This is a genomic window from Adlercreutzia sp. ZJ176 (genome assembly GCF_011038975.1).
Classification (GTDB): domain Bacteria; phylum Actinomycetota; class Coriobacteriia; order Coriobacteriales; family Eggerthellaceae; genus CAAEEV01.
This window is the reverse complement of record NZ_JAAKEC010000020.1, coordinates 1-54,764: the sequence shown is the minus strand read 5'-3', so window position 1 is coordinate 54,764 and position 54,764 is coordinate 1. Positions and strand designations below refer to the sequence as shown.

The window sequence follows — 54,764 nt, the reverse complement described above, 5'->3', positions numbered from 1 at the left end:
GTGACCATCACCAGGGCCCCGCTCAAGGTGACCACCGAGAGCGCCTCCCGCGAGTACAACGGCCAGCCCCTGACCGCACCCGGCGAGGTTGCCGGCCTCCAGGGCGGCGAGGAGGTCACGTTCAGCGTGACCGGCACCATCACCGAGTTCGGCGAGAAGCCCAACTCCTACACCCTGGCCTTCGACAAGACGGCCAATGAGGCCAACTACGAGGTCGAAGACGAGATCGGCACGCTCAAGATCACCAAGGCCACCAACCGCCCCGACTCCGCCAAGGTTGAGGTCGCCGGCTACAACAAGCCCTACGACGCCGCCTCGCACGGCGTGAGCGTCACCGGCGCGTCCCTGCCCGGCGACGAGGTCTGGTACAGGGCCCCCGGCGGCGACTGGGCCAAGAGCGCCCCGACGTGGAAGAACGTGACCGCGGCCCAGACGGTCGAGGTAGAGGTGCGCAACCCCAACTATGAGACCGCGGCCGGCTCTGCCGACGTGACCATCACCAGGGCCCCGCTCAAGGTGACCACCGAGAGCGCCTCCCGCGAGTACAACGGCCAGCCCCTGACCGCACCCGGCGAGGTTGCCGGCCTCCAGGGCGGCGAGGAGGTCACGTTCAGCGTGACCGGCACCATCACCGAGTTCGGCGAGAAGCCCAACTCCTACACCCTGGCCTTCGACAAGACGGCCAATGAGGCCAACTACGAGGTCGAAGACGAGATCGGCACGCTCAAGATCACCCCGATCGGGCTGACGGTGACTACGCCTGATGCCAGCAAGGTCTACGACGGCATGGCCCTGACCGCCGCTGGCACGATCACCGGCTTCGTCAACGACGAGACGGCGACCTTCATCACCACCGGCACGCAGACCGCGGTCGGCAGCTCCGACAACACCTACAGCCTGGTGTGGAACGGCACCGCCAAGGAGTCCAACTACACCATCGAAGACAGCATCGGCACCCTGACGGTCGTGAAGCAAAGCATTAACCCCGAAGATCCCAAGGATCCGGATCCGGATAATCCTGATCCCAATAAGCCCGTTTACGTTGGTGTCACCGTTAAGGCGCCGAGCGATGTCGTCTACAACGGCTCCGAGCAGAAGCTTGATCCCGTTGTGAAGGACGCTAACAGCAACGACCTGGTCAAGGATCGCGACTACTCGCTCGAGTGGTCCGAGGCTACCAACGTCGGAACCGTTACGGTGACGGTGAAGGGCATCGGCAACTACGGCGGCGAGACAACCGTCACGTACCAGATCACGCCGCGCCCGGTTGTCATCACCGTCAACAACAGCTCCAAGGTGTTCGGCAACGACGATCCTGCGTTCGATGGCTCTATCAGCGCGGCGCAGGTTGATGCCCAGGGCGGCGTGACCAACGACGAGGGGCTTGTGGCCAAGGACATGGTCTCGTTCGGCACCGTGGCCTACTCGCGCATTGACGCTAACAAGAACGTCAACGTGGGTACGTATGCGGATACCTTGACGGCTGCCGTCGAGAACCTGAGCGGTAACTACACCTACACGGTGGTGCCCGGCGACTTCACCATCACCGATTCTAACCAGAACGCTGTGACTATCGACGTTAAAGCTGCCGGCATGAACAAAGTCTACGACGGGCAGCCTTCGCAGATCTCCGCGGCTGCCGCGGTGGCTGGCTCCACGCTGCTGTACGCGATTTCGGCGGACGGCCTGTGGTCCGAGGTCAATCCGAGCTACGTGGATGCCGGCCAGTACACCGTGTACGTAAAGGCCCAGGCTCCTAACTACGCTGAGACGGCCCCGGTCGCCGCGACCATCAGCATCGCGCCTGCGCCCCTGACGGTGACCACGCCTGACGCCAGCAAGATCTACGACGGCGCGGCCCTGACGGCCGAGGGCACGATCACCGGCTTCGTCAACGACGAGACGGCGACCTTCACCACCACCGGCACGCAGACTCTGGTCGGCAGCACTCCGAACTCCTACGAGATCAAGTGGGCTGGCGAGAACGACAGCTCCACCGCCAAGGCGTCCAACTACGCCGTTAACGCGACGGTCGGTGCGCTGACCGTGACGGATGGCGGTTCGGGTGGTGATTCGGGCGATCCTGTCGATCCGGGCAAGGTTGTGACCAAGACGCATGATGAGACTGTCACGTACGGGCTTGGCGATACGGTTACCTTCACCGTCGATGCGACCAACATCTACAATGAGCCCAAGATCATCACGCTTACTGAGGTCGAAGGCGTCACCTTGGCGCAGAGCGTGTTTGGAAATGTGGCGCCTGATGCGACGGTGAGCACGACGGCAACTTACACGATCACCGAGGCTGACATCCTGGCCGGTTCGTTCGTTAACACCATTACCGCAAGCTTCTCGGGCAGCGATAAGACGTTCGAGAACACCGATGTGGTTGATGAGCTGGTCGAGCCGCAGCCGCGCATCACGGTGAGCAAGACTACTGAGAGCACGCCTGCCAACGGGACGGCTTACGCGCTGGGTGAGACCATCGAGTACCGCATCTATGTCGCCAACAACGGCAACGTCACGCTCACGGACGTCATCATGACCGATGAGCTTGAGGGCGTCGAGATTGCCGCTGGCGATGGGTATGAGGTTGACGGGCGGTCCGCCAAGATCGCCAGCCTGGCTCCTGGCCAGAGCGTCACCGTTGAGGCTCAGTACGTGGTTGCCGAGAAGGACGTTCTTGCTGGTGAGGTTGTGAACAGCGCAACAGCCACGGGCACTGACCCCGAGGGCGGCGAGCCCACGGTGACTCCGGGCGAAACGGACGACCCGGTGGTCACGCCGCAACCGAGCATGTTCGTGGCCAAGAACGTGACCAGCACGCCGGCTAATGGTGTGAGCTATGCGCTGGGCGAGGTCATCACGTTCGACGTGACGGTCACCAACAACGGCAACGTGACGCTCGAGAACATCGTACTTGACGACCAGATGCAGAACGCAGCTGGCCAGGCGATGCTTGTTGGCGGCGGCGTTGCCTCCATCGGCACCATCAGCAGCCTTGCGCCGAACGCTTCGGCTACGCTCCAGTATGCGTACATCGTGCAGGCGGCTGACCTGGGCGCTACCAACCTGTACAACAGCGTGACGGCCGTGGCTGACAACCCGGGCGGGCCTGGCGAGCCGGGCGGGCCTGGCGAGCCTGACAACCCGGGCGAGCCGGGTACTCCGGGTGGGCCTGGTGAGCCTGGCGATCCGAGCACCCCGGGCAATCCGGGCGAGGAGGACATTACGGACACCGCGCAGACCGATCCTATCCCGGTCGACCCGGCTCCCACGCCCACCCCGGGTCCTGTCACCCCTGGTCCGACTCCCGCTCCGGGTCCTGTGACGCCGGCGCCGGTTCCGGGCACGGTGCCCGCTGGTCCGCTGGCTCCTGTGGTGACGCCCCTCGTGGACGCGCTTGAGGGCGCGGCCGAGGCTGTCATCGGTGATGGCCAGACGCCGCTCGCCGACATCGGCGACGAGGCCACCCCGCTGGCTGAGCGCCACGTGGGCTGCTGGGTGCACTTCTACATTATCCTTGGCATCGTGGTGACGCTGGTTTATGCTGTTTGTGTTGCCACCCGTCGCGCGCTGTTCTCGCGCCGCCTCAAGGAGTACGAGGACGACCTTGCCGACGGCGGCGACTCCCCCTCGGGATCGCCCGCCCGCCGGGGCGTGAGCTGGTCGCCTGAGGCGGCCGCGCCCGCCGGCGCGACGGCTGTTGCCATGAGCGGCCTGGGCAAGTAGGAAAGGACTGGAGACATGAAGAAGAGCAACGTCATCATCTTCGCCGTTCTGGTGGTTATCTCGGCCTTCCTGCTGTGGCTGTGGTACTTCCTTGGCTTCAACCGCGTGGACAACCCGCTCGACCTGGTGCTTTCCATCCTCTGGTGGGTGATCGTCGCGGCGGCGATCATCGCGATCGCCCGCCTCGAGAAGACGCGCCGGCGCCGCGTGCGCACCGTGTACGTGGGCGACGTGGCCACCTTCAACAGCGAGCGCGGCGTGACGCCGATCGACCCGACGGCGCCCGTGCAGGACTCCGTGGCCGCCGTGCTCGAGGAGCTTGAGTACGACTTCACCCGCGAAGACTTCCCGAAGCCCGAGGACCTGGAGGTGCGCTACTTCATCCGCACCGACGAGTTCGAGCCGGCCGAGCGCTCCGAGAGCGCGCAGGGCGCGACGAGCGGTATGGGGGCTGCGGGCGCTTCCGCTGGCGGGGCCGGCACTTTTGCGGGCGTCGCCAGCACCGGCACTCCCGCTGGCGGGACTGGTGGTGCGGGTGCCGCCTCCGTCGGCGGGGCAGCTTTTGCTGGTGCCGTCGGCGCTTCCGCCGGGGCTGTTAGTGCCGGCACCGGCGCTCCCGCCGCGCGTCGCCCTCGCCCCTCCAAGTGGACGGGCGAGGTGGTGGTGGCCGGCTCTGGCCAGACGCGTTCCTTCGACACCCCCGAGGAGCTCTCCCGCATCCTCGCCACCATCCCCCAGGCGGCCTAAGAACTCAGGGGCTGAGCCAGCTGGCAGCTGCCAGCTGGCGGCCAGTAAGCAAGCGGCCACTCAGCCAGCTACAAGCCAACCAACTAAACGGCGACCCTCCCCCCGGAGGGTCGCCGTGCGTTGGGGCTCATGAAGCAGGGAGGCTCATGATGCAAGGTCGCAAATCATGACCGTCTATCCAGGGTCTATCAAGATTAAGCAGACATGTCGCACGCGGAGCTTCTCACAGCTGGTCTACCAGCCTGAATGTACGGTTTCTGGTCGCGCCTTCTGCGATGATCGCCTTTTCGCTCACCAACTCGGCAAGCAGTTCGCTTGCGCGAGACGCCTGCAACCCGACGGCGCTGGCTATCGCTGCACGTCCCGCAGGGCCGTGGTCCTCTAGGTACGCTATGATGGCGTCCTTGCGTCGTTCGGTTGCTCTTTTACCCGATTCATCCGATTTATTCGTCCGATTATCTTCAGGATTCTCAAAATCGGATGAAACACCGGACGAATTGAGGAAGGGGAGGGTCAGCGTGGTCCGGTCTGGTCCGAATTCCACCTTGTAGGTCGGCTCCGGATACCCAGCCCAGGCCCATCCGCCCATCACCTTGTCCATGCCGCTGCCCGCACGCTCTCCAACGTCCACCAGAGCGAACATGCCCAGCAAGGCCTCGTTGCGGGGGTCAGACTTGCCCGGCTTCATCGCCTCCTCAATAGGCATGCGAAAATCGCCGGGGTTGGCCACTTCTAAGCCGTCCTCGCGCCACACGCATACCACGCCGCGCCGCTCGTACCAGTTCGCATTCGTCAGGCAGTTCGCTATCGCCTCGCGCAGAGCCCTGTGGGCGGGCGTGTCGTCAATGCGGTCGATTCCCTCGATTTGGAAAGGGGTCTTAAGCGCCGCCTTCATCTTGTTGTATGCTCGGAAATAGAAGTCGTAAAGGTTGCCCGTCCAGTCTCCGGAGAAGCTTACCAGACGATCTTCCCAGCGCTCGTTTTCGCCAACTTCCTGTCGATAGTCAAGCAGATAGTGGGGAAACTCGTGCGTAATGTACCTGTGCTCGCCGAACATGAGCAGGCCCGCGCAGGTAGGATGCATCTTCCCATCGTCTCCGGGCGCTACAGCTCCTATGGCCTCCAAGAATTTGAGCTCGTCGAAATCACTCCACACATGGTTGTCGTTCAGCGAGTCGAAGCGCCTGCGGTACTTGGCAACGGTGTCGCGGTTCAGATACTCCATCTTGGCGCTCTTCGCGATCTCGCCGTCTTGGCTGGAAGTTGACGAATCGCGGAGCATCGAAAGCACTTCGTCGTGCGAACACCGATGGTCGCCTGTGTGCGTTCTGCGGAAGGTTCCTCCGAACAGGTCGCCGTTGATGTAAACGGGTCGAACGTGACGGTCGGCCCGCGGCACGCGGATGATCACGACGTCCTTACCGTCGACGGTTTTCTTCGAAACGTTGGAATCCTGCATGAAGCGAGCTGATACCTTGTCGTCGGAAAGCGCTGCGTTCCAGAAGTCATCGATAACCTTGTCAGGTTTCTTGATGCCCACGATGTTGAATGTGTCATCTTCAGGCTCCTCGGCACCAAGAACGATGACGCCGCCAGACGTGTTGGCAAACGCCGAGAGCGTCTCCCAAGCGCTGCGTGGGATGACGCCATTCCCATCGCGCCCTTGTGCCGCCTTCATCTCCAGACGATTGCCCTCCTTGAATTGCGCGAACTCGCTAAGGCCCAACTTCGATAATCCCTTCTCTGCAGCTTCGCCATCTCCGTTACCCACAAGGTCAGTCCATCGGCCTCGTTGAGGATAATCCGACGCCCTCCTTGCTCAGGTTGCGCGCGAGGAGCTGGATCGTCCTCTCGCCAACGGAGCCTCTGTCCAGCGTTTTGAGGGCCTGGATGATGGTGCGGGTCATAGGCGAGCGGTCGATGCGGTTGCGATTCGCGTGGTGCCTGAGCTCAATCTCGTAGGGCCCGTATGCGTAGGTTTTGTGCGGGCCGCTGCTCACGTAGGCTGCCCGCGCCGGAACCTGCGCGTCAAGCCCGAGTGCGTTTAACGCGGTGTCACCAATCGGGGTGACGATCCACTTGCTGGTGCGGGCGATCACGCGGATGACCTCATCAATGCTCGCCGGGACCTCTGCCCCCAAAAGCTCGCTTCTCTTGGGCGCATAATATACCCTTTGCACCACCCGAGCAAGTTCTTCGCGAGCATGCATGTGGCCCAGTACGTTGCCACCGTTGCGCACGAGAAGATTCGGGCATTCGGTCTGCGCCATGTTAGAAGATCGCTGTATATAAATCGTGCAGGCAAGGTCGTCAAGATCAAGTAGGCGTGCTAGTATGCGAGTTGTCAAAGCGTTCGAGCGGTGAGTATTTCACTCAAGTCGGGCGCTTTCGTCATGTGAGCTCCGAGTAGGTGTGCAGGGCATTTGCAGACGAGATCTGACTGTCATCCTGAGCGGAGCGCCCGCAGGGCGCGGAGTCGAAGGATCTGGTTGCGAAAGAGGGGGGCATTCCGCCGGCTGTGCAGGCGTTCTGCTGGGGCGCTGCGGGTGTCGCCCCGCCCCTCCAAGTAGGCAGGCGATGTGGTGGCAGCCAGCTCCGGCAAGACGCTACGCGTTTCGCATATCGGCCATACGGCTCAAGGTAGCGAACGCAGCTGCATCATTCTTGAGGTTTGGTCCGTCGATACTTCTGGAGCCTGCTCTTTGGCTTGTCGGGGATAGTTCGCTCAATGACTCCGGCCTCAAGGGCAGGACGCAGGTAGTTCTTTCTGAAAGTGCTGCGGTCGGAGAACCCCATCGTCTTCATGATCTCAGCGGAGGAGAGCTCTTCGCTGCCAAGCGCCTCAAGAAGCGACTCGACATGTGGTCCGACATGTGACTCAACTTGGGTGCTGACTTGGGTGCTGACTTGGGTGCTGACTTGGGTGCTGACTTGGTCGCTGACTTGGTCGGTCTGCTGGTAAGTCATGTTCCAGAGCGTGACGCGGAAGAACCCGCTAAGCACCTCGAAACATGGCTTGAACTCGGGCCGGTAGGCGTCTTCGGCTGCGGTCGTCGCACATATCTTGCGCAGGCCGGAGCCGCGGCGCTCCATGTAGTGCATGCGGTGAAACACATCGGCTACGGCCGGGTTGCGGCGCTCGCTCGGCACGTACGTGGCCATTATGTCGTTGGGCAGCGGCAAGCCGATCTTGCCGCCGGGAGAGACGATCTCCATGCGGTCGTCGTACATGTCGACGCTCACCTCGCTGCCCAGCTCGAGGTACGAGCGATGTATGAGGGCGTTCACCAGCGCCTCCTCAACGGCGCGCTCGCTGTAGCTGCGGCGATCAAGGCGTCCGCTGGGCAGCTTCTCCCAAGATTCGATGGTGTGCCGCTTGACGAAGGCCTTGCTCTCGCGCAGGAGCAGGAGCAGCCCGCCCTCGTATTCGGCGGTGTCGACGAACTCGTCTTTGAACTTGCCTCCCCAGCGCGTGCAGAACACGCGCGAGTGGCGCAGAAGGGGCTCGTCGGCCATCAGCGCGCCGGCGTTGGTGAGCGTTCCGGCATCGGTGACCAGGCCGAATGAGATGAGGTCGGAGTCGCGGAGGTCGGAGCTCGTGCGCAGGGCGTAGGCTGCCTTGAGCACGGTGAAGCTTGCTCGGCTGACGGGGATGCGCGAGTCGAGGGTATCCCATGTGCGGTTCGTGCCTTTGAGGATGAGCTCGTTCAGCACCTCGGGTGGCGCGATGACGCTCTGGCTCCCAACGCGTACGAACGCTTCGCGCCTTCCGTCGGCGTTGTAGTAGTGGGGCGGGTGGGCGTCGGGGTGGACGTTGACGAGCAGGAGGTCTTTCCTGCTCTCGCGTATCGCCTCAATCTCGAAGCAGGGCAGAGGCTCGATGCGCTCTTTGATCTTCTCGGATATGAAGTCGGCGTCAGCTTGCGCGTCTTCGAGGCCGACCGTCTCATGGTCGCCATCGGACACGCCGAACACGAGCACGCCGCCAGCGGAGTTGGCGAAGGCGCTCACGCTCTTGAGCCAGCTTTTGGGCTTGGCGCGCTCCACCTCGCGCTTGAAGTCGCAGTTCGTCGTTTCGGCTTTGGGACGTACGAGCATATTCGCTCCTAAGAACCTGTTTTGCGACATTGTACACCGTGGAGGGGCGGTGGTGGCCCTCCAGGCAGAGGGCATCTGCTCTCTAATGAAGGGGCTTCTCAGGGATGGTTCGCTCAATGACTTCGGCTTCAAGGGTGGGGCGCAGGTAATTCTTTTGAAAGATGACACGGTTGGAGAACCCCATGAGGTTCATGATTGCAGCTGATGAGAGCTCTTTGCCTCCAAACGCCTCAAGAAGCGACTCGGCAGGTGGCCCGACACGTGGTCCGGCATGAGGCCCGACATGAGGCCGACGTGTGGTCCGACGTGCGGTCCGACTTGGGTGCTGACTTGGTCGGTTACTTGGACGGTTACTTGGGCGGCGACTGGGCTGGTGGCTTGGACGGTTGCTTGGGCGGCGACTGGGCTGGTGGCTTGGACGGTTGCCGGATTGGTGGCTCGGTCGGTTGCTGGGCTGATGACACGATTAGCTATTTGATCGGTCTGCGCGTGACTCATGTTCCGAGGCAGGGCTCCCCTGTGTCATCCTGAGCGGAGCGCCCGCAGGGCGCGGAGTCGAAGGATCTGGCCGCGGCTGAGTACCGCATGCGGGCGCGTCGTGCCCGGGGCCAGATCCTTCGACTCGCTTTGCTCGCTCAGGATGACATAAGGGGGGTACTCGGATGTCATGGGGGGAGGGACGCTCACCTGGGATGGCGCAGGGGAGGGAGGCTCGATCGGGGTGGCATGGGGGAGGAAGGCTCCCGCGGGGCGACGTGGGAGGATGCACAAAAGCCGCCTGTGAAGGCGGCTTTTGATTGAATGCTCTGGAGCGGGCGACGGGAATCGAACCCGCGTTGTAAGCTTGGGAAGCTCATATCTTTCCCGACCTTCCGCGACCCAAATTAACCGTCCGACCTCGCTGTTCTTAAAACTAATACTGCAATATTAGCAAACGTACTGGACAAAATACTGGAAAAACGATTATTTTTCCGACCAATCAGCAATTCTACTTTGAAATACGAAAGTCGCCAAAAGGCGACTTTCAACACGATTTTTATGGAGCGGGCGACGGGAATCGAACCCGCGTTGTAAGCATGGGAAGCTCAAGTTCTACCATTGAACCACGCCCGCACTAACGAATCATTATAGCGCTACCTTCACATATCTCGCCTGTTATTTCAACGAAACCCCATGAGTCTCAGCTTAAACGGCGCCGCGCAGAAAGCTCATATATCTTGATCCGATCCCAATGCCCGTGTTCGGCACATAACCAGCGTACAGGTCAAGGGTGTAGGCAGAGCTTGCATGACCCATAAGCACAGAGACAGTTTTAATGTTCTCTCCATTGGCTAAGTTCAAAGTAGCGAATGTGTGCCTGAGCGAATAAGGCCTTATGCCTTCGAAATCAACCGAGTTGATGAAGCTCTTCCAATCCCTAAGCCAAGATTGGTAGGTGCGAGGAACGATGTCTGGGCTGCACACCAGCATGGACATTGAGGGCTTGAGCCCCATTGCTTTCATTTGGTTCGACTTGATGTCGATCCACGCCTTAACTTCGTCAGCCGTGAAAGCATCGATTGGCACCGATCTTCTCCCTGCATCTGACTTGGGATAGCTTTTTATCGTCTTACCGTCACGATCTAAAGCGCTAACTATATTGATCACAGCTTCAGAGTCATCGAAAGCTATGTCGCCGACATGGATGGCAAGCATCTCTTCTGGACGCATCCCTGTGTTCAAGAGCAGCAATAAGCTCACTTTGAAATAGTCCAGGGGGAGTCTCTCGACTTCATTCAAGAAACGTCCGGCATCGTCGGCCATAAAAGGATCGATCAAAGGCTTACTCTTCTTGAACACGCGGGTAAGAAACTTTGCCTTCGCAACGTTCTTCAGGATGTCATCCTTTTCGAGTGCGTAGTTCATGACTTCGCGGAGGAACTTGAGTATCTTCGACTGCATGTCGGGGCCTGCGACCTTTATGGGCTTGTATGGTTTCTTTAAGGTGCCGTGCTTCTTTGCCCACCTGACTGTTTTACGGTTCTCTTCCCATGTCGCCTGGCGCTCAAGTGCCCACTTCTCGGAAAGCTCGGGGATTTTGAGCAGGCATCTTTCAACGTCTTCTGCTGTAACTTCGCATATTGGGATTTCGCCAATAGTCTCATCTATGTACTTTAGGAACAAGCGCTCATGCTTGATGACGGCATCGGTGACTGACCCGTTGCTGCGAATCTCGATGTAGCGCTCGATGTAGCTCCCTAAAGGTGACATGCATGTGCCGGGCTTGGTCTTTTCGGCGCCACTGCGAGTCCTGCCTCGCAGCTCAAGCGCTCGTTCCAGTTCAGCGTTTTTCGTATCTTCGAACGCTTCGATTTGATCCTTAAGGTCTTCCCTTTTGTTGAGCGCGAAAACGACTTTGGTGAGCTTCTTCTTGCCATCGAAACAAGTGCGGTATTCCTCAGGGATGCGAATGGTCAACTGGTAAGCCGTCGTCCGCGAATCATTGCGACGACGACGTGGTAGACCCTTCTGCTTCCGCGCTTCGTCCAAATCATACGGTTTGTCACACCTGAGCTTCTTCTTCCCCAATTTCGGTTCCAGCCTTTCGATTCTTGTTGAAGTAGTTAAGAAGCCCAAGTTTTGGAATGCACCATTTGATTCCGATCCGGCAGCCCTGAATGTCCCCTCTGTTCAAAAGCTTCCTGATCTCCTGCCCGGTCGAGCCGGTAAAGTCTGCGACTTGGTCCGGAGTCATCATGTATGGATAAGGTTCCAGCATGAAAAGGTAGAGATTGTCGGGGTCGGCATCTCTAAGGCGTTGTTCGTCGTATGAGACTTCTTCTATCTCCTTTTCCATATCAGCCTCCTCTCGCTAAGGTGGCTTGCTGCCACAATCTTTTCTTTTGCTGACATTTGGAGCAATGATGCGAAAACACCGCTCGCATCATTGATGTTTCGGAATTAATCTGCCTCGCGCATGCGAAGTTGATGCGTATTCGAGTATCAAGGTGCTCGACTCGGCGTACGTTTCCCAGATTGCGAAAAAGCAGCGCTGTTTCGTTTCCTGAACACTAGTGAGAAAAGAATCGAAGACTGCAAATATTCACCATGCCGGTGAAATAAATAACTCCGAGGGAGAAACTATCAAACGAGTGCCTGTATCGCCTTTAGCCTAATGAATGCACTTATTGGATTAATGAGAAGGATGCGTTAGGTAAACGAGAATGGAGCTAATCGAGCTAATATCGATAAGGATTGACGAAGTTCGCTCGCAACACGGCCAAGACATTACCGAGCTAGCGAGACGCGCCGGTATTAAAGACAAGACCCTTTGGAAGACCCTTCACGGGACCAGAGAAATGAAGGCTGACGAGCTTATCGCTCTCTGCTACGTCCTCAAGCTCGATTTCAACCATTTCATCGATGAGGAGATCCGAGAAGATCTTGATGCCCGGTGCTGGAAGGCGATTCAAGACCTAAGCACGAATCCTCATAGCTTCAGACGTTGATCGTCCGGTTAGTTAAACAACAACATGAGCAAAAACAATCGCAAGCCATTCCCGCAAGCACTTGCTTTCCCTCGCTATAAAGAAACCGGCGGCGGGGAGATGCAGGTCACCCGAAACACAATTAACTTGAACCCCTTCAGGGCTCGATTCGAAAGACATGCGCCCTGCCGCTCTCGCCAAAGCAGCCGGCCAAGAAGAATCCGAGACGAAGGACCAAAGATGTACAACATGCATCCGGTGACCCCAGAAGAGCAGAAGAGCTTGGAGGAGGCATGCCAGCGAAACGACTGGCTCAAGCACGGCGGATTCGATTGGCAGGACGACCCCTACCTCGAAGAGTACCCCTACGAGTTCGACCGCTGCTTTTCCATCGACGATCTGTCGGACTTCTTCCAAGCCGGGAACTGGGCCATACGCCAGGGCGTCGTCTACGGCGACCTCGCCTTCATCCAGCAGGTAAACGGCGGTGACGAGTGGTGGGCGCTCAAGAAGGCCGGGGATAGCTGGGTCCCCTTCGAATCCGTGAACTTCAAGCCCCTCGCAAAGGACAGATCCGAGCTCGTGCGCCACATCGCGGGAATGCGGCTCGCCACGCCAGAGGAATGTGCGCACCTCAACTACCTGCCGAAAAGGGCGGATCTTACCTGGAGCGGCAACGCATTCCCCTATCTCGACGACGGGTTGGTCGTGGCCCGAGGCGAGAACTTCGTGATGTTGGTCGAGGCGACCCGTACCGGCAAGATGCTCACGTTCAAAGGAGCAGGTCTTGTAGACATCCCCGAACACGACCAGGAGGACATGACGCCCATGCAGACGATCAACGCCCAGATCAGCGCCTATGAGCAGCACATGAGACAGCCGCAGGCGATGACGATCGGGCGCAGGATCAAAGAGGCCGTGCGCGCAGCCAAATCACAAGGCAGAGCCGAGCGCGCGGCAGACCCGCGCGTGAGTGGACGATAGGCAAAGCCTTCGAAGGAGGTAAGAATATGGCAAGCGATTTCGGGGACGAATCGGGAGAGAAGCTCTTCGACTGGTTCTTGCGGCTCGGGCAAGACGCGAGCGAAGACGCCATCCGCGCATCGGCAGAAAAGCTGAAAAGTGCGATACGCAACCTGCGCGGAAGCCTCGACGGAAAAGCACCCGGCCAAGATGTTGCGGTACGCGAGTTCGCACGCCTCAATCTCTCCGAGTTCGAAAAGCTGCCCGACTATGCGAGCTTGCGGGAGATCATCGACGAGAGGCTTACGCAAGCCGCCATCGAACACGACTTCGCGGTAGTGGAAGGACATGACCACCTGGTGTTCCGCGTGGCGGACGCGCCTGAGGTTGACGAGGTCTTCCGCACGCTTGAGAGAGACGTGGATGCCGAGCTTGAACGCGCATGTAAGGCGCGCAAGATTGAGCTCACGAATGCGCGCGATGCGGAGCCGCTCGAGGACAAGGCGCGGGCAGCGCGGGCGGCGAGCAAGGCGGCGCACGAGGTGAAAGACGCTACCCATAAGGTCGAGCGCTTCGAGGTGAAGACGCGATGAGAGGAGAGCTTGCCCTCATCACGGCGCTCTCATCCCTCGCTTTCGCGGCCGGCGACGTCACATGCGGCACGCTTTTGTCAGCTCAAGAGCCGCAAGCGGACATGGCGGCGCTTCTGCTCTCGAACATCGCTTCGGGCAAAGTCTTCTTCCTCGATCCCCTGCCGCTTGCGATAGGGGCTGCGCTCACTTGTGTGGTGTGGCTTGTCTGGGTGCGCTCGTGGGAGCGGCGCGGGCGCTATCGCAGGGGCGAGGAGCACGGAAGCGCGCGCTGGGCGAGCCGCAAGGAGATGGAGGCGTTCTCGGACAGGCACGATGCTGACAACAACATCCTTCTGACCGATCACGCTTCGATCAGGCTCATCGACAAGGCCCACGACCAGAAGACCGAGACCAACAACAACGTGCTCGTCATAGGCGGTCCCGGCACGGGCAAGACCCGCTACTTCGTCAAGCCCAACCTCATGCAGGTTAACGCCAACTACTTCATCACCGACCCCAAAGGAACGCTCATTCACGACATGGGCTGGGTGCTCGAAGACGCCGGATACGAGATCAGGGCCTTCGATACCATCGACTTTGCGCGCTCCCTCCACTTCAACCCCCTGTCCTACGTTGACGGCGAGGCTGACGTCCTTCGCTTCGTCGAGTGCATCATCCGCAACACCACGGGAGACGACCAGCATGCAGGAGACCCCTTCTGGGAGAACGCCGAGAAGCTCCTCTATACAGCCCTCGTCTCGTATCTGCTTTTGCATTGCCCCGAGGAGGACAGAAACGTCCCGGGCCTCCTCGCGCTTTTGGCCCTGGCCGACGCGCGAGAGGACGATGAGGACTACATGAGCCCGCTCGACATGCTCTTCCACGAAATCGAGACCGGCGAGAGGCTCATGAAAGTGGCCGATGCCGCAGGTTATGACGTCTCTTCACGCGAGTTCCAGCCCGCATCGAGCGGGTACGCCTGGGTGAAGGTTGCCTCTCCCATACGACCAGAGGACGACTTCGCACTCGCGAGCTACAAGCAGTTCAAAGTCGCCGCCGGCAAAACGCTCAAGTCCATCATGGTGTCGTGCAACGTGCGCATGAAGCCCTTCGACGTCGCCGAGATGAGAGAGCTGCTCGCTTACGACGAGATGGCGCTCAACCATCTGGGGGACGCAGGCTCCAAAGTCGCCGTCTTCTGCTCGATGTCGGATACCGACTCGACCTTCGACTTCGTGTTCGCGCTTCTCATGCAGCAGGCGCTCGACGCGCTTTGTGAGGTCGCCCTTTCGCGCTTTTCAGGATCGCTGCCGAGATGTGTCCACTTCGTCTTCGACGAGTTCGCAAACATCGGCGTGATACCTGACTTCGAGCGCATGATAACGGTGACGAGGAGCAGAAACATCGCCGTGTCCATGATCTTGCAGTCACTCTCCCAGCTCGACGAGAACTACGGGGAGAACAACGCGGCGACCATCATGAACGCATGCGACACGCTTCTTTTCCTGGGCGGCAAGTCCGCTGACACCAACCAGAAGATCGCAGACATGATCGGCAAGCAGACGGTGGCAAGCGTCTCCGTGAACGACTCGCGAGGGGCGAACCCCTCCTACACGCACAACTACGGCCTTATCGAGCGCGACCTCATGCAGGCATCCGAGGTTTCCCGCATGCCGCGCGATGAGGCGCTCGTGCTCATCAACGGAGCGCAGGCCTTCAAGGACAAGAAGTATCCCTTGGACAAGCATCCGAGACGCATGTTGCTTGACGCCGCACGCAAGCGCGGTGCCTTCGACTTCACGCGCTACCGGGCCCGAAGGGAGGGGTCGCTCATGGATGAGTGAGAAGGCTGCGGCAGGCTCACAACAGCCATCAAAGGCCGGTCGTGATTCCACGCACGCCCGGCCGCCGCAGCCGATCAAGACGCAAAGGAGCGCACGCGCCCTTCGCGTGACCAATTCTACCATCGCCTGCAAGAGCCCCATTCCATTTCAAGGGGCTCATGTGCGCACAACCAAGACGCAAAGGACATGAAGACATGCTCGCAAACATCATCAACCTGGTGTCGGGTTGCGTGACCTTCCTCGGCGGCTTTCTGGTCGTCTGGGGAGCGGTGTCGCTCGGCCTTGCCATCAGGGAGCAGCAAGGAGGCTCGCAGATCGCCTCCGCCATATCCACCATCGCAGGAGGCGCCATCATCATCGCCGCCGCAGTCTATTTCGGGGCGCTCGACACGTCCTGGCTTCCGGCCTAAGGGGGCAGGCATGTCCCTGCAGATCCCCGTTCAGAAGGACATCGGCGAATACGAGGAGAAGATCGTCGGCAAGCTCTCGTTTCGAACGCTTCTGTGCGTGACGGGAGGGTTCGGCTCGGCCATCGCCGCAGCCGCCATGTGGCATTTCTGGGTTGGCATAGAGGTGGCTGATGCGGCCTTCCCCGTCATGTGCGCATCGATCCCGTTTTGGCTCGTCGGCTTCTGGCGGCCCTTCGGAATGCGCGCGGAGAAGTTCATCCCTCTTCTGGCAGCGCATCACATCAAAGACCAACGGCTGCTCTACTCAAGCCCTGCCGCACCAGACCTTAAGCGCATCAAGGCCGGGCGCCCGAGCAGGAAGGCGAGACGCGCAGCGAGAAGGAAAGGAGCTGAGGGCAATGAGCCATCCAGGCAGGAAAACGAAGAAGGAAAGCGAAAGATCCGAGAGAAGGCGTCTTAAGGAGAAGCGAAAAGCGGCACGCGAGAAGGCGAGGTCGCATGCGTCCACTCCAAGTCTTCTCCGTCAGATGATGGGAGCCACGTCCAACGCCGAGCGCTCGAAAAAGGCACACGAGGAGAAGGTGGCGCGCCAGAAGAAAGCTCGCGCCGCTGCCAAGGACATATCGTCGTTCATCGGTTACGACGCGATGTATAAGGACGGCATCGCCCAGGTCGAGGAGGGGCTCTTCTCCCAGACGATCGAGTTCGCAGACATCTCCTACCAGTCGGCTCGACGCGAGAGCCAGCAGAACATATTTTCCGTGCTCTCCTCGCTCTACAACTACTTCGGGGCCGACTCGTGCGTCCAGCTCACCATCGCCAACGTGCCCATCCCCGCAGACGAGATCGGGCACAAGCGCTTCTTTCCCGAGGACGACCCCGACACGTCCAAGTACGCGCGCGAGTACAACCAGATCCTAAACGACAAGATGCGCGAGGGGATCTCAAACCTCACGCGCCACCGATACCTCACCTACATGGTGGGAGCTGACGACGTCACAGACGCCGTGCCGAAGCTATCCCGCATCAAAGGCGACGTCATAGACACGCTCTCGCGCATCCGTTGCGACGCACATGCGCTTGACGGCACCGAGCGCCTGCGTGCCATCCAGTCGCAGCTTCGGCCCCGCGCTCCCTTTACGTTTACATGGGACAAGATAAGTCCCCGCTCAAACGTGCGCACACGCGATCTCATCGCGCCAGCCCTCATCGACTTCAAGCCGAGCGGACGTGCGGACATCTTCAAGATAGACGAGACGTACGGATGCGTGCTCTCGATCCGCACGTTCGGCTCGATGCTTGAGGATAGCTACCTCGCGGCCATCATCGATTTGCCCATGCCGCTGTCGGTGAACCTCCACATCCAGCCCATCGCGCAGTCAGATGCGCTCGCGCTCGTGAAGCGCCAGCTCGACTGGATGGACAAGGAGATCATCGACGAGCAGATGAGCGCCATGAAGAAGGGCTACGACTACACGATCCTGCCTCCCGAGCTTCGCTACTCCAAGGAGGAGGCCGAAGAGCTCCTCGACTTTCTGCGAAACAAAAACGAGCGACTCTTCGTCTACACCGGCCTCATCTACACCTACGCTGATGCGATAGAGACACTTGAGCGCCAGGTGGAGCAGATAATCTCGGTGGGCCAGGGAAACTCCCTTGGGATCGAGCCTCTCTACTACCGCCAGCGCCAAGCCTTGAACTCGGTGCTTCCGCTGGGGGCAAACCACATCGACGTCACCCGCTACCTCACCACCGGCCAGATCGCCATGCAGATGCCCTTCGCCTCCCTTGAGCTCAATCAGGAGGGCGGTGGCTACTACGGGCAGTCCAAGCAGTCCGGCAACCTCGTCATCTGCAACCGTAAGAAGCTCGCAAGCCCCATGGGGTTCGTTTGCGGCAAGCCCGGGTCGGGCAAGTCCTTCTCCGTTAAGCGCGAGATCACCAACACCGTGCTCGCCTACCCCGAAGACGAGATCGTCATCTTCGACCCGGCCGGAGAATACGGAAACCTCATCGAGGCATTAGGCGGTGTGAACGTACGTCTTGCCCCCGACGCTGACACCGCGCTCAACCCCTTCGACCTCGCAGACGTGGAAGGGCGCGCCGACGCCGCACAGCTCGCGTTCAAGATCGATGCGTTTTTGGCCCTTTCAAGCGCAATGATGGCGGAGTCTTCCGAAGGCCTGCCTGAGGCGGACAAGTCAATCATCACGCGCTGCGTGGAGGCGGCATACGCCAGGTGCGCGGATGGTGTCACGACCCCGACCCTCACCGACTTTCATGCGGTGCTGCTCGACCAGCCCGAGGCTGAGGCGCGCGACATCGCGCTTCGCTACGAGCGCTACGTCACAGGCGCGCTCTCGTTTTTCAACCGCCAGTCCAACATAGGCTTTGCCAACCGCATCACCAACATCGACCTTCACGACCTCTCCACCAACATGCGCGTCTTCGGCATGCTCACCGCCCTTGAGACGGTGCGCAACCGGATGTACGCGAACTTCGAGCGAGGGGTAACGACCTGGCTCTACATCGACGAGGTGCAATCCCTCTTCGGCCATCCCACCATCATCGACTACTTCGCCAAGTTCTGGGCGGAGGGGCGCAAGTACGGCATGATCTGCACGGGCATCTCCCAGAACACCTCCCACATGCTCGCCAACGAGCGGGCGCGCACCATGGTCTTGAACTCGGACTTCTGCCTGCTGCACAAGCAGGCATCACAAGACCTCGCCGCATGGGCGGAGATGCTCTCGCTCTCCGCCGCCGAGAAGGAATACATCGATGAGTCCATCAAGGCAGGAGAAGGTCTGCTCGTAGCGGGAGGCGCGCGCGTGCCCATTCGCGATGACTTTCCTAAGGGCGCGCTCTACGACCTTTTCAACACCAAGCCCGAGGAGATCGCACAGCTCAAGCGCGCCAAGGCGTTTTACGACAACGCCAGGAAGAGCATTTAGGCCATGGATGTCGAAAAGCTCGCAGATGAGCACGTCACCATCGCTGATGTCGTCACAGCTGACAAGGTCGATGCGATCTCATCCGGCATCGTGACCGATGAGAAGTCCCGAACGCTTTCCGTCCTCGCCGAGAGGCAAGACGCGCTCGGCGTGCGCCCGGCAAGGAGGGAAGGCGGACGCACAGCGCCTGCGCATGTCAAAAAAGCTGCGAGCTTGAAGCAAGCAGCAGGGGTCGCGCAAGAGCACCGGGCGCAAGGCGTCCGATCCGCAGTGGTGTCCGAAAAGACCCAAGGCGCCCGATCGGCAACAGGAGCCGAGAAAACGCAAGGCGTCCGATCCGCAATGGGGGTCGAGGAGGCACAAGCTTCAGGCAACAAGACCTTGAAGGTCCGCCAGATCGCGATGCGCGAGGTAGTATCCACACTCGACGACACTGACGAGTTCGAGGGGAGCCAAGACGTATACGACGTGAGCCGCGCCGCCAAGCGCACCGCCACCTACGCTCGATCGGGGCGCAAGGGCGATGTTGCGAGCGCGACGGGAGGGGCGCGAGAAAGCGGCAAGCGCGCGGGCGCGCTCGGTGCCAGGAAGTCGGGGGCTGCCAAGATGTCAGCCCGAACGGGTGCCCGTGCCCAGGCCGCCCAGCACACCGCGGCCCAGCATACGGCGAGTCAAGCCACGGGAGCTGTCGCGAAGAGGGCGGCTGCCTCAGGGGGAAGCGCGGCCGTGGCGGGTGCTGTCGGTGGCAGCGGCGCTGCCGTGGCGGCAGGAGTCGTCTGCGGCATCATTGCCTTCGTGCTTGTGACCCTCGTGGTCGGACAGGTGATATCCGCGCTCTTCGGCTTCTGGGACGCCGAGGACCAGCGGCGCTCCATGGAGGGCCTTCCCCCCTACATTACTTATGAGATGGTCGAGGAGGCCATCCGCTGCCAGGAAGAGTACGGACATCCTGCAGGTTGCACCATCGCTCAGATCATCTGCGAGTCCGGGCAGGGAGATTCCATGAGCCAGCTTGCCACCCGCGACCACAACCTCTTCGGCATGAAGTGGTCGAGCGCGTTCGCATCCGCCCCCGAGGTCGCGGGCAAGGCGGGATGGGCGACCAAAGAGGAGTATGCGCCCGGCACGCTTACCACCATCACCGCCTACTTCACCGTGTTCAAGTCGGACGTCGAGTGCATCCGCTTCAGGAGCCGCGTGTTCCTCCAAGCCTCCCACTACCGCAACAACGCCCTCATTAGAGAGGCGATCTCGACCAAGTCATCCGACAGGATGGCAGAGGGCTTAAAAGACGCGGGCTGGGCGACGAGCTCGGCCTACGTGGACACCCTGAAGTCCATCATGGATGCCTACGACCTGCGCCGCTTCGATTCGATGAGCGTGGAGGATCTTGAGAGCGGCGCGCTTTCCAAGGACGCGGTCGTCAATGCAGCCTTAAGCCAGCTCGGCGTGCCTTACATCTGGGGCGGCACTACGCCCGGTGTGGGCCTCGACTGCTCGGGGCTCACGCAGTACTGCTATCGGCAGGCAGGCATCTCGATTCCGCGCAACTCCGAGGAGCAGGCCTCGTTCGGGCGCAAAGTGCCGGTGTCTGAGGCCGTACCCGGCGACATCCTCTGGAGGCCGGGACACGTCGCCATCTACATCGGCGGCGACCAATACATCCACGAGCCCCACCCGGGAGCCGTCTGCTGCATAGCCACCGGCACGTCGTATTTCACAAGCGCGATACAGATCCGTTAGGAAGGAATAAAGATGTCGAAGAAAAACAAGCTTTTGATCGCAGCGGCAGTGATCGCGGTGCTGCTGTTAGTGGCATCGGGCGTGGCGCGCTGCTCGCTTGCCCAGAAGGACGAGCCCCCGGAGGAGCCAGCCATAGAGGCGAAGGCCGAGCAGGCCGAAGAGCAGGCCGCTGTCGAAATCGAAGAAGTGCAGGCCGAAAGCGCGCCTGATGAGGCCAGCGGGCTTGAGGCCCTCGTTGGGACCTCCTGGACGGCAGACGATGGCTCACCCGCAACGCTCTCGATCCTGATGGGCGCTTTCGTCGAGATGACCGAGGGGCAGACATCTGTCACCTATTGGACGATCGACTCCGAGGAGGAAGGAGATGCCGGCATCACCTCTGTGATCCTCGCCTCGAAATCGCCCGCAGAGGCCGCAGCGCCGACCGTCGTGACCATAAGCCGTGACGGAGGTGCGACCGTCATCAAAAGCGATGCGCTCGCGCACCCCTACAAGCAGGTGCAGACAAACGCAAGGGCGCTGTCGTTTTCCGGCGTGACGGGTGATCTGGAAGAGGCCATGGGAGCAGACATCGCCAAGATCGAGGCAGCTGTGTCAGAGCGAGCGGCGGCGGTGTCTCCGAGTGCGACGCGCGCCGTCTGGGACGGTGAAGCGTGGATCGACTACGCCAACGACATGGCTACGACCACCTTCACGCTCGAAGACGGAGCCGCGACCATGGTGTCGGTCACCCGCAAGGCCGATGGCACCATCGAGGCGCTCTGATCGGCATGCGCACGATCAAGACGCTCACAGATAGCAGAGCCTTCGCCTACGCGTTCGTGGTGACGTTCGCCGCGCTCTGCACGCTGCTCCTTCCAATTCAGCCCGCATGGGCGGCGATAGCAGATGACATCAACGCGTGGCTGTGCGGGCTTTTGCGCGACTGCTGCAACTGGATATTTTCGGCGCAGGTCGACGTGCTCAAGTCCATCGGTTACTCGGGCATCCTCGGCGCGGACTTCGATCACATGCTCGAAACGTCGGGGAGCGTGTCGATGAACGACATAGCCTATGCGGTCTGGCAGGTGGCGATACTGCCCATAGGCTGCGGTGTTCTGTCGCTGGTCTTCACGATCAAGCTGATACAGATATCGCAGCGCATGGATGGCAACCAGAGCCTGCCTGGAGTCAAGGAGGTCGTGTTCCTGCTCGTCTTCTTCGCGGTCTTCCTCTTCCTCATCCAAAACTCGTTTGACCTCATGGCGGCGATCTACGAGGTCGTGGGGCTTGCCATCGACCGCGTGGAGGCGCTCTTCGGAACGGGTGGCGCGCTCGATATGGCAGAGGTCTCTGTCGTCACCGCAGACGATGACCTCCCGTCTCTTCTTGCCCTGCTCGTCGTGGCCATCATCAGCTGGCTCGTGGTGCTCATCGCCTACATCGTCGCGCTCGTCGTCTGCTGGGCCCGCGCCATCCAGCTCTACGTCATGGCGGCCTTCTCGCCCATCCCCCTCGCGTTTCTCGGCTTCGACCAGACGCGCCAGATAGGCATCGGGTACCTGAAGAGCTTCGGGGCCGTCTGCATAGCGGGCCTCATCATCTTGGTGCTGCTCATCTCGTTTCCCATCATCTTGGGTGGCCTGGTTTCAGCTAATCCGGGTACGGGAACGCCAATAGATGGGATAGCGAACGGGCTTACCTACGCGCTTCAGTACCTCGCCATGTGTATCCTGCTCATCCTTTCTCTTGTCAAGAGCGGCTCTTGGGCGCGAGAGATCGTAAGCGGGTTCTAAAGATGGATCCGCTGGATAAGGAGGTGGTGCCTATGGGCTGAAAGGTTGCACGCAAGCGCCAGGGCCATTCCACATCAAGGCCCAAGATAAGCCGATCAAGATGCAAAGGAGCAAGACACATGGAAGAGAGAAAGAACGTCTATCTGACGCTTCACCGCAAGTTCGTGCACGAGAACATCATCTACACCGACCGCAAAACAGGAGAGAGCAAGACCTTCCACTCCGTGACGCTGCCCAAAGGCACGATCATCGACGGGGTTGACGTGAGCTACTACCAGTTCAGCCCGATGTTCGTGACCCCGTCCCGCTTCAAGGGCGAGAACTACCGCGACATGCCACTTCTGGCGAGCCGCGAGATTTGGCTCAAGAAAGGGCTTGTGAACCCCGACGGCACACCTATGAGAGACGAGAGCGGTAAAGAAGTGAAAGACGTCGTCAAGGTCATGCCCGCAGCGCTCAAGCAGGCCGTGGACAACTCGCGCAAGGAGTTTTTAGCATCGCTGAGCGACAAGGTAAAGGATGCCCGCGAGGCATCGCAGAACCAAAGCCGCGAGGCCGAGCGCCCTGAGCCTGTGACCCGCTAAGGAGGAACCATGGAAACAACAATCAATGCTGCGCGGCACTCCAAGGTGGTCAGGTGCGTACTCGCTATCCTCATCGCGGCGTCTACGGCTTTCGGAACGCTCGCCCAAGCAACACCGGGTGCCTATGCGGCAGAATCTGCCAACCTCACGGTCGGTGGCATGATCCCCTACGCCGGATACGCCACCAACTGGATGTACGCTGACGGAGAGATGGCCTACTGCGGCAACCCGTCTGCGAGCACGCCTCCTTCCGGCAGCTACGCCAAAAGCACCATAAGCGCGCCCTCGGGGCGTGACAGTGAGGCCATAGCGGACCTCTGGTTTGGCTATGGGAGCCCGGGGTTTGACAAGAGCCTTTGGCCCAGCACCTGGTACGACGGAAGTGCTATGACCGATGCGCGCTACGCGGCACTCACGCACATCCTGCTCTCTGACACGTTCGCGTCAAACGGCCACTATGCGCTTTTTGGTTGCAACGAGTCGTTCAAGTCGTGGTGTCGCCAAAACGTGATAGGCTTCGGCACGAACGGCCAAGAGATCAACCCGAACGCAACGGGGCGTTTGATCTGCGCCCGCCAGGGCGAGGTGCCAGGCAACTTCGAGCCCTTCATGCTCCACACCGGTGCCGGCAACCAGCTTATCCTCTCGTTCAAATACATCCCTTACGGCGCACTTGACCTTATGAAGGTGACTGAGAACCCCTCGATGTGTGAGGGCAACCCCCTCTACTCCCTCGCTGGGGCCGAGTACACCGTCTACAAAAACGAGGGCCTTACCGACAAGGCCGGTGTCATCACAACCGATGCAAATGGCTACGGCAGCCTCGGTGAGCTCGAAGAGGGCGACTACTGGGTCATGGAGACCAAGCAAGCTCCGGGACACGCACTTGACACGACTGTCTATAAGGCCCATGTGACCCCGAACGCGACGACGCGTGTGAACGACCGTGAGGTATCAGACATCGCTCAATCCGACCCCGTGGGCATGCTGCTCGGCAAGATCGACGCGCAGACAGGAAAATCTGCTCCCCAAGGTGACGCCACGCTCGAAGGCGCGCTTTTCACGGTACGCTACTATGCGGGTGATTTTGCAACGGCACAAGATGCAGAAGCCTCTGGCAGCCCTGCCCGCACCTGGGTGTTTGAGACCGATGCGGACGGCTTTGCCTACTACTCTGAAGAATACAAGTACTCAGGGGATGTTCTCTACTACCAGACCAACGGGGATGCCTCCATCCCGCTCGGCACGATTCTCGTGCAGGAGACCCGCGCACCTCGCGGCTACAACCTCGATGACGGGCACGGCGGGGACCCCAAAGTGTTTTGCATCCGCATCACTGAAGACGGGGCAGCTGGCGAGAGCGTCTACACCTACAACTCACCTAAGGTGCCCGATACCGTAAAACATGGCGACTTCCGCCTCGTTAAGGAGGTCCCCACCACCATCTACTCTGATCCGACAGGAGATATGCCCCAGGAGGTCGAGCGCGTGCTTGTGCCAGGAGTTAAGTTCGAGCTCATCAACTCCTCTGCATATCCGGTCGTCTCACCTGAGACCGGAAAGCTCGTTAAGCCGGGAAGCCGCGTCTGCACGATCATCACGGACACAAACGGCCTTGCCACTACCAAAGACGACCATGCGAAGGTAAACGGCTGGAGCAAGCCTTCTGACTGGAGTGGCGCACTGGCGTACGGCACCTACACCGTACATGAGGTGATACCCGACCATGTGGCGAAAGACTTTAAGGAAACGTGGGGCAAGGATCTTCTTCCCGTCCCCGACTGGAAGACGGTCATCTCCGAGGAGGGCCAATACGACCCGCCCCAGCTTGTAAACGACCACATTCCGCAGACACCTCTCAAGATCGAAAAGGTTGACGCAGAGACTAACAAGCACATCCCGCTGCCGTGCAGCTTTAAGCTGCTCGATGCGAATGGCGAGCCTATCACCTACACCTTCCATTACCCGGCAACCGAGACGCTTGACACCTGGACGGCCAATGAGCGCGGAGAGCTCACGTTGCCCATGCTCTTAGAGCAGGGCGACTACACCTTGACGGAGGTCAATGCTCCTTACGGATACGTGAAGGAGCTTGAGGGCAAGACGTTTAGCGTCGGTGCTGACTACAAGGGATGGGACGATCCGCTCGTAATCGAGTTCGCGAACATGCCGCAAAAGGCAACGATCACTGTCGCTAAGACGGATGCCTGGACAGATGAGGCAGTCGATGATTCCGTCTACATCATAAAGGCGGCTGAGACCATCCAAACGCCTGAGGGAACTATCCGGGCGCATGAGGGCGAGATCGTAGCCACGCTTACCACAGGCGAGGACGGCAAGGCGACAAGCCCTGAGCTCTACCTTGGCACCTACACGGTCTATGAAGCGCAGGCCAAGGACGGCTATGCACTCGACGTGACTGAGAAGACCGTGGCGCTCGAATATGCGGGGCAAGATGTTGCGGTCTACGACTACGAGGAAGCCGTGACCGATGAGCCCACGAACCCTGTGATCCTGAAAGTCGATGCACTTGATCATGAAACCGTTGTTCCCGGTGCCGTATTCCACATCTGGAACGACGAGGGCACTTTTGATGAGGAGCTGACCACCGACGAGGAGGGCGTGATATCGCTTGCCTACGCCAAGCACGGAAGCTATCACATCCAAGAGGTTGAGGCACCTGAAGGTTATGCCATCACCGACCTTGACGAGGAAGGAAGCGCTCGTGTCATCGACTTTACGGTAAACGACCAGGGCATGATCGAGTGGGATGAGACAGAGTCTATGGCTCAGACCCATGTGTTTGAGCTTGAGAACACGCCAAAGACCATGAAGACCACGGCAACAGATGCGGCCTCCGGCACTCACGAGGGCCAAGCACGCGATGAGCTTGCCATTGTAGACACAATCGAATACACCGGTCTTATTCCGGGTAACGTCTACACGGCAGCAGGCACCCTCATGGACAAGGCCACCGGTGAGCCCGCACTTGACGACGAGGGCAATCGAATCGAGGCTAAGACCACATTTGAGGCCGAGCAGTCTTGCGGAACGGTCGAGGTGACCTTCACGTTTGCAGGCACAAGCCTTGCGGGCACCTCTCTCGTGGCGTTCGAGACGATGCTCTTCGAAGATACTGAGTATATGGTGCACGCCGACATTGACGACGTTGACCAGACGGTCGCCATCGTTGACATCGCTACCCAGGCACGAGACGGCATCACAAACGCTAGCGAGGGAAGCGTTACGAAAGACGGCAAGCTCATCGACACTGTTGCCTATACAGGCCTTACCCCCGGACATGAGTACCGCATCTTTACCACCCTCATGGACAAGTCTACAAACACTGCTCTTACAGGCGATGACGGGCTTCCGAAGGTGGGTACTACCGTGTTCACACCGAATACTCCTGACGGAACCGTAGACGTCACGGTTGACCTCGACACGACCAAGCTTGCGGGCACGTCAGTTGTCTTCTTTGAGAAGCTCACCGACAAGGACGAGAGCATCATCGCCACGCACGAAGACATCAACGACGAGGGTCAGACGGTAAGCTTTCCGTCCATCCACACGGCAGCAGCAGACGGTGCTGACGGCGACAAGAACGTGATCGCCAATGACAAGGCCATAATTGTAGACACGGTGTCTTACGAAAACCTCACTGTCGGCAAGGAGTACGTGGTAACCGGCACCCTTATGGACAAGGCCACCGGTGAGCCGCTCAAGGACGCCCAGGGCAAAGAGATCACGGCGTCTTCCGTGTTCACGCCCGAGCAACCCAAAGGCGAAGTCGAGGTCACTTTCGAGTTTGACGCCACGGGACTTGAAGAAAAGACCGTGGTTGTATTCGAAACGCTCGTAAAGGACGGCATTGAGGTTGCAACTCATGCAGATATCAATGATGAGGCCCAGACGGTAAACATCGTGTCTGATGAGCCAGCACCTGAGCCGGAACCCACCCCCGGCGAAACGCCTGGGCCTGAGGCTTCCGGCAAGGGATATCCCAAGACTGGTGCTGTCGTCACAGCATGCGCTGTCGGGGCAAGCGCATGCGCGCTTGTTGCGTTTAGCTTAGCAGGGGGCACAAGCGCGTTCCTAAGGCGACGCGAGTGCAGCGCGGCGGAACCCTCCGATGAGAAGTAGGCGCACACACGGCTCTAAGTGTGGAGGCGGGTGTTTTGCCCGCCTCCGCGGCATCGTAGCGCGCCTTTTTCTGATCATCGCGGTTGTATGCCTGCTTGCCTTCGCGCTCTGGCAGACAATCCCGCCTGATGTTTCCCTCGCACCCGCAAAGACGCCTGTTACAGAGACGGAAACCGGATCTGAGGGCGAGATGTCTTGCCCAATCGACTGGGACGCGCTTCCTGAGTCAATCGTCACATGGGTGGAGGTGCCTGGGACAACCATCGATGAGCCCATAGCGCAGGCGACACCGGACTACCCGAACAGATACCTCTACGAGGACGCGCTGGCACAAGGTGCATACGGCACTCCGTATATCGACTGGGAGTGCACGGCGCACTCCCCATTCGTCATGGTCTACGGCCACAACTTAAGCGACGGCACGGTCTTTGCTGACTTTGCAAAGTTCAGCGATCGCGACTACGCGCGGCAGCACGAGGTCATCTACGTTCACACGCGCTCGAATGGCGGGTGCTATGAGCTCAAGGTCAGGGCAGTTGACGTGGTTGACGCACGCCAAGAGATGCTACACACGAGCTTCGCCACAGATGAGGAGCGCGTCGCATACGTCGAAGGCGCCGTAGCCCGAAGCGACCTGGCGCTCGACGGGAGCGTGATCGCAAACGAGGTGGTCTGGGCCTTTGCGACCTGCAGCGATCAGACGGGAAATTATCGCACCGTCGTGTACGCATCCACATCTCAACCTGCTTAATTAAGAGATACGACAGCGCCGCACGAGGCGCGCAAGCGCCACATGCGCCCCAAGCGGTGCTGAGTATCGCTTTCTGCGATTGCGATGCGACATATGAAGGAGGCATCCATGTCAAACGCAACCTACGGGTACGCCCGCGTATCCTCCAAAGACCAAAACCTGGACAGGCAGCTCGACGCCCTTCTAGCCTTCCCGATTGATAAGTCAAACGTGTTCGCAGACAAGGCAAGCGGCAAGGACTTCGAGCGGCCTGAGTACAAGCGGCTCATGGACGTGATGAAGCCGGGTGATGTGATGGTCGTCAAAAGCATCGACCGGCTAGGGCGCAACTACGACGAGATCATCGATGAGTGGAGAAACATCACAAAGCACATGGGATGTGCGATCGTGGTGCTTGACATGCCCCTGCTTGACACCCGGGAGTCCAAGGAAAACGTCACCGGCGTGTTCATCGCCGACATCGTGCTGCAACTTTTGAGCTACGTCGCGCAGATGGAGCGCGAAAACATTCGCCAGCGCCAAGCCGAAGGAATTGCTTCGGCGAAGGCGCGCGGCGTGCGGTTCGGACGTCCGAGCAAGAAGAAGCCTACGAGCTATAAGGCGACAAGGCAGGCGTATTTGGAGGGGCATATCACGCGCGCTGAGGCGGCTGGGAGACTGAAGGTGAGCCTGAGCACGTTTGACAAGTGGTTGCGCGAAGAGCGCAAGGACAAGGCCGCTGGCTAGCGGCATGTGACAACCGCCGCTGAAAAACAAATCCTTAGAAACAACTGAATAAGACCTGTTCAGACCACGTTTTCAACGTCTGAAAAAGTACACCTTTTCACTCACCTGTAATGTCCGGAATTATACACGTTTCTTAAGAATGTTTACCCTGCTCGCATTATTTTCATGCCATTTTTCGCCCCAAAAGGCCCCTTGGTTTTTAAGTGTACTTTTCCAACACCCTCACCGGTAAGGGGCGCAGATCGTCGCTCATAAAAGGGCCGCGGTCACGCCTTGTTTTGACTAAAAGTAGGCAAGGGGGTGGATATGGCCAAACAACCTGCAGGGGTACTAGCCTTCGGGGGCATGCCTGTCGGCAGACGCACGCCTCGCGGCACCAGGCGCTGGTATGTGGTCCATGCCCCTGGGCGCGAGCAGGCCACTTGCGACAAGGTGCGCAAGCTCATGCCTCCTGACCTACTGGAGGATGCCTTCGTGATGCGCAAGGAGCGCTGGCGCAAGTACCACGGTACGTGGAGCCTCTACCCGGTGCCTATGTACCACGAGTACTTCTTCGTCGTGACGAAGGACGTGCTCACGCTCGATAAGGAGCTTAGCAAGCTCTCCTTTCCCGCGCGCATAGCGAAGGCCGACGCCACCCGTCACTTCGCGCCGCTTTCCGCTGCCGCACAGGAGTGGTACGAGGGCGTTCTTGACACAGGGCACGTCATACGCACGAGCACTGCCGTCATTGAGGACAGTGTACTGCGCGTGTGCTCGGGCCCGCTTATGGGCCAGGAGAGCCGCGTAGTCAAGGTTGATCGCCACAAGCGTTTCTGCTTCGTAGATGTGGACGGAGGGTTCGCCGAGTGCGTGCCCATGATCGTCCCCTTCAAAAGCTAGGGGTAGCCATGTGGTTTGCAATCAACGTGAAGCCGGGTTGCGAGGAGCGAGCATTGGCCCTTTTGCAGGAGCAGGCGCTTCTCGATGGTCTTGAGGAATTGTTCGTACCTCGAGCACAGATGGCCTCGCCGCGCGGTGAGTCAGTTCCGCTGGAAGAGCCTTTGGCGGCGGGCCTGCTTGTGGCCGTGGCACCTAGCAAGCGTGAGGTTCGCGCGGCCCTGCGTCACGCACGCGGCATCGACGAACTGCTGTTGGATGGCCCCGGCGCCGCAGAAATGGAGCCGGGTGAGGTCGCGCTTCTAGGTGAACTCACGCGCCCAGGACGCCGCACCGTCGGTTTCTCGGAGGGGCACGTCGGCACGGGTGGCCAGATCGAGGTGGTAAGCGGGCCGCTATGTGGCCGCGAGGGCCTGATCCGTCGCGTAAGACACCGAGGCAAGCGCGCCTACGTGCGCATGACCGTGGCCGGGCAAGAGGTGGACGCCCAAGTGGGCCTGCGCGTCACCTGCAAGCGGAACTCTGTAGGCGCGGCGACGACATAGAAAAGCAAAGCGAAAGAAGAACACTCCCCAATGAGGGGTACCTAGGAGCAAGGAAAGGATACAGGGTTGTCGTACGATCTGGTCGAAGACATGGCGGACGTCATCTGCGCTGAGGCAACGGGAGATCCGGTTGACATTGTAGACGACCCCGCGCTGGCCGAGGCTGTAGGGCAGCTGCGCTCGAGGCGCTTCGGCTACCGCGCTGTCAAGCGTGCCTTCGACGTCGTTTTCAGTTTGTGCATCCTCGTGCTCTTCAGCTGGTTGTTCCTCATTGTCGCCGTCGCCGTCAAGCTCGACGACCCCTCGGGCCCCATCGTTTTCAGGCAAGTCCGTGTTGGAAAGGATGGCCGTGAGTTCACCATGTATAAATTCCGCAGCATGTGCGCCGACGCAGAGGAGCGCCTGACCGAACTCAAGAAGCTCAACGAGAAGACAGGCCCCGTGTTCAAGATGGCGAACGACCCCCGCGTCACGCGCGTGGGCAAGTGGCTGCGCAAGCTGTCGCTCGACGAACTGCCGCAGTTCGTAAACGTGCTGAAGGGTGACCTTTCGGTGGTGGGCCCGCGCCCGGCGCTGCCCTCCGAGGTCGTCTCCTACACGCCACGTCAGCGCGAACGGCTGCTCTGCAAGCAGGGTATCACCTGCTTTTGGCAGACCAGGCGCGATCGCGACTCCATAACCTTCGACGAGTGGGTCGACCTCGACCTGCTCTACATCAAGAAGTGCTCCGTATGGACGGACTTCAAGCTGATCGTCCAGACCGTGGGTTGCATGCTTACCGCACAGGGGAGCTGATTGCAGTGCATAACGTATTCATTATAAGTTCCAAGGGTGTCCCCGTTGCATGGCAAACGAGGCCGTGCAACGACGTCACCTTCGAGAACAACGAGTGCCAGCGCGTTGAGTTCGGTTGCGATGTTCGGCAAGAGAAAGACGGGGCGTAGTGGTGTCTAAGATTCTGCTGCTTGGGCCCTCCTTCTTCGGCTATCGGGACAAGATCGCACAGGCGTTGATAAAAGAGGGTAATGTTGTGGACTGTTTCGTCGACAGGCCAAGCGAATCAATTGCCTTCAAATCGGCAGGTCGGGTAAGCTATAGGCTTGTAGAGCCGTTGGTGACAAAGCATGCACGTGACCTGGAGACAAAGCTCTCCGTAGGGGAGTACGATCGCTTAGTCTATCTTAGCGGCATGTCGTTCTGTTTTTCCCGCAGGCAGTTTTCTCGAATCAGATCCGCCGCGCCGAGGACGAAATATGTGGCGGGACTTTGGGACGCACTTGGGAATTGTCAGCGTTTCGGGGAGTGCCTCGATCTTTTCGATGAGGTCTACTCGTTTGAGCCGGATGACTGCGATAGGTTCAGGCTTAGGCTTCGACCCCTCTTCTACCTCGATGACTACGCGCGTCTGCCGCTGGTACCCGAAGGCGGCTTTACCTACGATGCGTGCTTTATAGGCAGCGTCCACCAAGCGAGCAAGTTCGAGGCTATCTGCAAGATATGCGAAGAGCTGGAGGCACAAGAGCTGTGTGTGTTTAAGTACTTCTTCATACCTTCCAGGTCCGCTGAGCTGTTGAGAAAGATGACTTATTCTGCATATCGGGGGGCACGCCTCGAACATTCTCCCTTGTCTGCCGAAAAAGTTGCAGAAGTTTATGCACGATCGAGGGCGATTATCGATTCACCTCAAGCGGGTCAGCGGGGACTCACCATCAGAACATTAGAGGCTGTCGGAGCGCGTCGCAAGCTCATAACTACCAACCCAGAAGTGCTTCAATACGACTTCTCGCGCTATGGTGACGTTGCCGTTTGGGACAGACCAGGCAGCATCACAAGAGATTTCTTTTCAAAGGATTACCAAGAACTTCCGCCTGATGTCTATAAAAGCTATTCGATCACCTCCTTCGCCGCCACGCTGCTCGGTGAGGGACCTACCTACTCTGGATACAAGAAAGGGGGCGTTGCCTCGTGAGAGGAATCGTGCTTGCGGGGGGATCCGGCACCCGGCTTTACCCTCTCACTATTTCGACCAGCAAGCAGTTACTGCCGATCTATGATAAGCCTATGATCTACTACCCTCTTTCGGTGCTCATGCTCGCTGGCATTCGAGAAGTGCTTGTGATTTCAACTGAGCGTGATGTGCCTGGCTTTAAGGAATTGCTTGGCGATGGCTCGCGTTTTGGCATGAGGATCGAGTATCGGGTGCAACCTAGCCCCAACGGCCTTGCACAGGCGTTCATTATTGGAGAGAACTTTATCGACGGTGAACCGTGCGCTCTCGTTCTTGGTGACAACGTCTTTTACGGGGGTGGGCTTACTGACGCCGTGAGATGTGCGGCCTCAAGGCAGCATGGAGCAACTGTGTTTGCCACTTACGTCGAGGATCCTGAGCGTTTTGGCGTAGTGGAGTTCGATGAGAGGATGCGAGCAATCTCCATTGAAGAGAAGCCGAAGAGACCACGTTCGAACTATGCCGTAACGGGCCTCTATTTCTATGACAGTCGTGTCTGCGAGTTTGCTAAGAAGGTCGAACCCTCCGTGCGTGGAGAGTATGAAATCACCGATCTGAATCGCATGTACCTCGAAGACGGGAAACTTGAGGTAGAGCTGCTGCATCGGGGGTCAGCTTGGCTTGACACTGGCACCATGGAAAGCCTCTACCGTGCTGGCGAGTTTGTTCGCTCGGTAGAGCAGAACCAAGGTCTTAAGATCGCGGCTTTGGAGGAAATCGCCTACCTGTCCGGCTGGATTGGCGAGGATGAGGTTCGAGAGGCTGCACGCCGATTCGGCAAGTCGTCATATGGTGACTACCTTAGCAAGGTGGTCGATATGCGTCTGCATGTATCGAAGGGGTTTGCGAGATGACTTTTAAACCTAAGAACATCATTGTTACGGGGGGTTGCGGTTTCATCGGATCCAATTTTGTGCACTATGTGGTGCGGGAGCACCCTGGCGTCCATGTAACCGTGCTGGACAAACTGACCTATGCCGGCAATTCCGAGAATATCGCAGGGCTACCCGAGGATAGGGTGGAGCTTGTCGTAGGAGATATCTGTGATGCGAAGCTGCTGGATAAACTTGTTCCCGGTCACGACGCAATCGTTCACTACGCCGCCGAGTCCCACAACGACAACTCTATCACCGATCCCGAACCGTTCGTAAGAACGAACATTATAGGCACCTACCGCCTCCTTGAGGTGTGTCGTAGATACGATGTGCGTTACCACCATGTGAGCACCGATGAGGTTTATGGTGACCTTGACCTCGATAATCCTACCCGCTTTACAGAAAAGACGCCCTATCATCCGTCGAGCCCTTACAGCTCTACCAAAGCAGCTTCTGACATGCTTGTGCGAGCTTGGTGTCGCACCTATGGTATTCGCTCCACGATTTCAAACTGTTCGAACAACTATGGTCCTTACCAGCATGTCGAGAAGTTCATCCCAAGGCAGATTACGAATATCATCGACGGCATTCGACCCAAGCTATACGGTGATGGTAAAAACGTCCGTGATTGGATTCATACCGAGGATCACAGTTCTGCTGTTTGGAACATCCTGACTCGCGGGCGTATTGGTGAAACATATCTCATCGGCGCTGATGGCGAGAGGAACAATATCGACATTCTGCATACGATCTTGGCCTTGATGGGAAAGGATCCCGATGATTTCGATTGGGTTTGCGATCGCCCCGGCCACGACCGCCGCTACGCGATCGATGCGACAAAGCTGAGAATGGAGCTTGGCTGGAATCCCCAGCATATCGATTTCGTTGCCGGTCTTGAGGCAACCATTGCCTGGTACCAAGAGAATGAAGCGTGGTGGCGATCAGCTAAGGCTGCGACTGAAGCCAAGTATGCGAAACATGGACGGTAAGGGGAGCTTTATGGCAAAGGGCGACAAAACCACATCCGGCAACTTTACATTTACTCAGACTTCCATCGAGGGCGTTATTCTTGTGGACATAAGGACTTACGGCGACGAACGAGGCCTTTTCTTTGAGACCTACAAACGGCCTGACTTTGCAGCAGGCGGTATCGATGCGGAATTTGTCCAGGATAATCAAAGCGCGAGTACACGTGGGGTACTGCGCGGGTTGCATTTTCAGATCAAGTATCCTCAGAGCAAGCTTGTGCGCGTGCTCTTTGGTGAGGTCTTCGATGTTGCTGTGGATCTGCGGCCCGATAGTCTCACTTTTGGGTGCTGGGAGGGCGCTGTACTCTCGGGAGAAAACCGCCGACAACTATTCATCCCGAAGGGCTTCGCGCATGGCTTTCTTGTGTTGAGCGAGCACGCCATATTCGCCTATAAGTGCGATGACGTGTACCACCCTGACGACGAGGGCGGCCTCATGTGGAATGACCCCGACATCGGAATAGACTGGCCGATTCCTTCGGATGCGTCAATAGGTGGTACGGATCTGATTCTCTCGGAGAAGGATAAGAGACACCCGTTATTTCGCGAGAGGTTTGGAGGCATGAAATGAAGGTGGCCGTCACAGGGGCAAATGGATTTCTCGGTAGAGGAATAGTTGCAGAGCTCGCATCACGCGGCCACGAGGTTGTGGCAGTTGATATGCGTTGTGATCGTGTCGAAGGAGCGACAAGGACAATTGAGCGTAGCGCGTTTGAGATGGAGGATCCGTATACAGAGATGAGCAGTCCTGATTGCGTGCTGCACCTCGCATGGCGAGATGGGTTTAGCCATAACTCTTCGGCTCATATGGAGGACCTTCCGGCTCATGTGAAGTTCATCAGAAAACTAACCGTCTCGTCGTTGTCCCGTTTAGCCGTGATGGGCACCATGCACGAAGTGGGCTACTTCGAGGGAGGTATACGTGCCGAGACGCCCTGCATGCCGCAGAGTATGTACGGCATAGCAAAGAATGCTCTACGACAAGTGGCGAATCTTCTCGCGACAGAATCTGGTACTGAGTTGCTATGGCTGCGCGGATACTACATCGTGGACAATACTCAATATGGTTCCTCCATATTTTCCAAGATATGTCAGGCTGCTGCTGAGGGGAAGCGGACATTCCCCTTTACTATGGGCCAGAACCAGTATGACTTTCTCGACTATGGAGAATTCTGCATGCAGGTGTCTGATATCGTAGCAGGAGCAGATGGCAGTGGCATCTACAATATCTGTTCTGGAAAGCCAGAGAAACTTGCTGACCGAGTTGAACGCTTCATCGTCGAGAACGAACTCAGTATCAATTTAGAATACGGAGCGTTTCCCGACCGCCCTTACGACTCTCCTGCCGTATGGGGGCATCGATGAGGAATCTATCGCAAGGAAACCGGCTTATCGATTCTGGGGAGTTATCTAGCGTGAAATATGTACAGTTGACTGCACGGTCAACTGGATGGGCAGAATCGGTCGTTTTTTCCAAACACTGCGAACTCAGATCTAAAGGTAATGATTCTTGGGTATTCTGGGGTCGCGGCGCACACGAGCAGGACGAGTTCATGCAGAGGATATGCAATCCCCTGAATACCTACCTCGATGCTGTGCTGACTAGGATTGACGACCGCGCTGGTTTTCATTCCCGTATGCCTACACGACGTCTCCTTAAAAGACTTGACGCGATAGATCCTGATATCGTTCATCTGCACATTCTTCATGGCTATTGGATTAACATTGAAATGCTATTCGGCTGGTTAGCCTCGCATAGATGTCGTGTGATTTGGACTCAACACGATTGCTGGGCGTTTACGGGGCACTGCGCAAATTTCATATATGCAAATTGCGCACAGTGGCAGTCTCACTGCGCATATTCCGAGAAGTGTCCACAGCTCAACGCATACCCAAAGACGTTGTTCCAAGGCAACTGCGTTCAGAACTATGCTGATAAAAAGAGAATATTTACAAGCATACCAGCGAGCCGTCTAACGTTGGTCTCTCCTAGCAAATGGCTCGCCGAAATCATCTCCGAGTCATTTTTCGACGATTATCCAATCGAGATTATACCTAATCATATCGATGAGACGGTTTTTAGGCCCGTGCAAAGCAATTGGAGGAAGCGACTTGGCATTGGCAATCGCTTTATGGTCCTTGGTGTGGCTAATCCGTGGACGGAGAGAAAGGGCTTTGGCGATTTCCTCGAGGTTTCGAGAATCATAGGATCAGACGTGGCTATCGTGCTTGTGGGATTGAATAAAAAGCAACTAGAGGGGCTTCCAGAGGGGGTAATCGGGATCGAGCGCACGGCCGATCAACGAGAGCTCGCCGAACTGTATTCCGATGCCGACTTGTTCTGCATACTCAGCTATGAGGAAAATTATCCCACGGTCGCGCTGGAGGCACGGGCCTGTGGAGCCCAGATCATTGCCTACGATGCCGGTGGTACTTCGGAAGCAGTAGGACCAGAAGCGGAAATCGTGGGCGTAGGTGATGTTACAGCGGTATGCGAATCGATCATGAGAAGGAAGAGAGAGAATCGTGAAGAACATCACTAACATCGGGAGAATTCCAGGAAAGCTGTACGTCGGTTTCCTGAAAGTTGTAGGGCATTTCAACATGCCTTGGTACCTTGATCGATACGTGAATTACCTTAAGAGACAAGGCATGGACATTAAAGGGATGCCTCAGTTTATTGCGCCATCGGTGCACTTTGACGGCAAGGATTACTCCATCATTCATATTGGCGATAAGACTGTCATTTCAAAAAATGTCGAATTTCTCACCCATGATTACTCGATAGCACGTGCGCTAGAAGCGATTGGGGAGGATATGACTCTTGAAGCGTACTTTCTGCGAGATATCGTCGTGGGTAACAACTGCTTTGTGGGTCTTGGGTCAATTTTGATGCCCGGATGTACCATAGGTGACAATTGTATCATCGGAGCTGGATCCGTCGTTCGAGGAGATATTCCGTCCAATTCAATCGTTATCGGGAATCCTCAGCAGATTGTAGGCAGCACAATCGAGTGGGCGAGAAAGAAGCAGCAGCAGGGTAATTTCCGCATCAATGTCTCTAGAACGCATTAAGACGATGTAATGGAACAACGATTTCTGAAAGGATCTAGTTAGCGTGGTGGCGCTAGTGTGGGAAATCCCGCTTGTATGGCTTTGGGCGGCGGCGTGTTTGGCGGGGCTGACTGTAAGGCGCTCAAGGTTTGTTGTTTGCCTCTTGGTGTTTGTCGCATCCGTGGTTTTACTCCTGAACACAGACAACAATGATCTAGTGCTGTATCGCGGTTGGTATATCGAAATCCTATATCAGCCATTTAGTAGGGATTGGCTATTCGACGCAATGGAGCTTTTTGCATCGAGAGGAGGTATTCCGTTCGAAGTTTTCAGGACGGTGTTAAATGCATCCGCGCTCACGCTATATGTAGTATCGATCAAGAGAATGAGCGGTGGGGAAATGAGACCGTTCCCCTTTGCCTGCTTTCTGCTTATGTCGCTGTGGCTTGGCACGACCCTCTTTCGTACTTTTTTGGCGGGCTCAGTTGCATCCCTTGCTATTTCGTTTGCCTTTTCAGAGAAAGCAACTAGCAAATCCATTATCTGGTTCGGCATGTTAATCGTCATAGCAGGGTCGATACATTTTGTTTGTTATGTTTTTCTTCTGCTGCTACCCGCAAAGTATCTAAGTGTCAAATCTTGCAAGCTGCTTTTCACGGTTCTGACAGCAGTTCTTGCATTCCTTCTGGTTACCGGTTTGGCAAAGACTGTACTTGCGATGTTAATTGGGGAATACAGGGTCGATTACTATTTTGCTTTACATCTGGGCTTAGGCTGCGTGGTATTTATTATGTGCATTCTCTCGCAAGCGTGGCTGCTCGACCATGCAGGACGAAGCCTTAGAGAAAGGGGCGATTTTGCTTATGGGAGAGTGGTATCTAACATCGGTTTGTGCTTCCTCCCCTTGTGTGCAATTTCCTTATGCAATGTTTCTGAATCGTTCAGAATTATCTGGGTTGCTTTTCCCGTTCTTGCCGCAATAGTTGACAAGTGGTTACGTGAAAGTGTTCCGATTATGCAAGCCAGAATTGGAAATATTGGTATGACAGCCTTATGGCTCCTGCTAGCTTTCACTCTTGCGGCAACTGTGCACAACTTCGATCTTTCATTTGTGCCGGTAATGCTTAACAACACATTTAACGAGGTATTCTCATGAAGACTTTAGTGATCACTTTCGATAACGAAAGTATGCTTTCGGGATACAAGGCATGCCTTCCACCGAGTGTCGATATGTTCAATATATTCAGAAGGGTGTCTAAGATTGCGCAAGCGGTACGGATGGCATTTTCTCGGATTGGGTTTATGCCCTGTTTCTTTCTGGAGTCTTGGGTTGAATCGCTTTCGGATTATTCGTTAATTATAGTTATGGATTCCTCAAGGACGGCTTCGTGTCTGCATAAAGTTCTGAGAAGACTCGGCTATTCGGGTCGAATTTGCTATTACTACTGGAACACTGTAGAAGGCGACAAAAAGGCGGCCAATCCATGGGGTATTGATAGGAAAGAATGCGAGCTTTGGTCGTTTGATCCCCGTGAATGTAGAGAATATAACATGCATTTCAACCCATCTTTCTACTCTCGTATGTTTAGCACAATGGCCAAGTCGTCTAGCATTCGCAAGAGCAGGGAGGGGATCTCTGCTTACTTTATGGGCCTAGAAAAGGGACGACTAGCCAAAATCATGGCAGTTGAGAATGCGCTGATTGCAGCTGGGGTGGAAACAAGGTTTTATGTTGTCAAAGATGAGACATCAAGCGAGGTAACTAGTAGTGATTTCTGTTACTCCGATTCTATTCCCTACAGCGAGAACATATTGAAGGTCGAAGAGTCAGATATACTCGTAGAGATTACCAAACCTAACCAAGAGGGTGTGACGATCCGAACTCTGGAAGCCCTATTCTTTGGGAAGAAACTCATTACCGACAATCGCTCTGTTCGGTGTCTGAATCTTTACAATCACAATAACGTCTACATAATTGACGAACGTTTCCCAGACGGACTCTTTGATTTTATTAAAACGCCCTACGTGGAACCACATGACGAGCTTCTCGATTACTACAGTTTTGAATCTTGGCTGGAAAGGTTCTCTTACCCCTCATCTGTCGATGGGAGTTGCGAATTGCCCATGGCGGATTCGCCACATCAGAGACCTGATGCTAAATCGGAGTACCCCAAAACATACTATGAATCTTACGTCGACAATATTGCAGAGTGGGGCTATTGTGGAAATGCTTGATTCAATTAAACTACGGATTAGACGAATCCAGTGGAGACTGAAAAACCAGCACAACGGAACATGGCAGGAAAATAGATTTCCTCATGATCTTGTTACTGTTGGCAAGGGAACTTATGGCCCAATATATGTAAGTTCGTTTGGTGATGACTATGGAGTCTTGATAGGAGACTACTGCTCTATAGCCCATGGAGTAAAATTCATCGTCAACAATGATCATCCTACTTCTCACTTCTCAACTTTTCCGTTCAAGACAAAACTACTGAGTTTACCCGGCAAGCAGTCCTGCAAGGGCGGCATCGTCGTTGGTGACGACGTTTGGCTTGCCACGGACGCAATCATCTTGTCTAATGTAAATATCGGAAGGGGTGCGATTGTTTGTGCCGGAGCGGTGGTGACAAAGGATGTCCCTCCCTATGCTATTGTCGCCGGGGTGCCGGCAAAGCTAGTGAGATATAGGTTCGACGAAAAAATAATAAAGATCTTATCCGAAGTGGATTTTTCAGCATTGACGCGCGACTACGCAAAAAAGAACCTTAAGCTTCTCTATGAGGACATCGACGAGGAAAAAGCGCTTTTGATCAGGGAATCCTTGAATGGGTAAAGATTCTCGGGGTAATTCTGTAAAACATAATATTTTATTTGCTTATGTGGTTCAGATTGTGTCGATGCTAACAAGCGTCGTTATGTCTTTGATTGTTCCGAAGATGCTCGGAGTCGAGGAGTTTGCCTTTTGGCAACTGTTTATCCTTTACGCTTCATACGTTTCGTTTTCAACTTTGGGCTTACATGATGGAATATACTTAATAAACGGTGGACTAAGCAGAAGTCAGATAAACAAGCGGAGTATCGGATCGCAGCTGGTCTACATGTATTTCTTCCAAGCCATTGTTGGCGGAATAATCATATTGGGATCGCTGTTGCTATTCAGCGGCGGTAGGCGGCTGGTGTTCATTTTACTGGGCGCTTATTTAATTCTGTTTAACATCGATGGTTCACTAAGGGTTTTGTTTCAAGCAATTGATGAGGTCCGTCTTTCTTCGAAAGCACTCTTACTCCTACGTGCTTCATTTCTCTTGTTGCTCGGTTCTCTAGTTCTCTGCAACTGCCAAGACTACTTCATGTATATAGCTGCTTACGTAATAGCTGAGGCCGTTGCCTGCGCGTATTCGGTGTTTCATGCGAGGGACATCTTGTTTTCGGGGCTGCTATCGTTGAAAAGAATAATCCCGGCTATCAAGAATAGTATCGCCGCTGGTTTCAAGCTTATGATGTCAATGCAAATTTCCATGCTCGTTGTCGGCTTGGGCCGTTTTTTCATTGAGTGGTTCTGGCCTCAGTATGTCTTCGGACAGTACTCCTTTGCGATTTCTCTCGTAGCCTTTTTCAATGCATTTATCATACAGGCAGCAATGGTTTTCTTTCCCTTTTTACGTAAGACCAACGAAGAAGCTGTTAGGGTATTCTTCGTTAGTGGGGAAAGAGCGTTGTCGGTGATTATGCCAGTAATCCTGATTTGTATTTTCCCCCTAATGACATTCATAGAGTTATGGCTGCCGCAGTACTATGAAAGTCTGGTTTATTTGGTTCTGTTACTACCAACGTGCATCTTTGACAGCAAGATGGAGATATGCTGCTCGACGCTATTTAAGGTTCGTCGTGAAGAAGCAACTCTCTTGTCGATTAATATTGCTTCTCTTCTAATTGCGATAGTGGGTAGTATATGTGGAATGATGTTGCATTCCTTGGAGGCGATTATCGCTGGCTCGGTTATAGCGGTTGTTGTGCGCTGCTTTGTTTCCGAACGACATCTAGCAAAGTGCTTTTCGAGTCGTGAACCACTCATTCTGTCACTCTATCTTGTTGTCTATTCGGTTGCGTTCATCATTGCGTTCAAATTGTTGTCAACATGGGCGGCAATAGCGGTTTCACTTGCTCTGTACCTGCCGCTGCCAATCTATCTAATAATCATCAAGCAAATGCACAAACAGCATCAGTAGTTTAGCGTTGCTACCCCTTAGCGCAGGCACAAGTCTCATCATATTCTTAAGCGCAGCCGTCGGAGTCAAAAGCAGACAGTATCATACGGTGGTTGCAACCTAGGTACACCCAAGAATACGTCCACACCCCCCTGATTGCTGGGTCCCAAAACGGGTTACTAGCCATTCAAGCCCAAGTTGACCTCAGACGGGCAGATCGCCCGCCTCAAATCACGGAGCGTCATGTTCGAAGTATGCAACGACAGATAAGAAAACCTTCGAGGTTTTGTAGGGCGGAGTCGCGAAAGCGGTTCCGCCTAGGTGCTTTCTAAGAGAGCAAAATGCTGGACACTGCAAAGCGCAAGTCTTACTCCCAATGTCCGCCGACCACCTTGGTTTCCCAGTGGCCTTCTGCTGCATGGCTCACGGTGCTGTAACCGGTGACGATCTGTTTGACCTCGCTGTGATGCCCGGATCCTTCTCCGGCAAGCATGTGTGCCTTGCCATGTGCCGATGTGTTACCAGTGACATCCGCGCCGCACACGTTGCAGATCGAAACCTCCTTGGTGCTGTAAACCGGAACCTGCTCGATCCAGGCTGCCTTGTCCTCGACCCAAACCTCCTGGGCATCCTCGACCCATTTCCTCTGAGGCTGCGGCGGGGTGGGGCTCTCCTCACTTTCCAGAGCACTCGCACCTGACGACGGAACTGCATCTTCTGCCTGTGCAGAGGTGCCCTGAGAAACAGACTGTGCTTCGGCTACGATCGGTTCAGCTCTCTCGGAAGCGGGCTCCCTGCTTGTGTCAACATCTGAGGCCGCCGCCCAAGCGCTATCATCCGCGCTTGAAACCCTCATATCACCGGTCTCGTTGGTCTCTTGCGCGACAGGATTTGCCGCTACAACCTTGCCCGCGTCGGCATCGCTTGCAGCTGTTCCAGCAGAGCACGTTGCAAGCACGACCATGAGGATCACGATCGCAACAACGGCAACGGCAACACTGATACAGATGCCTTGCACCTGTCTGTTCTTCATCGAATCAAAAACGCCCTTCATATCCATCACTCCCTACATAAACCTGAAAACTGCCTTGATGAGCCAGCGAACAAAGCTACCAACCAACCTCATCGAGATCACCCCATTCCTCTTCCTTGCCGTCTTCTTCTGCCTCACTCGCAAGCTTTGTCGCCACGAGCTTCGACACGACGCTCCTCGGCACTCCAGGGACGCAGGGCTCAGCTTCGTCGGTGAGCTTTTGCAGATATGAATACAGCTCGCATATCCGCTCATGCAAGCCCTTCGATGACGAGCCGATGCACTCGTAGGTCTTCTCGTCGAAGCTCTGAAGGTCGATGAGCTCCCCGAGCACGCGCTTCACGATCACCTCGCCATCAACCACGACAAGCTCGACATGCTCAAGCTCTGTAGCCGATGCCAGCAAGAAGCGCCAGCCTTTGGTACGTCTAGCAACGGGAACGTCGTTTTCGGCGGCATCCTTCTTAAAGGTTTCGTCGGCTCGGTAGCTGTGTGCGGTGAGCCAAAGTCCGTCGAATCCCATGTCGTCAAATCGCACCTCGAAGTTGGTGAGCATGTTCTGCTTTCCCAAGGGAAGCGCCGATGTGAACGTGGACGTGTCGAAGACGTCGAGGCGCTTGTCGTCATAGGTTATCTTCACGATCATCTCTCGCCCCTCTCCCGGTAGCGCATGCGCTGCGCTTCCTGGGCACGTTGGCGTTGTGTGTCACCCTGGTTGCCACGCCTTCGGGTTGCCACGGGCTCAGCTGGGTTGCAACGGTCACGCCTTGCCATGAGGCCGTTGTCCGTCACGTAAGCTCGTGCTTCCTGAAGCCGCCTGAACCCCTCGGTGCCCTCGTGTCCACGTCGGGACAAAGTTGCAAGCCTGCGGTTGAAGTCCTCAAGGTAGCGGACGTCGAACTTAGCGCACGTTTCGAGCACAGCCGAGAGGCGGCTTAAGTCTTGCAGGTCGTTGAGCTCGATCGCCTCGATCGCCCTGTGCCTTATCTCTCTGCCCGTCCTTGGCTCAGGCTGGTACGACGCTTGGCGCTCGAAGCGGCTTTTCAGCATCTGCTTTCCGAAGGTGTAGCCGAGCCTCTCGCCGGACACGCGCCTGGTCGGTTGGTCGGCTAACGCGAATATCCAGTCGTCGCGCCTGGCGCTTCGCGAGTTGTCGGAGACCTCGATGCCAAGATGCCCGAGCGCTTCCATGAAGTCGACTTCGCTGCGCGACGTGTTCTTGGCAAGGGCCACCCGTGCGCGGATGTCGCCGACCCACGAGTAGCTGCCCTCGCGCAAAAGCTCTCGCTCGGCTCGGCCGAAGTACACGGCCTGGCGGCTCCGCGGATGCGCCTCATCGTGATCGCGCTCACCGCGCTTGGGCATCACGTTCGAGAGACCTGTTAGCCCTCGCTTTCGCGCCATGTCCTGCAGGTCGCGGTTGAGGTCTTCGGGGTGGTCGGTATGAAGCCTGCGCTCCGTCACGAGGTCCACGTTGTTCACGACGATGTGCGCATGCGGTATGCGGCCCTCGTTGTCGTCATGATAGACGATGGCTATCTCGTGGTTGCCGAAGTGCTTCTTCGCCCAGGCTTGCGAAAGCTCGCGAAGCTTTTGTATATCGATGGCGTCATCGGGGTCGGGTGATATGACGAAGTGCTTGAAGGTTCGAGCTCGCATCCCTCTCCACGGCTCGTCTGTTCCGTATGCCCTTCTTGTCGCGTCCATCTCGGCGTCCCATTCAACGTCAAGCGCCTTGCCATCGCGATCCTCGACCGTCCATTCCTCGAAGGGCAGGTTCAAAAAATCACGCCCCAGGGCACGGCCGCCCTTCTCAAGGTAGTTGCGGATGCCGCCTGTGCTACCATGCCCGGATATGACTTTCAAGATGGGCATGGTCAGTCCTCGACGAGCTGCTTGGCCTGAAGTTCGGCGATCTCATAGACGATTCGCTGAGCGTTGTCGTTCACATCTAAAAGCGCGCACTCGATGCTCTCAGCCTTGCCGTCAAGGATGTCAGAGGTGACCTTTCCGTGCGCGATGTAGTAGTTGATGGAGTTCATCGCATGCACGGCTTGGTTGTAGTGATACCCCCAGCGCGTGAGCTCCTTTGATATCCTGCGCAACGACTTTTTGTCGAGCACGATGCACGGCACGACATCGGCCTGCTCACCTTCGGTGACTATCGGTATGCGAATCAGGTAGCGTAGGTACTTCGACTGGGAAAGCTCCGCCTCGCGGCAACGCTTGGCGAGTCTTTGGTAATCGTCCTCCGCGAGACGAAAGCTCAAGGTGTGGGTCTTGTTGTCGGTTGCCATGGTATTTCTCTCCTAACCATTGAATGTATTCAATCAGGGGCGCGGGGCCTCCCCCGCCGGGTGATGAGCCTCGGATGTCGTCTGCGAGATTTGAGGCTCATCACCCGCATTCCTCGCGCTCTCCGGAGCCGAGCCCTCAAAAATGCTCGGCGACATAACGGTTCAAACGCCTGCGGGGAACAAGTGCCATGGCGATGAAATGAAAATGTAATACGCCATGGGCTACTTGCTGGGTTTCGCGTCTGAGCGCCTATGGCATCCAAGTTGGGCACGTATCCCAAGAATTGCGTTCTGGGCGCTTAGCCGTCGTGTTGGAGAGAGAGTGTTGAGATTCATATGCGAGCATGGAGTCGCCTCGTTCCTTGCGTCTTCGCCGCATCTCCGGATGGTGGAATGAGATGCCGTCTGGTTTGTATTACATTTTCATTGTATACCAAAACCGTACAATTTTGTACGGTTTTGGTATTTGGGTGCTGGCACGTGATTCCGAGCGACGATTGTTCCCCGAAGGCCGCCGAGTCCCATCGACCCGGCGACGCTTGCGGGACTCCTCAAGAGGAGGAAAGGAGGTCTGTTATTCCTCCCCTGGGATATTGCTGCAAGACATCACGTTGATGTGGTGCTTGATGAACGCCCTGTCCGGACTCATGATAAGCAGTCCGATGTGGTCGAAGCGAACGGCGCAATCGGCGTGGCTGCGGTTGTCCTTTAGCCACTTGATTGCGAAGCCTTCGAGCTCCTCTTGGTTCAGATGCTCTGCTGGGAACGAATCGGAGTCCTTGCAGGCTGTGACGGTTGTGAAAACGAGGGCGTCTTTGTCTTTCGCAACAATGCTCACGCGCGAGTCGATGTCGGCTTCCCAGGGCTGCTCAACGATCTCGTATCCTCGGCGATTGAGGTACGCTGCTATTGCCTGGTTCGACTTATTGATGATTTCTTTCATGATGACCTCCTGGCTGTCTTAGGCTCGACCCTTTGCCTTGCCTTGTGACACGGGAGGGCGCACGGGTTCGCGTGCTTTGCAAAGGGGAAAGCGAAGCGGCACATGGAAGGTTGGTTCCTGCCGCGCTAGTTTTCTCATTTGTTTTCAGGGGATTGCGAAGGCGCTTCTTCCATGAAAAGAAATGGGAAAAGTATCGCGACCCTTGTCAAAGCCCGAGCGGTTCCGTGCGAGCGTGCGTGTGATAAGGCAGGAAAGGGCGAGGCGCGCAGGAGGGTATCGGGGGAGAACGTCGGTCGGGCAAGGCGCGCCCCTTCGACAATCCGGTCACACGATTTCGATGGTAACCGACGGCTCGACATGCAGCGTGAGCTCGACGTTGTTACGAGACGCCTGAAACTCGATGTCGTCCCAGCTCTCACCAATGCGGCAGAATTCGTAGGGAAGCCCGCATTCGTCGATCTCGCTGAGTGCGTCTACGACGTTGCTCACGTCGGCGAGAAGGCCCTCGTACCACTTGATGTAGTCCCAGCCGAAGACCACGCATCCATCGCGCTCCTCGAAGAAATCTGGCTTGCAGCAAGATCCCATGAGGGGAAACGTATCCAGGCCGTCGCTGAGGGCATCCACGTACTCGCACATCTGATCGTAGCCCTTGCGGGTCGTGGCAATCTTCACTTCACTTCTGTATCCCATGTTCGTGATCCTTTCTGTCGGAGTTGTTTTCGGGGAAGGAGCTGCCAGCCCGCATGGGGCCGGCAGCTCCCATGGAGACTTACTTGCGCGGCATAATGTAGGCAGTGTCTCCCTGAACGTAGTTGTTGCAGTTCCAGGAGTAGTCGCCGTCGTGGTCGTAGCGCGCGACGTAGGGGACGCCAGTCACATCAGATCCGTTGCGCACGCCCTCGCCGAAGCCGACGACGGGGTATACCTTCCACGCGGACTCGAAATCACGCATGAACACGAGATCGCCGACGCGGATGTCGGATACGGGCACCTCGACGGAATCGAGGAAGGAGCCGAGCCTGAGCTTGGGGGGCATGGCCTTATCGAAGCTTCGCAGCATGTCGTCGAAGTCGTGTTCGTGCTGCTCGCGGGACTCAGGGAACTCATGCCAGCCCGTGACATTGTAGTCGCCGTCGAGCTCCTCTTCGATGCGGCCGACGATCTTCCAGCCGTCAATGACGTAGACGCCGTTGTCTCCCTGGTCGCCGAGTCGGTCGAACCGGTCGATGCCCACGCTTAAGGAGCCACCGAAGAAGTTGCCCATGACCTGCGCCATCCGTGCCCATCCGTAGCTGTCGTAGCTCGGCGGGCGGTACCCCTGAAGCTCGCAGTACTTGAGCAGCGGCTCCACCGTGTCGAGCCCGCCATTCCAGTGCAGGTAGAGCGCCAGATCCTTCTTCGGCGTTGTGATGACTGCCCTGTTTCCCATGATGACCTCCTTGTTCTTTCGGCGGTCGCCCTGTGCCACCGCCTCGTGATCCGGGGCCGTGCGCGGGTTCCGCCTGCGGGGCAAGGAACAAAGCGGGCTTCTTCGCAAAGGTCGTTAAGGCCGCAACCTGCACGAGAGACGTGCGAAGGGAAATCTGCTTGTGCGGGTTTTGCGCAGGAAGGACGCGCCTTGCGACGTCAGGCGGGTTCCATGCAAGAGTTCCTGGATGAGAGGCGGGGCGGGGCGATCGTCCAAGACAAGGAGGCGTGGGGGCGATGCGCTCAGAAGCCGAGGAAAGACTTGCAGCTGTTGCGGCATTTCCGTGAGCGCCGGGGATGCGCTGCCTTTTGCGGCAACCGCACGGTACGGATTTGTACGATAATGACGGATAGAGCAAGACTTGAAGAAAGCGGGCGCGTATGGCAACTGTCGGCGAGAACATAAAGAAGCATCGGAAGGCGCAGGGGTTGAGCATCGTGGGGCTTGCGGAAAAGGTCGGCATGACCGAGGGAGCGATCCGGCACTACGAGAGCGGAATACGCACGCCCGGAGAAGAGCAGCTGGAAATGATCGCGCAAGCCCTCGGCGTGTCACATGGGATGCTCGAAGACCACAAGATCGAAAGCGCAAGGGACCTAGTGCGAGCGCTGCTCCAGCTCGAAGACGAGTTCGGGCTCGTTCCCGACATGTGCGACGACGGCCTCTGTATCGACCCGAAAGCAACGAACGCCCAAAAGACAGACGTCGCACTCAAGGCCTGGGGTGCAGTGCGTCACCGTCTCATCACGGGCGAGATAACGCAGGAGGACTACGAAGACTGGAAGAGTAAGTTTTAAGAGGAAGTCAATCAGCTGGGTTGGGTTGATGTTTAAACTTCCTGGAAAGCACCCGATAAGTTTTCGTTGTCTTTGCACAAATGCGCGGTTCTCGGCGAGCTTTCCGGTTAAAGGCAGGATGAGGCTCTTGGGCGCGTCAAGAGACGGTCGCAACCTTCTCATGCGGCTCGCGAAGTATCGGGGCGCTGGCGTGAACAGAAGAGAGGCGAAGAGGGCCCGCCAACTACAGGGCCGACGGGCTGGGAGTATGGTGTTCTGTCTCGGATGCCTACTCTCGCGGCTTGATGCGGACGAGGTCGCCGTGGACGTAGTTGTTGCAGTTCCACGAGAAGTCGCCGTCATGGCCGTACTGGGCGACGTAGGGCAGGTTGGGATAGGTGACCTTGCGCCTGCCGTTCGGCGCTTCGATCTCGACCGCGATGCGGTTGCTGCTCGGCTGTCCGAAGCCCACGACGGAAAACGACTTCCACTTGTCGCAGACGTTGTCGTAGAGCCACACCTCGTCGCCGAGCCTCACCTCGGATACCGGTACCTCAACCGAATCGAGCACCTCGCCGAGACGCAGGCCCTCCGGCATGGTAGCGTCGAATGCCCGCAGCATGTCGTCGAACTCGTGCCAGTCGTGCTCCTCGGAAGGGTCGAACGAGCGCATCCCGACGGCGTTCCAGTCCTCGTCGTACTCTGTTCGCAGGTGGTCGGCTATCCGCCATCCCTCGATGACGTAGATGCCGTTGTCGCCGGGGTCCATCTGGCGATCGGTGGTGTATTCGCCGATGCCGAGGGATAGAGAACCCCCGAAGAAGTTGCCCATGACCTGGCACATGCGCGCCCATCCGTACTCGTCTTGGCTCGGAGGGCGGTATCCCTGGAGCTCGCAGTATTTGAGTAGCGGCTCCACGGTGTCACGCCCGCCGTTCCAGTGCAGGAAGAGCCCGACCTTGCGCTCGGGCGTTGTGATGACGGCTCTGTTTCCCATGATGACCTCCTAGTGTTCGTGGCGCATCCTTCCTCGAATGCGCCTCCTTGGGAGAAGCGGCCGCCCGTGGGCGCACGCGGAGACAAGGGAGGAAGCGAAAACCGTAGGCCTGAGCTTTCGGTCGCTTTCGTTGGGTATTCAGCGAAAGGTTTTTCGCGGCCCTTGCCGCCGCGTGTGCCCACGGGCAGCTTGGCTCCCAGGACGGGGCACGCAGAGGAGGAGACGCTCACGGCGGAGGTCGTATGAGATATGTGGCGCTCACGGACAGCGCCTAACGGTAACGGGCTGACAGATGGATGCAGCGGAGGTCTAATTCACCTGATTCGATGGATTCGCGGCTGAACATGCAGGCGCATAAGGCCGCTGGGGCGGGGACGCACTAAGGAGGTCGGGCAACGTCTTCGATTTCTATCGGCGCGTCTTCAACAACATGAAGCAGGCCATCAACGTACCCTTTAAGCTCGACGAGAACAGTCAGCGCGTAGACGAGACCGAGGCGCACGATGCCCTGCGCGAAGCCATTGCGAACTGCCTTACGAACGCGGATTATCACGAACGTCGTGGTGTAGTCTTTCTCTGGAGAGAGGACGGTCTTCGCTTCTCGAACCCCGGCGGCTTCCGCATTGGTATAGAGGACGCCTACATCGGCGGCAATTCTGACCCGCGCAACGAGACGATGATGAAGATGTTCACGCTCATCAACATCGGCGAGCGTGCTGGGGGCGGTGTCCCAGACATGGTAAAGAAGTGGACTTACGCGGGTTTTGGGAGACCGGTGCTCAGCGAGCAGGTGAATCCCGAGCGGTCGAGCATCTTTCTGCCACTTGCTGTTGATCCTGTCGGCAATGATGTCGGTAATGTCGGTAATGATGTCGGTAGTGGGGCCGTGGAACACCACACCGGAAAAAACGTAATACGCGCACAGAGCATCGCAGATAGCCTAGGAATGAGCAAGCGGCATATCGAAAGAGTGATAGCGGGTCTTCGCAAAGAAGGCGTTTTGGTCCGCGAGGGTGGCACTCGCGGACGCTGGATAATAGCTAAGAACTGATAGCGGCGCTACTACGGAAAGATTTTCGGAGTAATTTCGGAGTAGGCTGTGAATTGTCGCACGTCATGAGCACAGAAAGACGGTTGACTCGATGGGTGGCATGTGTGAATATAATCGCACGTAAAAAAGCCTTCGAGGCTTTGCAAGGGCCGGTCCTACTGGGACTGGCTCAATTTATATCTGGGCATGTTCCAAGATCGCATCAAGGTCGCTGGCGTAGACTTCCACGACACAGCGGACGGCAGCCAGATCGGCTGCCGTCCGCTGATGTCGGCCTTGTCTTCGAGCGTTGTCAAGAGCAACGCCGTGCCTTCCAGCCTCTATGACGATTAGGCCACAACGTTGACGAGCTCTTTGGTCGGGGCCATACCTTCATTATCGGCCACCACCGAGCGGCTCGGTTCCCCGTCGAAGAACAGCTAGGTAACTCTCGTAGGCGAACACACGGTTGCGCGAAGCGTTAGTGGTTTCCCTTAAGATCCCAAGGTCGCACAGCTTGCGTACCGCCGAAGCAACCGTGTTGTAGCTCAAGGATAATTCCTCCGCGCAACGCCCGATGCTCATGATGGGGCGCTTCTCCACGTACTCGAGCACACTGGAAAGCGATTTTGCCGCACGCTGTGCTGCCACGATCTCCCAGCTCTTCCGGTGCAGATGATCAAGGGCACGCGCCGACTCAAGGGCATCTTGAGCGGCCGCCTTCACGGCCTCTAGGAAGAAGCGAATCCATTGCTCGTAGTTGCCCGATCGCCGCACTTCGCCCATGCGGTCGTAGTACTCAATTTGGTTGCGCTTGAGAAAATAGGATACGTAGAGCACCGGGCTGTGCAACATTCCCCGATCGATGAGGTAAAGCAAGATGAGCATGCGTCCGATCCTGCCGTTGCCGTCAAGGAAAGGGTGGATCGTCTCGAACTGATAGTGTATAAGAGCCGCACGAATAAGCGGATCGATTTCAGGATCAGCGTTGATGTAGCGCTCCAGGTCGGCAAGCGCGTCAATCATGTCGTCGACATTAGGCGGGATGTAACGTGCATCTTTCAGCGTGCATCCCGACGGACCGATCCAATTCTGCGAGCGGCGAAACTCACCCGGATTGCGCTCGGAACCCCGCCCGCTACCGAGCAATTGAGCATGAGCCTCGCGGAGCAAACGGTTACAAAGAGGCATCTCATCGAGACGATCGATCGCATGCCAGAGGCTTTTCGTGTAGCAGACTACATCATCAACATCCAAGTCGGCGTTGCTCTCGACCTCAGGATCGAGCAGGTCGTCGAGCGTACACTGAGTACCTTCGATCTGAGACGAAACAAGCGCCTCTTTGCGCACATACTGCGATACGAAAAGTTGCGCGTTCGGAATGAACTGAGCCATCGTGTCTAACTCTTGCAAACGACGAGAAGCGGCAAGAAGAAGCCGGAGGTCGTCACCATCCAATGAAATTTGAGGTTCTGGAGGAAGCGGCGCCGGCCTAAAAGAACGGTATGCTATCTCGCCATACAAATTGCTCACATATTCGCCCGAACGCCCCATGCCTGCCTCCCTCTTTTTGAAACATGAATCTCAGTATACCCTCTTTATTTCAAAATGTTATAAAAAATTGAAATAAAGAGGTTTTGATGCCTGTTTTGGTGCCACCAATCAGCGAAAGTCGGTATCGACGCCCCTTCCTATAGTCTTCGGCATCGAAGATATCATCTGCCTTTTCGTACCAAGCTCGCAAAGCGTCTTACCGGATGGCTGTTAACGTCAGATAAATTAGCTTCTCAAGTAAGCATTTGGCTGACATTGAGGTTTTGGCTTGGCGAGGACGAAATAAAACCGATCCCACTCAGTATTATGAATTATCCGAAAGGCTGCTTGGTTAAGAGCAGTTAAGAGCAGTTAAGAGCAGTCCATACAAATAATGAGAACCTGGGACGGGGTTGCTCGCATATAAGCCCAAAGTGTCAACTAATCACTATCCACACCCTCCCCGTTGAATAGCTCGAAAAGCTTCAAGTATCTGTCGTATCGTTCCTTGCATCTTGCCAGGCATCGCTGGAATTGTCTGTCCTCGTCGCACGCCTTATCCAACTCCTCTTGCGAAGGTCGCTCTTCCGTGTTGTCGATCATAAGCGAGAGCACGACGCAGCGAGCGCTCCTGAGCTTGTTCCAAAGAGGTGCGAAATCTGGATCAGCATCGGCCAGCTCCTCCATGGTGAGTGGCTTGCCGTCATGTTCAAGAAGGTTCGGAGGTATGGGCTCGTCTGCGAACGTCTCAAGGCCGCCTTCTCCCTCAAGCCAGCGAATGAGGTTCTTCGCGAGCTTCTTGTCATCAGCGTTTCTCACCCAATAGGCCTTCGCATAGGCATCGTAAGCATGGATTATCTGCTCTGGCGTGTATCCGTCTGCGACCTTTCGCTTCCATGCCTTGAAGCAATCGCGTTTGAACTTGAGCGAGGAGACCGGCTTGATAGACATCTCGCATAGCTTCTCGAAAGACTCTGTGAACTCGCCTTTTCTGAAAGCTGCAAAATCGCCCTTCTCCTCTCTGCGGTCTGCCTTTGGTTCTGTTTCGGGGAGACAAGAGAGGGGTTTATCTTCATTAGTCCGTTTATCAGATAAGTAATTTATTGGGTCTTGTTTTCCAGATATGGTTTTCCCAGATACGGGATTTCCAGATACTGATTTTCCCGTTCTGGTGCTGACCTGGGCATTCTTAGGGCCACCTTTTCCCGTAGCGGGAATATCGCTCTTCAGATCGAACTCAACGTTGCTGGTAGGGTCGCGCTTGAATTCGGAGAGAATCGCATATCCCTCCTCCTTCAATTCGGTTGCAACACTCGCATACATTGCCGGGTCATCGAGCGTGATCCACGTGGCTTCCTCGGCTTTGAGGAAACGCCCGTTCTCGCTTCGCCTCCTCGCTCTGATTATGTACCCAGCGCTCTCTAGCTCCTTGAGCCCAGCTGTTACGGCATCAACCCCATCTTTAACAAGCTTTGCGAAGCCACGGATGGTGAACACCCAATCGGGGTTGTTTTCAAGCGAGCGAATCTGACAGTAAATTCCCTTTGCTTTAAGGCTCAGTGTGTGATCGAAGAAGACCGTGTTTTCGACGTGGGTAAACGACCCTTTCCCACGGTGCATCATGTTACCCATCATGCACCTCTTCCTTCGCCAGCCAGTCGCGTTTTGCCTCAGCTGCTTCAAGCAGTTCCAAGGCTTTGATGATGCGCGCGCTCATCTCTTCATTGCTCATGCCCGCTTTGAAGAAGCGCGAGATGTTCTTCTTAGGAATCTTGAATTGCTCGATCTGATTGGGTTTTTCCTCTTCCATGATCGAACTGACAAGGGCCGCTGTTAACGTACCCTCTTCCGAGTAGCGGCGCATCTTCACCGCTTGGGCATGGGACGGCGTGCAGGCTTGAGAGTCAATCGCTTCGAGAAGCCATTGCTGCTCATCTTCTTCGAGATAGCTGACCGCTATCGCTGGCTGCATCTTCATGCGCCCTGCATCCACGAGAGTCAGCAATCCCGGAATGAGATTAGTAAGGCGAATATAGCGTCGGATCATATCCTTGCTAACACCCAATTCTTCAGCCAAGATATCTCTCGACTTCCTGCCGCCCGACTTGTGTGCAAATTGCGCACAAGCAAGGTCGCTGCGGAAACCTTGTCGCTTCATAGCTTCAAGGCGCATCGAATAAGCGAATGCCCGTTCGCTCGGCAGGATGGTCTCCCTCTGAAGATTCGAATCCACCATTGCGATAACAGCTTCATCATCAGTGAGGTCTTTAACGATGCATGGCACATCGGTCAGCCCTACCACCTCAGCTGCGTGCTTTCTTCTATGGCCGCTTATGAGCTCGAATACGCCATCGTTTGCAGCTCGTACGGCTAGGGGTGACAGGATGCCATGCTCTTGGATGCTCTCGACGAGCTGCTCCATATCTTGATCGTCACGCACACCAAAGGGATGTTTGGGAAACGGGACGATCGAAGCTAACGGTAGCAATTGGATGACGCTGCTTCCCTTCGAGTCTCGCTCAACCTGTGAAGTGAAGAGCTCATCTACCGACGGAAGGCTTATGTTCACTTTCTTCTTAGCCATTGCAGATCACCTCATCTGCGAGACTGGTAAAAGCGGACGCAACTTTGCCTCGTTTGTCATAAGTGAAGATGCTTATCCCTGCGGCAGGTGTTTCTGCAGCTGATACAGCCCGAGGGATAATGGAATCGAATACGCGATAGGTCTTCCCGTATTGTTTGCGAATGGTCTCTTCCACCTCACGAGCAAGGTTGTTTCTGGTGTCGAAGAGCGTGATCAATATCCCCTCAACCTCAAGAGAAGGATTGATCTGTCGCTTAACCCTATTGATGGTCTTCAGGAGTTCGGTCATCGCAGATGCCGGTAAGAATTCTGCAGAAACGGGAACAAGGACACTGTCCGATGCGACGAATGCGTTCACAGGCAAGATACCCAGCGTTGGCGCGCAATCAATAAGGACATAATCGTAGTTTTTCTTGATGCTAGAAAGCCAGGAGTTAAGAATCTGCTCACGCGACATCGCCATGAAGATGCTCATCTCCATGCTTGCAAGGTCGATGTTCGCAGGCATGAGATCGACGCCTTCTTTGTGGCTAAGGATTCCCTCATCAGCTTGCATGTCTATGCCGTCAATCACTGCTTGGATATGATTGGCGACGGTGATCTCTAAAGAATCGGGGTTGAACCAGCCGAGCGATTTGGTTAGATCGCCTTGAGGATCCGTATCCACCAGCAATACGCGCTTATCGCGCTTGGACAAAGCAATGCCAAGACTGAGCGTTGTGGCAGTCTTTCCCGTCCCTCCTTTTTGATTCGCTACTGCTATTGTTTTGCACGTCATGGTGCGCCTCCATTTCTGTGGCATGAGCCACATCGTGGAGGTCAGACAGCCCATTCGAAAAATGTGCGAATGGGCCGCACGTTTCACAAAATACTGGAAACGTACTGGAAAATTCGGGGTTGCAGAAATCGAGAAGGAAATCGAAGATGCTCAGAGGTTTCAAAATAATATGCTCTGAACTGGGGATTTAGCGAATGCACATTTCGCGTGTTT

Annotated in this window: 49 protein-coding genes, 1 tRNA gene and 1 pseudogene; 32 read left to right on the top strand and 19 right to left on the bottom strand. The window is 56.7% G+C overall.

The genetic code is table 11. The annotated features are described in order from the left end of the window. Positions 1–3,732: MBG domain-containing protein (locus G7Y50_RS10575; RefSeq protein WP_304518546.1), on the top strand; the 3,732-nt coding region annotated here is incomplete at its 5' end. A 15-nt stretch (positions 3,733–3,747) separates the two neighbouring features. Then, positions 3,748–4,479 (top strand): hypothetical protein, encoded by a 732-nt coding sequence (locus G7Y50_RS10570; RefSeq protein ID WP_165055386.1) that lies wholly within the window; start codon positions 3,748–3,750, stop codon positions 4,477–4,479. A gap of 223 nt (positions 4,480–4,702) precedes the next feature. Here G7Y50_RS10570 and G7Y50_RS10565 read toward each other — a convergent pair whose 3' ends face one another. The 7 genes and pseudogenes from G7Y50_RS10565 to G7Y50_RS10535 all read right to left on the bottom strand — a co-directional run bounded on the left by G7Y50_RS10565 (position 4,703) and on the right by G7Y50_RS10535 (position 11,413). Then, entirely contained in the window at positions 4,703–6,205 is a 1,503-nt protein-coding gene (locus G7Y50_RS10565; RefSeq protein WP_165057062.1) for an RNA-binding domain-containing protein, read from the bottom strand. 49 nt (positions 6,206–6,254) lie between these two features. Beyond that, complete coding sequence (locus G7Y50_RS10560) at positions 6,255–6,749, bottom strand: DUF6088 family protein (RefSeq protein WP_165055382.1); 495 nt, start codon at positions 6,747–6,749, stop codon at positions 6,255–6,257. Positions 6,750–7,137: 388 nt separating this feature from the next. Next, complete coding sequence (locus G7Y50_RS10555) at positions 7,138–8,577, bottom strand: Fic family protein (RefSeq protein WP_165055380.1); 1,440 nt, start codon at positions 8,575–8,577, stop codon at positions 7,138–7,140. An 82-nt stretch (positions 8,578–8,659) separates the two neighbouring features. Further along, positions 8,660–8,983 (bottom strand): annotated as a pseudogene (locus tag G7Y50_RS12265) (Fic family protein); the annotation flags it as partial. 633 nt (positions 8,984–9,616) lie between these two features. Then, positions 9,617–9,690: transfer RNA gene (locus tag G7Y50_RS10545), tRNA-Gly, on the bottom strand. A 72-nt stretch (positions 9,691–9,762) separates the two neighbouring features. Beyond that, positions 9,763–11,145: a site-specific integrase gene (locus G7Y50_RS10540; protein WP_165055378.1), complete on the bottom strand. Its 1,383-nt coding sequence runs from the start codon at positions 11,143–11,145 to the stop codon at positions 9,763–9,765. After that, positions 11,120–11,413: a helix-turn-helix domain-containing protein gene (locus G7Y50_RS10535; RefSeq protein ID WP_165055376.1), complete on the bottom strand. Its 294-nt coding sequence runs from the start codon at positions 11,411–11,413 to the stop codon at positions 11,120–11,122. The genes G7Y50_RS10540 and G7Y50_RS10535 overlap by 26 nt, the downstream gene beginning before the upstream one ends. Before the next feature lie 367 nt (positions 11,414–11,780). Here G7Y50_RS10535 and G7Y50_RS10530 point away from each other — a divergent pair, with 367 nt between their 5' ends. The 28 genes from G7Y50_RS10530 to G7Y50_RS10395 all read left to right on the top strand — a co-directional run bounded on the left by G7Y50_RS10530 (position 11,781) and on the right by G7Y50_RS10395 (position 41,130). Beyond that, positions 11,781–12,065, top strand: a complete 285-nt coding sequence (locus G7Y50_RS10530; RefSeq protein WP_165055374.1) for a helix-turn-helix transcriptional regulator — start codon at positions 11,781–11,783, stop codon at positions 12,063–12,065. Between the two features lie 219 nt (positions 12,066–12,284). After that, positions 12,285–13,028, top strand: coding sequence for a hypothetical protein (locus tag G7Y50_RS10525; protein WP_165055372.1), 744 nt, complete (start codon positions 12,285–12,287; stop codon positions 13,026–13,028). A gap of 26 nt (positions 13,029–13,054) precedes the next feature. Continuing rightward, positions 13,055–13,600 carry a hypothetical protein gene (locus tag G7Y50_RS10520; RefSeq protein ID WP_165055370.1) on the top strand — a complete coding sequence of 182 codons (546 nt, stop codon included), beginning with the start codon at positions 13,055–13,057 and terminating at the stop codon, positions 13,598–13,600. Next, positions 13,597–15,423, top strand: coding sequence for a VirD4-like conjugal transfer protein, CD1115 family (locus tag G7Y50_RS10515; RefSeq protein WP_165055368.1), 1,827 nt, complete (start codon positions 13,597–13,599; stop codon positions 15,421–15,423). Before G7Y50_RS10520 ends, G7Y50_RS10515 begins: the two co-directional genes overlap by 4 nt. 194 nt (positions 15,424–15,617) lie before the next feature. Further along, a complete protein-coding gene (locus G7Y50_RS10510; protein ID WP_165055366.1) occupies positions 15,618–15,833 on the top strand; it encodes a hypothetical protein in 216 nt (71 codons plus the stop codon). Positions 15,834–15,843: 10 nt separating this feature from the next. Beyond that, positions 15,844–16,293 (top strand): PrgI family protein, encoded by a 450-nt coding sequence (locus tag G7Y50_RS10505; protein ID WP_165055365.1) that lies wholly within the window; start codon positions 15,844–15,846, stop codon positions 16,291–16,293. A 67-nt stretch (positions 16,294–16,360) separates the two neighbouring features. Next, on the top strand, positions 16,361–18,787 hold the full coding sequence (locus tag G7Y50_RS10500; RefSeq protein WP_165055362.1) for a VirB4-like conjugal transfer ATPase, CD1110 family: 2,427 nt from the start codon (positions 16,361–16,363) through the stop codon (positions 18,785–18,787). A gap of 342 nt (positions 18,788–19,129) precedes the next feature. Then, positions 19,130–20,530 (top strand): NlpC/P60 family protein, encoded by a 1,401-nt coding sequence (locus tag G7Y50_RS10495; protein WP_241159517.1) that lies wholly within the window; start codon positions 19,130–19,132, stop codon positions 20,528–20,530. A gap of 12 nt (positions 20,531–20,542) precedes the next feature. Beyond that, positions 20,543–21,295 carry a hypothetical protein gene (locus G7Y50_RS10490; protein WP_165055358.1) on the top strand — a complete coding sequence of 251 codons (753 nt, stop codon included), beginning with the start codon at positions 20,543–20,545 and terminating at the stop codon, positions 21,293–21,295. A 5-nt stretch (positions 21,296–21,300) separates the two neighbouring features. Then, positions 21,301–22,305, top strand: a complete 1,005-nt coding sequence (locus G7Y50_RS10485; RefSeq protein ID WP_165055356.1) for a type IV secretion system protein — start codon at positions 21,301–21,303, stop codon at positions 22,303–22,305. A 119-nt stretch (positions 22,306–22,424) separates the two neighbouring features. Next, complete coding sequence (locus G7Y50_RS10480) at positions 22,425–22,889, top strand: DNA gyrase (RefSeq protein ID WP_165055354.1); 465 nt, start codon at positions 22,425–22,427, stop codon at positions 22,887–22,889. Between the two features lie 9 nt (positions 22,890–22,898). Further along, on the top strand, positions 22,899–27,032 hold the full coding sequence (locus G7Y50_RS10475) for a VaFE repeat-containing surface-anchored protein (RefSeq protein ID WP_165055352.1): 4,134 nt from the start codon (positions 22,899–22,901) through the stop codon (positions 27,030–27,032). Further along, positions 27,022–27,783, top strand: coding sequence for a class B sortase (locus G7Y50_RS10470; protein ID WP_165055350.1), 762 nt, complete (start codon positions 27,022–27,024; stop codon positions 27,781–27,783). The genes G7Y50_RS10475 and G7Y50_RS10470 overlap by 11 nt, the downstream gene beginning before the upstream one ends. A 108-nt stretch (positions 27,784–27,891) precedes the next feature. Further along, a complete protein-coding gene (locus G7Y50_RS10465; protein ID WP_165055348.1) occupies positions 27,892–28,509 on the top strand; it encodes a recombinase family protein in 618 nt (205 codons plus the stop codon). Positions 28,510–28,953: 444 nt separating this feature from the next. Next, positions 28,954–29,391 (top strand): hypothetical protein, encoded by a 438-nt coding sequence (locus G7Y50_RS10460; RefSeq protein ID WP_165055346.1) that lies wholly within the window; start codon positions 28,954–28,956, stop codon positions 29,389–29,391. A gap of 8 nt (positions 29,392–29,399) precedes the next feature. Continuing rightward, a complete protein-coding gene (locus G7Y50_RS10455) occupies positions 29,400–29,933 on the top strand; it encodes a hypothetical protein (RefSeq protein ID WP_165055344.1) in 534 nt (177 codons plus the stop codon). A 66-nt stretch (positions 29,934–29,999) separates the two neighbouring features. After that, the gene (locus tag G7Y50_RS10450; protein WP_241156514.1) at positions 30,000–30,728 is read left to right on the top strand and encodes a sugar transferase; all 729 of its coding nucleotides are present in this window, start codon (positions 30,000–30,002) and stop codon (positions 30,726–30,728) included. Positions 30,729–30,879: 151 nt separating this feature from the next. Further along, positions 30,880–31,902 (top strand): hypothetical protein, encoded by a 1,023-nt coding sequence (locus tag G7Y50_RS10445; RefSeq protein WP_165057060.1) that lies wholly within the window; start codon positions 30,880–30,882, stop codon positions 31,900–31,902. Continuing rightward, on the top strand, positions 31,899–32,795 hold the full coding sequence (rfbA, locus tag G7Y50_RS10440) for a glucose-1-phosphate thymidylyltransferase RfbA (protein WP_165055339.1): 897 nt from the start codon (positions 31,899–31,901) through the stop codon (positions 32,793–32,795). Before G7Y50_RS10445 ends, rfbA begins: the two co-directional genes overlap by 4 nt. Next, a complete protein-coding gene (rfbB, locus tag G7Y50_RS10435) occupies positions 32,792–33,805 on the top strand; it encodes a dTDP-glucose 4,6-dehydratase (protein WP_165055338.1) in 1,014 nt (337 codons plus the stop codon). Before rfbA ends, rfbB begins: the two co-directional genes overlap by 4 nt. Before the next feature lie 10 nt (positions 33,806–33,815). Further along, positions 33,816–34,415 carry a dTDP-4-dehydrorhamnose 3,5-epimerase gene (gene rfbC, locus G7Y50_RS10430; RefSeq protein ID WP_165055336.1) on the top strand — a complete coding sequence of 200 codons (600 nt, stop codon included), beginning with the start codon at positions 33,816–33,818 and terminating at the stop codon, positions 34,413–34,415. Beyond that, positions 34,412–35,209: an NAD(P)-dependent oxidoreductase gene (locus G7Y50_RS10425; protein WP_165055334.1), complete on the top strand. Its 798-nt coding sequence runs from the start codon at positions 34,412–34,414 to the stop codon at positions 35,207–35,209. The genes rfbC and G7Y50_RS10425 overlap by 4 nt, the downstream gene beginning before the upstream one ends. Further along, the gene (locus G7Y50_RS12170) at positions 35,194–36,387 is read left to right on the top strand and encodes a glycosyltransferase (protein ID WP_370458026.1); all 1,194 of its coding nucleotides are present in this window, start codon (positions 35,194–35,196) and stop codon (positions 36,385–36,387) included. The genes G7Y50_RS10425 and G7Y50_RS12170 overlap by 16 nt, the downstream gene beginning before the upstream one ends. Beyond that, positions 36,371–36,919, top strand: a complete 549-nt coding sequence (locus G7Y50_RS12210) for a DapH/DapD/GlmU-related protein (RefSeq protein ID WP_165047729.1) — start codon at positions 36,371–36,373, stop codon at positions 36,917–36,919. Before G7Y50_RS12170 ends, G7Y50_RS12210 begins: the two co-directional genes overlap by 17 nt. A gap of 43 nt (positions 36,920–36,962) precedes the next feature. Next, positions 36,963–38,054: an EpsG family protein gene (locus G7Y50_RS10410; protein WP_165047720.1), complete on the top strand. Its 1,092-nt coding sequence runs from the start codon at positions 36,963–36,965 to the stop codon at positions 38,052–38,054. After that, complete coding sequence (locus tag G7Y50_RS10405) at positions 38,051–39,133, top strand: hypothetical protein (protein WP_165047711.1); 1,083 nt, start codon at positions 38,051–38,053, stop codon at positions 39,131–39,133. The genes G7Y50_RS10410 and G7Y50_RS10405 overlap by 4 nt, the downstream gene beginning before the upstream one ends. Then, positions 39,126–39,734, top strand: a complete 609-nt coding sequence (locus G7Y50_RS10400; protein WP_165055388.1) for a CatB-related O-acetyltransferase — start codon at positions 39,126–39,128, stop codon at positions 39,732–39,734. Before G7Y50_RS10405 ends, G7Y50_RS10400 begins: the two co-directional genes overlap by 8 nt. Further along, on the top strand, positions 39,727–41,130 hold the full coding sequence (locus G7Y50_RS10395) for a hypothetical protein (RefSeq protein ID WP_165047621.1): 1,404 nt from the start codon (positions 39,727–39,729) through the stop codon (positions 41,128–41,130). Before G7Y50_RS10400 ends, G7Y50_RS10395 begins: the two co-directional genes overlap by 8 nt. 346 nt (positions 41,131–41,476) lie before the next feature. On the opposite strand, the gene G7Y50_RS10390 is transcribed toward G7Y50_RS10395, so the two are convergent. From G7Y50_RS10390 to G7Y50_RS10360, 7 genes are all read right to left on the bottom strand, one after another. Next, a complete protein-coding gene (locus tag G7Y50_RS10390; RefSeq protein WP_165057058.1) occupies positions 41,477–42,163 on the bottom strand; it encodes a hypothetical protein in 687 nt (228 codons plus the stop codon). Positions 42,164–42,218: 55 nt separating this feature from the next. Next, a complete protein-coding gene (locus tag G7Y50_RS10385; RefSeq protein WP_165047601.1) occupies positions 42,219–42,788 on the bottom strand; it encodes a hypothetical protein in 570 nt (189 codons plus the stop codon). After that, positions 42,785–44,017: a relaxase/mobilization nuclease domain-containing protein gene (locus G7Y50_RS10380; RefSeq protein WP_165047593.1), complete on the bottom strand. Its 1,233-nt coding sequence runs from the start codon at positions 44,015–44,017 to the stop codon at positions 42,785–42,787. Before G7Y50_RS10380 ends, G7Y50_RS10385 begins: the two co-directional genes overlap by 4 nt. A gap of 2 nt (positions 44,018–44,019) precedes the next feature. Further along, positions 44,020–44,439, bottom strand: a complete 420-nt coding sequence (locus G7Y50_RS10375) for a CopG family transcriptional regulator (RefSeq protein WP_165047570.1) — start codon at positions 44,437–44,439, stop codon at positions 44,020–44,022. Positions 44,440–45,013: 574 nt separating this feature from the next. After that, entirely contained in the window at positions 45,014–45,382 is a 369-nt protein-coding gene (locus G7Y50_RS10370) for a YraN family protein (RefSeq protein ID WP_165047565.1), read from the bottom strand. A 324-nt stretch (positions 45,383–45,706) separates the two neighbouring features. Next, positions 45,707–46,075: a hypothetical protein gene (locus G7Y50_RS10365; protein WP_165047562.1), complete on the bottom strand. Its 369-nt coding sequence runs from the start codon at positions 46,073–46,075 to the stop codon at positions 45,707–45,709. A gap of 79 nt (positions 46,076–46,154) precedes the next feature. Beyond that, complete coding sequence (locus tag G7Y50_RS10360) at positions 46,155–46,814, bottom strand: hypothetical protein (protein ID WP_165047559.1); 660 nt, start codon at positions 46,812–46,814, stop codon at positions 46,155–46,157. Between the two features lie 419 nt (positions 46,815–47,233). Between G7Y50_RS10360 and G7Y50_RS10355 the strand changes: the two genes are divergently transcribed. Continuing rightward, positions 47,234–47,650 (top strand): helix-turn-helix domain-containing protein, encoded by a 417-nt coding sequence (locus G7Y50_RS10355; protein WP_165047551.1) that lies wholly within the window; start codon positions 47,234–47,236, stop codon positions 47,648–47,650. Between the two features lie 268 nt (positions 47,651–47,918). Here the strand turns inward: G7Y50_RS10355 and G7Y50_RS10350 are convergent, their stop codons facing one another. Further along, positions 47,919–48,626 (bottom strand): hypothetical protein, encoded by a 708-nt coding sequence (locus G7Y50_RS10350; protein WP_165047545.1) that lies wholly within the window; start codon positions 48,624–48,626, stop codon positions 47,919–47,921. A 430-nt stretch (positions 48,627–49,056) separates the two neighbouring features. On the opposite strand from G7Y50_RS10350, the gene G7Y50_RS10345 reads away from it, so the two are divergent. After that, positions 49,057–49,677, top strand: a complete 621-nt coding sequence (locus G7Y50_RS10345; protein ID WP_165047539.1) for an ATP-binding protein — start codon at positions 49,057–49,059, stop codon at positions 49,675–49,677. Positions 49,678–50,052: 375 nt separating this feature from the next. Here the strand turns inward: G7Y50_RS10345 and G7Y50_RS10340 are convergent, their stop codons facing one another. The 4 genes from G7Y50_RS10340 to G7Y50_RS10325 all read right to left on the bottom strand — a co-directional run bounded on the left by G7Y50_RS10340 (position 50,053) and on the right by G7Y50_RS10325 (position 54,551). Continuing rightward, a complete protein-coding gene (locus tag G7Y50_RS10340) occupies positions 50,053–51,210 on the bottom strand; it encodes a Fic family protein (protein ID WP_165047532.1) in 1,158 nt (385 codons plus the stop codon). Between the two features lie 420 nt (positions 51,211–51,630). Beyond that, on the bottom strand, positions 51,631–52,824 hold the full coding sequence (locus tag G7Y50_RS10335; RefSeq protein ID WP_165047527.1) for a helix-turn-helix domain-containing protein: 1,194 nt from the start codon (positions 52,822–52,824) through the stop codon (positions 51,631–51,633). Beyond that, entirely contained in the window at positions 52,814–53,773 is a 960-nt protein-coding gene (locus tag G7Y50_RS10330) for a ParB/RepB/Spo0J family partition protein (RefSeq protein ID WP_165047521.1), read from the bottom strand. The genes G7Y50_RS10335 and G7Y50_RS10330 overlap by 11 nt, the downstream gene beginning before the upstream one ends. Continuing rightward, positions 53,766–54,551 (bottom strand): ParA family protein, encoded by a 786-nt coding sequence (locus G7Y50_RS10325; protein WP_165047518.1) that lies wholly within the window; start codon positions 54,549–54,551, stop codon positions 53,766–53,768. Before G7Y50_RS10325 ends, G7Y50_RS10330 begins: the two co-directional genes overlap by 8 nt. Between the last annotated feature and the right edge of the window lie 213 nt (positions 54,552–54,764).

Excerpts from the sequence above, each read along its gene's own strand:
- G7Y50_RS10570 (WP_165055386.1), top strand. The coding sequence starts at position 3,748 with ATGAAGAAGAGCAACGTCATCATCTTCGCCGTTCTGGTGGTTATCTCG.
- G7Y50_RS10560 (WP_165055382.1), bottom strand. The coding sequence starts at position 6,749 with ATGGCGCAGACCGAATGCCCGAATCTTCTCGTGCGCAACGGTGGCAAC.
- G7Y50_RS10555 (WP_165055380.1), bottom strand. The coding sequence starts at position 8,577 with ATGCTCGTACGTCCCAAAGCCGAAACGACGAACTGCGACTTCAAGCGC.
- G7Y50_RS10535 (WP_165055376.1), bottom strand. The coding sequence starts at position 11,413 with ATGGAAAAGGAGATAGAAGAAGTCTCATACGACGAACAACGCCTTAGA.
- G7Y50_RS10530 (WP_165055374.1), top strand. The coding sequence starts at position 11,781 with ATGGAGCTAATCGAGCTAATATCGATAAGGATTGACGAAGTTCGCTCG.
- G7Y50_RS10525 (WP_165055372.1), top strand. The coding sequence starts at position 12,285 with ATGTACAACATGCATCCGGTGACCCCAGAAGAGCAGAAGAGCTTGGAG.
- G7Y50_RS10520 (WP_165055370.1), top strand. The coding sequence starts at position 13,055 with ATGGCAAGCGATTTCGGGGACGAATCGGGAGAGAAGCTCTTCGACTGG.
- G7Y50_RS10515 (WP_165055368.1), top strand. The coding sequence starts at position 13,597 with ATGAGAGGAGAGCTTGCCCTCATCACGGCGCTCTCATCCCTCGCTTTC.
- G7Y50_RS10510 (WP_165055366.1), top strand. The coding sequence starts at position 15,618 with ATGCTCGCAAACATCATCAACCTGGTGTCGGGTTGCGTGACCTTCCTC.
- G7Y50_RS10505 (WP_165055365.1), top strand. The coding sequence starts at position 15,844 with ATGTCCCTGCAGATCCCCGTTCAGAAGGACATCGGCGAATACGAGGAG.
- G7Y50_RS10500 (WP_165055362.1), top strand. The coding sequence starts at position 16,361 with ATGATGGGAGCCACGTCCAACGCCGAGCGCTCGAAAAAGGCACACGAG.
- G7Y50_RS10495 (WP_241159517.1), top strand. The coding sequence starts at position 19,130 with ATGGGGGTCGAGGAGGCACAAGCTTCAGGCAACAAGACCTTGAAGGTC.
- G7Y50_RS10490 (WP_165055358.1), top strand. The coding sequence starts at position 20,543 with ATGTCGAAGAAAAACAAGCTTTTGATCGCAGCGGCAGTGATCGCGGTG.
- G7Y50_RS10485 (WP_165055356.1), top strand. The coding sequence starts at position 21,301 with ATGCGCACGATCAAGACGCTCACAGATAGCAGAGCCTTCGCCTACGCG.
- G7Y50_RS10480 (WP_165055354.1), top strand. The coding sequence starts at position 22,425 with ATGGAAGAGAGAAAGAACGTCTATCTGACGCTTCACCGCAAGTTCGTG.
- G7Y50_RS10475 (WP_165055352.1), top strand. The coding sequence starts at position 22,899 with ATGGAAACAACAATCAATGCTGCGCGGCACTCCAAGGTGGTCAGGTGC.
- G7Y50_RS10470 (WP_165055350.1), top strand. The coding sequence starts at position 27,022 with ATGAGAAGTAGGCGCACACACGGCTCTAAGTGTGGAGGCGGGTGTTTT.
- G7Y50_RS10465 (WP_165055348.1), top strand. The coding sequence starts at position 27,892 with ATGTCAAACGCAACCTACGGGTACGCCCGCGTATCCTCCAAAGACCAA.
- G7Y50_RS10460 (WP_165055346.1), top strand. The coding sequence starts at position 28,954 with ATGCCTCCTGACCTACTGGAGGATGCCTTCGTGATGCGCAAGGAGCGC.
- G7Y50_RS10455 (WP_165055344.1), top strand. The coding sequence starts at position 29,400 with ATGTGGTTTGCAATCAACGTGAAGCCGGGTTGCGAGGAGCGAGCATTG.
- rfbB (WP_165055338.1), top strand. The coding sequence starts at position 32,792 with ATGACTTTTAAACCTAAGAACATCATTGTTACGGGGGGTTGCGGTTTC.
- rfbC (WP_165055336.1), top strand. The coding sequence starts at position 33,816 with ATGGCAAAGGGCGACAAAACCACATCCGGCAACTTTACATTTACTCAG.
- G7Y50_RS10425 (WP_165055334.1), top strand. The coding sequence starts at position 34,412 with ATGAAGGTGGCCGTCACAGGGGCAAATGGATTTCTCGGTAGAGGAATA.
- G7Y50_RS12170 (WP_370458026.1), top strand. The coding sequence starts at position 35,194 with ATGGGGGCATCGATGAGGAATCTATCGCAAGGAAACCGGCTTATCGAT.
- G7Y50_RS10405 (WP_165047711.1), top strand. The coding sequence starts at position 38,051 with ATGAAGACTTTAGTGATCACTTTCGATAACGAAAGTATGCTTTCGGGA.
- G7Y50_RS10400 (WP_165055388.1), top strand. The coding sequence starts at position 39,126 with ATGCTTGATTCAATTAAACTACGGATTAGACGAATCCAGTGGAGACTG.
- G7Y50_RS10395 (WP_165047621.1), top strand. The coding sequence starts at position 39,727 with ATGGGTAAAGATTCTCGGGGTAATTCTGTAAAACATAATATTTTATTT.
- G7Y50_RS10390 (WP_165057058.1), bottom strand. The coding sequence starts at position 42,163 with ATGAAGGGCGTTTTTGATTCGATGAAGAACAGACAGGTGCAAGGCATC.
- G7Y50_RS10385 (WP_165047601.1), bottom strand. The coding sequence starts at position 42,788 with ATGATCGTGAAGATAACCTATGACGACAAGCGCCTCGACGTCTTCGAC.
- G7Y50_RS10380 (WP_165047593.1), bottom strand. The coding sequence starts at position 44,017 with ATGCCCATCTTGAAAGTCATATCCGGGCATGGTAGCACAGGCGGCATC.
- G7Y50_RS10375 (WP_165047570.1), bottom strand. The coding sequence starts at position 44,439 with ATGGCAACCGACAACAAGACCCACACCTTGAGCTTTCGTCTCGCGGAG.
- G7Y50_RS10370 (WP_165047565.1), bottom strand. The coding sequence starts at position 45,382 with ATGAAAGAAATCATCAATAAGTCGAACCAGGCAATAGCAGCGTACCTC.
- G7Y50_RS10365 (WP_165047562.1), bottom strand. The coding sequence starts at position 46,075 with ATGGGATACAGAAGTGAAGTGAAGATTGCCACGACCCGCAAGGGCTAC.
- G7Y50_RS10360 (WP_165047559.1), bottom strand. The coding sequence starts at position 46,814 with ATGGGAAACAGGGCAGTCATCACAACGCCGAAGAAGGATCTGGCGCTC.
- G7Y50_RS10355 (WP_165047551.1), top strand. The coding sequence starts at position 47,234 with ATGGCAACTGTCGGCGAGAACATAAAGAAGCATCGGAAGGCGCAGGGG.
- G7Y50_RS10350 (WP_165047545.1), bottom strand. The coding sequence starts at position 48,626 with ATGGGAAACAGAGCCGTCATCACAACGCCCGAGCGCAAGGTCGGGCTC.
- G7Y50_RS10345 (WP_165047539.1), top strand. The coding sequence starts at position 49,057 with ATGAAGCAGGCCATCAACGTACCCTTTAAGCTCGACGAGAACAGTCAG.
- G7Y50_RS10340 (WP_165047532.1), bottom strand. The coding sequence starts at position 51,210 with ATGGGGCGTTCGGGCGAATATGTGAGCAATTTGTATGGCGAGATAGCA.
- G7Y50_RS10335 (WP_165047527.1), bottom strand. The coding sequence starts at position 52,824 with ATGATGGGTAACATGATGCACCGTGGGAAAGGGTCGTTTACCCACGTC.
- G7Y50_RS10330 (WP_165047521.1), bottom strand. The coding sequence starts at position 53,773 with ATGGCTAAGAAGAAAGTGAACATAAGCCTTCCGTCGGTAGATGAGCTC.
- G7Y50_RS10325 (WP_165047518.1), bottom strand. The coding sequence starts at position 54,551 with ATGACGTGCAAAACAATAGCAGTAGCGAATCAAAAAGGAGGGACGGGA.